Origin of the sequence: Streptomyces wuyuanensis (assembly GCF_900103455.1) — a bacterium.
GTDB lineage: Bacteria > Actinomycetota > Actinomycetes > Streptomycetales > Streptomycetaceae > Streptomyces > Streptomyces wuyuanensis.
In genome coordinates this window covers 230,687-271,226 of sequence record NZ_FNHI01000010.1, presented here as the reverse complement: position 1 = coordinate 271,226, position 40,540 = coordinate 230,687, and the positions used below count along the sequence as shown (strand labels likewise).

General features: G+C 69.5%; 35 protein-coding genes and 3 tRNA genes (1 of these 38 only partly in view). 15 read left to right on the top strand and 23 right to left on the bottom strand.

Annotated elements, in window-relative coordinates:
• The coding region (locus BLT82_RS17185; protein WP_143041483.1) for an integrase core domain-containing protein at nt 1-334 on the top strand (334 nt) is incomplete at its 5' end.
• On the opposite strand, the gene BLT82_RS17180 is transcribed toward BLT82_RS17185, so the two are convergent.
• Both BLT82_RS17180 and BLT82_RS17175 read right to left on the bottom strand, forming a co-directional pair.
• Entirely contained in the window at nt 331-2,013 is a 1,683-nt protein-coding gene (locus tag BLT82_RS17180; RefSeq protein WP_093655670.1) for a sensor histidine kinase, read from the bottom strand. The genes BLT82_RS17185 and BLT82_RS17180 overlap by 4 nt on opposite strands.
• Nucleotides 2,014-2,294: 281 nt before the next feature.
• Nucleotides 2,295-2,381 (bottom strand) — tRNA-Leu (locus BLT82_RS17175).
• Between the two features lie 623 nt (nt 2,382-3,004).
• Between BLT82_RS17175 and BLT82_RS17170 the strand changes: the two genes are divergently transcribed.
• The 6 genes from BLT82_RS17170 to pknB all read left to right on the top strand — a co-directional run bounded on the left by BLT82_RS17170 (nt 3,005) and on the right by pknB (nt 11,120).
• Complete coding sequence (locus BLT82_RS17170) at nt 3,005-3,865, top strand: FhaA domain-containing protein (RefSeq protein WP_093655669.1); 861 nt, start codon at nt 3,005-3,007, stop codon at nt 3,863-3,865.
• Between the two features lie 10 nt (nt 3,866-3,875).
• Nucleotides 3,876-4,391, top strand: a complete 516-nt coding sequence (locus BLT82_RS17165) for an FHA domain-containing protein FhaB/FipA (protein WP_093655667.1) — start codon at nt 3,876-3,878, stop codon at nt 4,389-4,391.
• A gap of 159 nt (nt 4,392-4,550) precedes the next feature.
• Nucleotides 4,551-6,050, top strand: a complete 1,500-nt coding sequence (locus tag BLT82_RS17160) for a Stp1/IreP family PP2C-type Ser/Thr phosphatase (protein ID WP_093655665.1) — start codon at nt 4,551-4,553, stop codon at nt 6,048-6,050.
• A 27-nt stretch (nt 6,051-6,077) separates the two neighbouring features.
• On the top strand, nt 6,078-7,484 hold the full coding sequence (locus BLT82_RS17155) for an FtsW/RodA/SpoVE family cell cycle protein (RefSeq protein ID WP_093655663.1): 1,407 nt from the start codon (nt 6,078-6,080) through the stop codon (nt 7,482-7,484).
• A complete protein-coding gene (locus BLT82_RS17150; RefSeq protein WP_093655661.1) occupies nt 7,481-8,944 on the top strand; it encodes a peptidoglycan D,D-transpeptidase FtsI family protein in 1,464 nt (487 codons plus the stop codon). The genes BLT82_RS17155 and BLT82_RS17150 overlap by 4 nt, the downstream gene beginning before the upstream one ends.
• Before the next feature lie 181 nt (nt 8,945-9,125).
• On the top strand, nt 9,126-11,120 hold the full coding sequence (gene pknB / locus BLT82_RS17145; RefSeq protein ID WP_093655659.1) for a Stk1 family PASTA domain-containing Ser/Thr kinase: 1,995 nt from the start codon (nt 9,126-9,128) through the stop codon (nt 11,118-11,120).
• A gap of 277 nt (nt 11,121-11,397) precedes the next feature.
• Here the strand turns inward: pknB and BLT82_RS17140 are convergent, their stop codons facing one another.
• The 6 genes from BLT82_RS17140 to BLT82_RS17115 all read right to left on the bottom strand — a co-directional run bounded on the left by BLT82_RS17140 (nt 11,398) and on the right by BLT82_RS17115 (nt 15,673).
• Nucleotides 11,398-12,078, bottom strand: a complete 681-nt coding sequence (locus BLT82_RS17140) for a class E sortase (RefSeq protein WP_093655657.1) — start codon at nt 12,076-12,078, stop codon at nt 11,398-11,400.
• A gap of 61 nt (nt 12,079-12,139) precedes the next feature.
• Entirely contained in the window at nt 12,140-13,315 is a 1,176-nt protein-coding gene (locus BLT82_RS17135) for a class E sortase (RefSeq protein WP_093655654.1), read from the bottom strand.
• Nucleotides 13,312-13,950, bottom strand: a complete 639-nt coding sequence (locus tag BLT82_RS17130) for an aminodeoxychorismate/anthranilate synthase component II (protein WP_093655652.1) — start codon at nt 13,948-13,950, stop codon at nt 13,312-13,314. The genes BLT82_RS17135 and BLT82_RS17130 overlap by 4 nt, the downstream gene beginning before the upstream one ends.
• Complete coding sequence (locus tag BLT82_RS37170; protein WP_093655650.1) at nt 13,947-14,108, bottom strand: hypothetical protein; 162 nt, start codon at nt 14,106-14,108, stop codon at nt 13,947-13,949. Before BLT82_RS37170 ends, BLT82_RS17130 begins: the two co-directional genes overlap by 4 nt.
• Nucleotides 14,109-14,164: 56 nt before the next feature.
• The gene (locus tag BLT82_RS17120; protein ID WP_093655648.1) at nt 14,165-14,887 is read right to left on the bottom strand and encodes a class E sortase; all 723 of its coding nucleotides are present in this window, start codon (nt 14,885-14,887) and stop codon (nt 14,165-14,167) included.
• Between the two features lie 18 nt (nt 14,888-14,905).
• Nucleotides 14,906-15,673: a DUF881 domain-containing protein gene (locus tag BLT82_RS17115; RefSeq protein ID WP_167746030.1), complete on the bottom strand. Its 768-nt coding sequence runs from the start codon at nt 15,671-15,673 to the stop codon at nt 14,906-14,908.
• A gap of 140 nt (nt 15,674-15,813) precedes the next feature.
• Between BLT82_RS17115 and crgA the strand changes: the two genes are divergently transcribed.
• Nucleotides 15,814-16,071 (top strand): cell division protein CrgA, encoded by a 258-nt coding sequence (gene crgA / locus BLT82_RS17110; RefSeq protein WP_093655646.1) that lies wholly within the window; start codon nt 15,814-15,816, stop codon nt 16,069-16,071.
• A 284-nt stretch (nt 16,072-16,355) separates the two neighbouring features.
• On the opposite strand, the gene BLT82_RS17105 is transcribed toward crgA, so the two are convergent.
• Together BLT82_RS17105 and BLT82_RS17100 are read right to left on the bottom strand one after the other, a co-directional pair.
• Nucleotides 16,356-17,255, bottom strand: coding sequence for a rhomboid family intramembrane serine protease (locus BLT82_RS17105; protein ID WP_093655644.1), 900 nt, complete (start codon nt 17,253-17,255; stop codon nt 16,356-16,358).
• A gap of 133 nt (nt 17,256-17,388) precedes the next feature.
• Nucleotides 17,389-17,922, bottom strand: a complete 534-nt coding sequence (locus tag BLT82_RS17100; protein ID WP_093655641.1) for a peptidylprolyl isomerase — start codon at nt 17,920-17,922, stop codon at nt 17,389-17,391.
• A gap of 206 nt (nt 17,923-18,128) precedes the next feature.
• On the opposite strand from BLT82_RS17100, the gene BLT82_RS17095 reads away from it, so the two are divergent.
• The gene (locus tag BLT82_RS17095; protein WP_093655640.1) at nt 18,129-18,821 is read left to right on the top strand and encodes a DUF5324 family protein; all 693 of its coding nucleotides are present in this window, start codon (nt 18,129-18,131) and stop codon (nt 18,819-18,821) included.
• Nucleotides 18,822-19,385: 564 nt separating this feature from the next.
• On the opposite strand, the gene BLT82_RS17090 is transcribed toward BLT82_RS17095, so the two are convergent.
• Both BLT82_RS17090 and BLT82_RS17085 read right to left on the bottom strand, forming a co-directional pair.
• Nucleotides 19,386-19,847: a DUF6344 domain-containing protein gene (locus BLT82_RS17090; RefSeq protein ID WP_093655637.1), complete on the bottom strand. Its 462-nt coding sequence runs from the start codon at nt 19,845-19,847 to the stop codon at nt 19,386-19,388.
• Nucleotides 19,848-20,361: 514 nt separating this feature from the next.
• Nucleotides 20,362-20,434: transfer RNA gene (locus BLT82_RS17085), tRNA-Ala, on the bottom strand.
• 140 nt (nt 20,435-20,574) lie between these two features.
• Here BLT82_RS17085 and BLT82_RS17080 point away from each other — a divergent pair.
• Entirely contained in the window at nt 20,575-21,123 is a 549-nt protein-coding gene (locus BLT82_RS17080; protein ID WP_093655635.1) for a helix-turn-helix domain-containing protein, read from the top strand.
• 97 nt (nt 21,124-21,220) lie between these two features.
• Nucleotides 21,221-22,765, top strand: a complete 1,545-nt coding sequence (locus BLT82_RS17075; protein WP_093655633.1) for a serine/threonine-protein kinase — start codon at nt 21,221-21,223, stop codon at nt 22,763-22,765.
• Between the two features lie 28 nt (nt 22,766-22,793).
• Here the strand turns inward: BLT82_RS17075 and BLT82_RS17070 are convergent, their stop codons facing one another.
• The 11 genes from BLT82_RS17070 to dnaA all read right to left on the bottom strand — a co-directional run bounded on the left by BLT82_RS17070 (nt 22,794) and on the right by dnaA (nt 38,596).
• The gene (locus tag BLT82_RS17070; protein WP_244292015.1) at nt 22,794-24,311 is read right to left on the bottom strand and encodes a hypothetical protein; all 1,518 of its coding nucleotides are present in this window, start codon (nt 24,309-24,311) and stop codon (nt 22,794-22,796) included.
• A 358-nt stretch (nt 24,312-24,669) separates the two neighbouring features.
• Entirely contained in the window at nt 24,670-24,804 is a 135-nt protein-coding gene (locus BLT82_RS37585; protein WP_003958712.1) for a DLW-39 family protein, read from the bottom strand.
• Between the two features lie 697 nt (nt 24,805-25,501).
• Nucleotides 25,502-25,578 (bottom strand) — tRNA-Ile (locus BLT82_RS17060).
• Nucleotides 25,579-25,661: 83 nt separating this feature from the next.
• Complete coding sequence (locus BLT82_RS17055) at nt 25,662-26,237, bottom strand: DUF3566 domain-containing protein (protein ID WP_093655718.1); 576 nt, start codon at nt 26,235-26,237, stop codon at nt 25,662-25,664.
• A gap of 126 nt (nt 26,238-26,363) precedes the next feature.
• Nucleotides 26,364-29,024 carry a DNA gyrase subunit A gene (gyrA, locus tag BLT82_RS17050; RefSeq protein ID WP_093655631.1) on the bottom strand — a complete coding sequence of 887 codons (2,661 nt, stop codon included), beginning with the start codon at nt 29,022-29,024 and terminating at the stop codon, nt 26,364-26,366.
• Nucleotides 29,025-29,065: 41 nt separating this feature from the next.
• Nucleotides 29,066-31,141 (bottom strand): DNA topoisomerase (ATP-hydrolyzing) subunit B, encoded by a 2,076-nt coding sequence (gyrB, locus tag BLT82_RS17045; protein WP_093655629.1) that lies wholly within the window; start codon nt 31,139-31,141, stop codon nt 29,066-29,068.
• A 682-nt stretch (nt 31,142-31,823) separates the two neighbouring features.
• Nucleotides 31,824-32,408, bottom strand: coding sequence for a DciA family protein (locus BLT82_RS17040; protein ID WP_208867931.1), 585 nt, complete (start codon nt 32,406-32,408; stop codon nt 31,824-31,826).
• Entirely contained in the window at nt 32,405-33,529 is a 1,125-nt protein-coding gene (recF, locus tag BLT82_RS17035) for a DNA replication/repair protein RecF (RefSeq protein ID WP_093655627.1), read from the bottom strand. Before recF ends, BLT82_RS17040 begins: the two co-directional genes overlap by 4 nt.
• A gap of 62 nt (nt 33,530-33,591) precedes the next feature.
• A complete protein-coding gene (gene gnd / locus BLT82_RS17030; protein WP_093655625.1) occupies nt 33,592-34,470 on the bottom strand; it encodes a phosphogluconate dehydrogenase (NAD(+)-dependent, decarboxylating) in 879 nt (292 codons plus the stop codon).
• 142 nt (nt 34,471-34,612) lie between these two features.
• The gene (gene dnaN, locus BLT82_RS17025; protein WP_093655623.1) at nt 34,613-35,743 is read right to left on the bottom strand and encodes a DNA polymerase III subunit beta; all 1,131 of its coding nucleotides are present in this window, start codon (nt 35,741-35,743) and stop codon (nt 34,613-34,615) included.
• A gap of 1,053 nt (nt 35,744-36,796) precedes the next feature.
• Nucleotides 36,797-38,596, bottom strand: a complete 1,800-nt coding sequence (gene dnaA, locus BLT82_RS17015; protein ID WP_093655621.1) for a chromosomal replication initiator protein DnaA — start codon at nt 38,594-38,596, stop codon at nt 36,797-36,799.
• Nucleotides 38,597-38,979: 383 nt separating this feature from the next.
• On the opposite strand from dnaA, the gene rpmH reads away from it, so the two are divergent.
• The 4 genes in view from rpmH to yidC are tightly spaced (at most 19 nt apart) and all read left to right on the top strand, a layout consistent with a single transcriptional unit that may run on beyond the window.
• Nucleotides 38,980-39,117, top strand: a complete 138-nt coding sequence (gene rpmH, locus BLT82_RS17005) for a 50S ribosomal protein L34 (RefSeq protein ID WP_018846094.1) — start codon at nt 38,980-38,982, stop codon at nt 39,115-39,117.
• A gap of 19 nt (nt 39,118-39,136) precedes the next feature.
• Nucleotides 39,137-39,508: a ribonuclease P protein component gene (rnpA, locus tag BLT82_RS17000; RefSeq protein ID WP_093655619.1), complete on the top strand. Its 372-nt coding sequence runs from the start codon at nt 39,137-39,139 to the stop codon at nt 39,506-39,508.
• The gene (yidD, locus tag BLT82_RS16995; RefSeq protein WP_093655617.1) at nt 39,505-39,831 is read left to right on the top strand and encodes a membrane protein insertion efficiency factor YidD; all 327 of its coding nucleotides are present in this window, start codon (nt 39,505-39,507) and stop codon (nt 39,829-39,831) included. The genes rnpA and yidD overlap by 4 nt, the downstream gene beginning before the upstream one ends.
• A 3-nt stretch (nt 39,832-39,834) precedes the next feature.
• On the top strand, nt 39,835-40,540 hold the 5' portion of the coding sequence (yidC, locus tag BLT82_RS16990; RefSeq protein WP_093655615.1) for a membrane protein insertase YidC. The gene runs 536 nt beyond the window's last position; only the first 706 of its 1,242 coding nucleotides appear in the window; it begins with the start codon at nt 39,835-39,837; its stop codon lies beyond the right edge, outside the window.

Below are 40,540 nucleotides of genomic sequence, written 5' to 3'. Positions count from 1 at the left end.
GTTCTTCACCTCCTGCGGGATCACCGTCGAACGCGTCCTGACCGACAACGGAGCCTGCTACCGCTCCCGCGACTGGCGCGACACCCTCGCGGCAGCCCAGATCACCCACAAACGCACCCGCCCCTACCGGCCCCAGACCAACGGCAAGGTCGAACGCCTCAACCGCACCCTGCTCGACGAATGGGCCTACGCCCGCCCCTACCGCTCAGAGCAGGAACGACGCGACGCCTTCCCCGGCTGGCTGCACACCTACAATCACCACCGCGGACACACCGCGCTCGCAGGCAAACCACCCGCCAGCCGCGTCCCCAACCTCACAGGGCAATACACCTAGCGCTTGACCTCGTAGGACTTCTTCTCGACCAGCTTGCCGTCTGCGAAGCAGAACCGGAACACCGGCTCCGACTCCAGGCTCTCCCCCACCTCGGAGGACATCAGGACCAGGCACCGCGAACCCTCCGGCTCCTTCGGCCCCTTGCCGTCCAGCCCCGCGGTGGCGATCGTGTCGCCGCTCGGCAGCCGGTCCCGCACGGTCTTCTCCGCCGTTCCGACCTTGATCGACTCGTACTCGGAAGGCTCGATCATGCCCTTGTCGATGGAGCCGACCAGGAAGAACACCCCCACGAGAACGGCGACCCCCAGCAGCATCACGACGCCCAGCGCGATCGCGCACCCCATGACCACCCCGCTGGACCTGCTGTGCCCGCCTCTGCCGTCCATCGCCCACTCCCTCTCCGAAACGGTCCAGCCGTTGACCCGGCCACCGTCCCCTGATGGAGCCTTCTCCGACTGCTGCCGAAAGGGGTCCGACGCATCGACGAACGGCGGTGCCTCCCCGATGCCGTACGGGAGGACTCCGGCGACCCGGAAGCCGCCGTCCGGAACGGGACCGGCGTGCACCATGCCGCCGACGAGCCGGGCGCGCTCGTGCAGTCCCGTCAGCCCCTGCCCACCGCTGACGACCTCGCCGATCGCGTCCGAGGCCGCTCCATTGACGATCTCGACGACGACGGAGTCGGGTTCGTAGCGGAGATCCACCGTGATCGGCGCACCGGGCGCGTGCTTGTAGGCATTGGTGAGGGCTTCCTGGACGATCCGGTACGCCGCGTGGTCGGCGGCTGCCGCGAGTGGTCTGGCCTCCCCCGAGTACTTCAGCTCGACCGCGTTCCCCGCCGCCCTGGCCGCCTCGACGAGCGCCGCGATGCCGGCCGTACCGCGAGCGGCCCGTCCCGACTCGTCCACGGAGGCGGGCACGGACGCCTCCACCCCGTCCCTGAGGATTCCGACGACCTCGCGCAGCTCGTGCATCGCGGTCACCGACGCCTCCCGCAGCACCCCGACCACCTCCCGCTGACGCGGGGTGAGTTCGCGGTCGACCTCGAGGGCGCCCGTGTGCACGGAGATGAGCGCCAGCCGGTGCCCGAGACTGTCGTGCATGTCCTGGGCGATCCGCTGCCGCTCCTTCAGCCTCGCCTGGCCGGCGACCATGGCGCGCTCGCGCAGCAGCTGACCGTTGCGTTCCTGCAGGGTGTGCAGCAGGGTCCGCCGCTGCGTCCAGTACCGGCTGGCCAGTCCGGGCACGACCGCCACCGCGAGGAAGTAAAGAGTGGTGAGCAGGACCACGGTGAGCGCGGTCGAGGGCGACCAGGTGTCGACGAGCGAGACGGTGACACAGAGGACGTAGGCACCGGCGAAGGCGGCCACGGCCCGGCCCGCCCCGGTGATCCGACGCCCGGCCGACCAGCCCGCGGCCATCATCAGCGGCAGGAACCCGTTGCCCACCGGCGTCAGCGCGGCCGTCACCGCCAGCACCGTCGCGGGCAGTCTCCGCCGCATCAGCGACAGGACCGCGATCGCGACGGACTCGGTCACGACGGCCAGGGCGGACGCCTCCAGCAGCTGTCCCAGCCCCGCGGCCAGGACGGCGAGCAGCAGCGCGACGGTCGCCTCGCCCGCGAACCTGCGCCGGGACCACTGTTCCGGGGGCGCCAGCCATCTGACGCCCGCCCGCACCCCGGCCCATATCTTCGATGACGCGTCCACGATCGCACCCTAGGCAGCCGGCGCCCTCGTCACTGCCCACTTTCGTCGCACGACCGTCCGACGAAGGTCGCGGCCGCCGGGCGACGCGAGAGAGACAAGGGACACAAATCAGACTCGGCAGCCCCAACCGCGTCGAACGGAGCCCCACAAGGACGACGCCGCGGCGACCCGGTCCCATCGGACAACGAGAAACGGGCCCCCACCAGGACTTTCGTCTCTGGCGAGAACCCGTTTCGTCGGTTTCTCTTGGTTGGTGCGCGAGGGGGGAGTTGAACCCCCACGCCCTTGCGGGCACTGGAACCTGAATCCAGCGCGTCTGCCTATTCCGCCACCCGCGCATTTGGGTGTTGCCGCCTCGTCCCTCACCTGTTCGGTGCGAGCGCCTGGCGACATGCAGAAGATTAGCACGCTGCGGAGGGCGGTTTCACATCCGTTGTTTCGGGCGGCTCCCGGCGGCGGAGAAGACAGCAGGGGCCTGCCGGCGCGGGCCTCGTGGCGCGATCGCGAACGGCGCCGGCACCGCGGCCACGGGTCCGGGGTGGGCCCGTGGCCGGCCCTGTGCGGGAGCGGCTCCCCGGACGGATCCGTGGACGGATCCGCGTGGCGGGCACCCCCGCGGGACTTCGCGGCGTTGTAGAGAGCAGCAAGGAAAGAGCGGCTCCGGAGGCGGAAGCGGAACGCGACGAGGAGAGGAGGCAGGGCTGGAAGACGGCGACACGGAGAACCGGAGAGGGACAGGAGAAGGAACGCAGCGCGGCCGCCGGCACTCCTCCCGGGTGCACCTCCCCCCGCTCCCCCGGGGTGCACCCCGGGTGCGGGACACTGTCAGGAAGCCGCCTCTACGATCCGTGTGAGAGGTGACACTCATCGACGGGGCAGACAAGGGGAACCAGCCGATTTCCCGACGCGTGGATACGATCAGTAAGCAGTACCAGGACGACATCGACGGAGGAGGTGCCCCATGGGAGTTCTGAAGCGTTTCGAGCAGCGGCTCGAAGGCCTGGTCAACGGCACCTTCGCCAAGGTCTTCAAATCCGAGGTCCAGCCGGTCGAGATCGCGGGCGCCCTCCAGCGCGAGTGCGACAACAACGCGACCATCTGGAACCGGGACCGCACGGTCGTCCCCAACGACTTCATCGTGGAACTGAGCCCGCCCGACCACGAGCGCCTCAGCCCCTACTCCGGCCAACTCGGCGACGAGCTCTCCGGCCTGGTCCGGGACTACGCCAAGCAGCAGCGCTACACGTTCATGGGCCCGATCAAGGTCCATCTCGAGAAGGCCGACGACCTCGACACCGGTCTGTACCGGGTGCGCAGCCGCACCCTCGCGTCGAGTACGTCACAGTCGCCCGACCGCGCCCCCGCCGGCCCGGGAGCGGGTCCCGCCGGCTCCCCGCAGGGGGCTCAGCGCGGCGGCTACGGCTACCCTCCTGTCGGTGCACCTCCCATGCCGTCCGCCCCGCCACCCGGCGGAGGCAGGCCCGGCGCGGGAGCAGCCCATACCGGGCGTCCGTCGGCACCCGGTCCGATGCCGGGCGCCCAGGTGCGCCGCTGGATCGAGATCAACGGCACCCGCCACCAGATCTCCCGCCCGACGATGGTGCTGGGCCGCAGCACCGACGCCGACGTGCGGATCGACGACCCCGGCGTCTCCCGCCGGCACTGCGAGATCCGGACCGGAACGCCCTCGACGATCCAGGATCTCGGGTCCACCAACGGCATCGTGGTGGACGGGCAGCACACCACCCGCGCTACGCTCCGCGACGGCTCGCGGATCGTCGTGGGCAGCACAACCATCGTTTACCGGCAAGCCGAAGGGTGAAGCGGGGGCAATGTCAGAGCTGACCCTGACGGTCATGCGGCTGGGTTTCCTGGCCGTTCTGTGGCTGTTCGTCATCGTGGCCGTCCAGGTCATCCGTAGTGACCTGTTCGGTACCCGCGTCACGCAGCGCGGGTCGCGCCGCAACGCCGAGACGCGGCCGCAGCAGGCTGCCCGCCCGGCGGCGACCGCGCCCCCCCAGCAGCGCCAGCAGGCGACGCGCCAGCGCCGCGGAGCACCCACGAAGCTGGTCGTCACCGAGGGCTCCCTCACCGGCACCACGGTCGCGCTGCAGGGGCAGACGATCACGCTGGGCCGCGCGCACGATTCCACGATCGTGCTGGACGACGACTACGCCTCCAGCCGGCATGCCAGGATCTACCCGGACCGTGACGGCCAGTGGATCGTCGAGGATCTCGGGTCCACCAACGGCACGTATCTCGACCGGACCCGACTCACCACCCCGACACCGATTCCGCCGGGCGCGCCGATCCGTATCGGCAAGACCGTCATCGAGCTGCGGAAGTAGTACGACAATGAGCGAGCGGAGCGAGCGAGCCGCGGCGGTCCGCACGGAGGACCCCGCAGCGGTCCCGGCGTCGGACCGGGGCAGGCTCCCGACCGGAGGGTGGGCAGTGTGGCTCGAGACCGGCTGTACCCCGAGGCAGCGTCGACAGGGCAGGTGCGCATGAGTCTGTCACTGCGCTTCGCCGCCGGATCGCACAAGGGCATGATCCGGGAGGGCAACGAGGACTCCGGCTACGCCGGCCCGCGCCTTCTCGCGATCGCCGACGGCATGGGCGGCCAGGCCGCCGGTGAGGTCGCCTCGTCGGAGGTCATCTCCACGCTCGTCCAGCTCGACGACGACATCCCTGGCTCGGACATCCTCACCTCGCTCGGGACCGCCGTGCAGCGGGCCAACGAGCAGCTGCGCATGATGGTCGAGGAGGACCCCCAGCTCGAGGGCATGGGCACCACGCTGACCGCACTGCTGTGGACCGGACAGCGACTCGGTCTCGTCCATGTCGGCGACTCCCGCGCGTACCTGCTCCGCGACGGGGTGCTGACCCAGATCACGCAGGACCACACCTGGGTGCAGCGGCTCGTCGACGAGGGCCGGATCACCGAGGAGGAGGCCACCACCCACCCGCAGCGCGCCCTGCTGATGCGCGCACTGGGCAGTGGCGACCACGTCGAGCCCGACCTCTCCATCCGCGAGGTCCGGGCCGGCGACCGCTATCTGATCTGCTCCGACGGACTGTCCGGGGTCGTGTCCCACCAGACGCTGGAGGACGCCCTCGCCAGCTACCAGGGCCCCCAGGAGACCGTGCAGGAGCTGATCCAGCTCGCCCTCCGCGGCGGCGGTCCCGACAACATCACGTGCATCGTCGCGGACGTGTTGGACACGGACTCCGGCGACACCCTCGCCGGCGCGCTCAGCGACACCCCCGTCGTCGTCGGCGCGGTCGCCGAGAACCAGGCGCAGCTGGGCGACGGCGGGGCGATGCAGACCCCCGCCGGCCGCGCGTCCGGCCTCGGACGGCCCGCCGCGCCGCCCCAGGGAGGCGGCTTCGGCCCGCCCGGAAGCGGCGACGACGTCGGCTACGGCGGGATGCCGCCGGAGGGCGGCTACGGCGCGTACACCGACGAGGACTTCGTCAAGCCGCGCCGCGGCCGGAAGTGGCTGAAGAGATCCTTCTTCATCGCGCTCGCACTGGGAGTCGTCGGCGGCGGTCTCTACGGCGGGTACCGCTGGACCCAGACCCAGTACTACGTCGGCGCGAACGAGAACCACATCGCGCTGTACCGCGGTATCAGCCAGGACCTGGCCTGGGTCTCGCTCTCGAAGGTCGAGAAGGACCATCCCGAGATCGAACTCAAGTACCTGCCCGACTACCAGCAGAAACAGGTCAAGGAGACCATCACCGAGGGCAGCCTCGGTGATGCCCGCGACAAGATCCAGGAGCTCGGCGCGCAGGCCGCCGTCTGCAAGAAGGACGAGCAGCGCCGGGCCGCCGCGGACCGTGCCGCGGGCACGCCGCCGGGCGAGGGCCAGGCCGGCGGAACGACCGGCGCGAAGCCCTCCACCCAGTCCGCCCAGACCAAGCCGACCGCAGCGTCTCCCTCTCCGGGCCCCACCCTCTCGGAGGAGGAGCAGAAGCTGGCCTCGAACTGCGGCAAGCAGTAAGCACCCGTAGGGGGGCCTTTCTCCACCATGAGCGTTGTCACCAACACGACCACCATCGGCGCGATCGACGCGCCGAGCCGCCGCAACACCGAGCTCGTGCTGCTCGCGTTCGCCGTCGCCATCCCGGTGTTCGCGTACCTCAACGTGGGCCTCGCGCTCAACGGCGAGGTGCCGTCCGGCATGCTCGGCTACGGGCTCGGCCTCGGCCTGATGGCGGGCGTCGCCCACATCGTGGTGCGGAAGTTCGCCCGGTACGCGGACCCGCTGCTGCTGCCGCTGGCGACGCTGCTCAACGGACTCGGGCTGGTGCTGATCTGGCGGCTGGACCAGTCGCCGCGGCTCAACGCACGCGCCGACTTCGCCCCGCAGGCGACGAACCAGCTGATGTACTCGGCGCTCGGCATCGCGCTGTTCGTCGGCGTCCTGATGATCCTCAAGGACCACCGCGTCCTCCAGCGCTTCACGTACATCTCGATGGCGGCGGCGCTGATCCTGCTGATCCTGCCGATCGTGCCGGGGCTCGGCGCGGACGTCTTCGGCGCGAAGATCTGGATCCGGGTGGGCGGGTTCTCCATCCAGCCGGGAGAGTTCGCGAAGATCGTGATCGCGGTCTTCTTCTCCGGCTACCTGATGGTGAAACGGGACGCGCTCGCGCTGGCGAGCCGCCGTTTCATGGGCCTTTACCTGCCGCGCGGCCGCGACCTCGGCCCGATCCTCACGATCTGGGCGATGAGCCTGCTCATCCTGGTATTCGAGAACGACCTCGGCACCTCGCTGCTGTTCTTCGGCATGTTCGTGATCATGCTGTACGTGGCGACCGAGCGGACGAGCTGGATCGTCATGGGTCTGCTGATGTCGGCGGGCGGCGCCGTGGTCGTGGCGTCGTTCGCCGGCCATGTGCAGGCACGTGTCAACGCCTGGATCGACCCGTTCGTCTGCAAGGAGACCTCCGTCGCCTGTGACCAGATGACACAGGTCCTCATGACCTTCGGCTCCGGTGGAGTGCTGGGCACCGGCCTCGGCCAGGGCAACTCCGATCTGATCGGCTTCGCCGCCAACTCCGACTTCATCTTCGCCACCGTCGGCGAGGAACTCGGTCTGACCGGCGTCATGGCGTTCCTGCTGCTGTACGGCCTGATCATCGAGCGCGGCATCCGTACGGCCCTGGCCGCCCGGGACCCGTTCGGCAAGCTGTTCGCCATCGGCCTGTCCGGCGCCTTCGCCCTCCAGGTGTTCGTCGTGGCCGGCGGTGTGATGGGACTCATCCCGCTGACCGGTATGACCATGCCGTTCCTCGCGGCCGGTGGCTCCTCCGTCATCGCCAACTGGGCCCTGATCGGCATCCTCATCCGTATCAGCGACACCGCGCGCCGCCCGGCGCCGGCTCCCGCCCCGTCCCCCGATGCCGAGATGACCCAGGTGGTCCGACCGTGAACAAGCCTCTGCGCCGCATCGCGATCTTCTGCGGCCTCCTGGTGCTCGCGCTGATGATCCGCGACAACTGGATCCAGTACGTCCGCGCGGACGAGCTCAACACGCACAAGTTCAACCGGCGGGTCCAGATCGAGCGCTACGCCTACGAGCGCGGCAACATCATCGTCGACGGCAAGCCCATCACCGGCTCGGTCGAGACGAAGGGCAGCGACTTCAAGTACAAGCGCACGTACACCAACGGCCCCATGTGGGCGCCCGTCACCGGCTTCGCCTCGCAGGCCTTCGACGCCAATCAGATCGAGAAGCTCGAGGACGGGATACTGACCGGCAACGACGACCGGCTGTTCTTCGACCGCACGTTGGCCATGTTCACCGGCGAGAAGAAGAAGGGCGGCGACGTCGTCACCACCCTGAACGGCAAGGCCCAGGCGGCCGCGTTCAAGGGACTCGGCGACAACAAGGGCGCCGTGGCGGCGATCGACCCGCAGACCGGGAAGATCCTGGCGCTGGCCTCGACCCCGTCGTACAACCCGTCGGTCTTCGCGGGCAACTCCATCAAGGACTCCGAGAACCGCCAGAAGCTGCTCAACGACAAAGACAAGCCGATGGTGAACCGCGCGCTGCGCGAGACCTACCCGCCCGGCTCCACCTTCAAGGTCGTCACCGCCGCGGCAGCGCTGGAGAACGGCGTGGTCGAGGACATCGACGCGCCGACGGACACTCCCGAGCCGTACATGATCCCGCTCTCGCGGACGCCGATGAAGAACTCGCACGGCGGCTGCGAGAAGGCGAGCCTGAACGCGGCCATGGAGGTGTCCTGCAACTCCGTCTTCGCCAATCTCGGTGACAAGGTGTCCCGGGACAAGATGGTCGAGATGGCCCAGAAGTTCGGCTTCAACAACGCCGAGATCGACACACCTGTCCGTGCTTCCTCCTCCGTCTACAACAAGACGATGGACCGCGGCGGCAACGCGCTCTCCTCGATCGGCCAGTTCGACACGGCCGCCACTCCGCTGCAGATGGCGATGGTCACCGCGGCGATCGCCAACGACGGCAAGCTGATGAAGCCGTACATGATCGACCAGCTGCGGGCACCGAACCTGGACGTCATCCAGACCTTCGAGCCGGAGGAGATGAGCCAGCCGGTCTCGCAGGAGAACGCACAGCTCCTCCAGCGGATGATGGAGAACGTCGTCGAGAAGGGCACGGGCAAGAACGCCCAGATCAACGACGTCACCGTCGGCGGCAAGACCGGTACCGCCCAGCACGGTGTCGGCAACAGCAAGCGCCCGTACGCCTGGTTCATCTCGTACGCCAAGACCGACAACGGTTCGCCGGTCGCGGTCGCGGTGGTCGTGGAGGACTCCAACGGCACCGCGCGCGACGACATCAGCGGTGGCGGACTCGCCGCTCCGATCGCGCGTGACGTGATGAAGGCGGTGCTGGACAGCAAGGAGTGACGGATGTCACTGCCCTGGCCTCTTCCCGCCTCATACCCGCACAATGCGATACCGGTCGCGTATCAGGTCCCGGCCATGGGCGGATGAGGAGCCCCGTGGCCGGTAGCGTATGCGCGAACAGCACACCGCCGGAGCACACACACGGGTGCGGTCGGGACTGACGGAGAGGGCTGGAACAGTTATGGAAGAGCCGCGTCGCCTCGGCGGCCGGTACGAGCTGGGCTCGGTGCTCGGCCGTGGTGGCATGGCCGAGGTCTACCTCGCCCACGACACCCGGCTCGGTCGCACCGTTGCCGTGAAGACGCTGCGGGCCGATCTCGCCCGTGACCCGTCCTTCCAGGCCCGGTTCCGCCGTGAGGCCCAGTCGGCCGCCTCGCTGAATCATCCTGCGATCGTCGCCGTGTACGACACCGGCGAGGACTACGTGGACGGCGTCTCCATCCCGTACATCGTGATGGAGTACGTGGACGGCTCCACGCTCAGAGAGCTGCTGCACTCCGGGCGGAAGCTGCTGCCCGAGCGCACGCTCGAGATGACCATCGGCATCCTGCAGGCCCTCGAGTACTCGCACCGCAACGGCATCGTGCACCGCGACATCAAGCCGGCGAACGTCATGCTGACGCGCACCGGCCAGGTCAAGGTGATGGACTTCGGCATCGCGCGCGCCATGGGCGACGCCGGCATGACCATGACCCAGACCGCGGCCGTGATCGGCACCGCCCAGTACCTCTCCCCGGAGCAGGCCAAGGGCGAGCAGGTCGACGCCCGGTCCGACCTGTACTCCACCGGCTGTCTGCTCTACGAGCTGCTGACGGTCCGGCCGCCGTTCGTCGGGGACTCCCCGGTCGCGGTCGCGTACCAGCACGTCAGGGAGGAGCCGCAGGCGCCGAGCGTCTTCGACCCCGAGATCACGCCCGAGATGGACGCGATCGTCCTGAAGGCGCTGGTCAAGGACCCGGACTACCGCTACCAGTCCGCCGACGAGATGCGGGCCGACATCGAGGCGTGCCTCGACGGCCAGCCGGTCGCCGCCACCGCGGCGATGGGCGCCGTCGGCTACGGCGGCGCGTACGGCTCCCAGCAGGGACGCGGCGACCAGCCGACGACCGCGCTGCGGCAGACGGACCCGGGCGGCCAGACGTCGATGCTGCCGCCCATGAACCCGGACGACGGCGGTTTCGGCGGGTACGACGACCGCCCGGACCGCCGGCGGCAGAAGAAGTCGAACACGTCCACGATCCTGCTCGTGGTCGCCGGCATCCTCGTGCTCGTCGGCGCCATCCTGATCGGCAAGTCGGTCTTCGGCCCGGGCGAGGGCGGGGGCAAGGTCGACGTGCCCCAGCTGGTCGGCAAGCCGTTCCCGGAGGCCAAGCAGCTCGGCGAGAACGCCAAGGTCAAGGTCGTCCAGTCCGGCACGGATCGCTGCGACCAGCCCAAGAACAGCGTCTGCAGCCAGACTCCGGCCAGCGGCCAGATGAACCAGGGCGACACCGTGAATGTGGTCGTTTCCGAGGGCGCGCCGCTGATCAAGGTGCCGGACGTCACGAAGGACTCCGAAGAGGACGCCACCAAGGAGCTGAAGGAGAAGGGCTTCGAGGTGGAGACCGAATCGGTCGAGTCCGACCAGGAGCCCAACACGGTCGTCGAGCAGGACCCCGCTGGCGGCACCCGGGTAGAGAAGGGTGAGACCGTCACCCTCAAGATCGCCAAGCAGACGACGAAGCCCGTGCCGGACGTGGTGGGTCAGCAGTTCGACCAGGCCAACCAGCAGCTGACGACCCTCGGATACACGGTCGTGCGGCAGGACGTCGACGGCGCCGAGCCGGCGGGGCAGGTCACCGCGCAGGACCCGACCGCGGGCTCCAGGGAGGCCAAGGGCATCACCATCACCCTGAAGGTCTCCAAGGGACCTCAGACGCCGCAGGCCCAGGTCCCCGAGGTGCGGAACCGCTCCCTGGGCGAGGCCAGGGCCATGCTGCAGCAGGCCGGATTCAACAACATCCAGGTGCAGGGCGACCAGAACGACAACGCCCGGGTGATCCAGCAGACCCCGCAGCCGGGAACCCAGGGAGACCCCGCCCAGACCCAGGTGGTGCTGTTCACCCTCCCCGGTGGTGACGGCAACAACGGCGGCAACAACGGCGGAGGCGGCTTCATCGGCGGAGGCGGCGACTAGCCTCCCGCCCACCGCACGGTGAGAGCCCCGCAACGGTGAAGGCCCCGGCACCCATCAGCCATCGAGGTGCCGGGGCCTCTCCGTGTCCGGCCGGCAGTCGCTGCTGCCGTGGGCGCCCGGCCGGGCCCGGCGGCGCGCGGCCGGCCTCTCGGGCAGCAGGGCGCGACGCATGGTCGCACGGAAGCCGGAACGTGCGGGAGCCGGGGCGCGGGTGCGGGGAACGGAACGTGCGGGAGCCGGAGCGCGGGTCAGGGTGCCGTGCTCGTGGCGCGCTCGTTCACGACTGCCGCAGCTCCGCCGGCGGCGTACGGTCCCGGTCCACCTTCTCCGTGCGCTCGAGTTCGCCCCACACGATGTAGCGGTAGTCCGAGGTGTACACGGGAGTGCAGGTCGTGAGCGTGATGTAGCGGCCGGGCTTGGTCCGGCCCGACTCCTTCGGGACCGGCTGGAGCACGTCGACGTTGTACTTGGACGTCTCCTTGAGGTCCTTGAAAACCTTGTAGACGTACCAGGTGTCCACGGTTTCGAAGACGATCGAGTCACCCGTCTTGAGCTTGTGGATGTTGTGGAACTTGGCGCCGTGGCCGTCGCGGTGGGCCGCCAGCGTGAAGTTGCCCTGCTTGTCGGACGGAAGCGCCGACTTGATGGGGTCGATGTAGTAGCCCGCCACACCGTTGTTCAGGGTCTTGGGGTCGGTGCCCTGCTTCACCAGGACCTCGCCGTTGCCCATGGCGGGCACGTGCAGGAAGCCGATGCCGTCCTTGGTGTCGAGCGCACCGGGCCCCCCGGCCCAGCGGTCGCGGACCCGCTCGCCCTGCTTCGCGGACTCGCGGTCCGCGAGAACGTTCGTCCACCACAGTGAGTAGACGACGAAGAGGGCCAGCACCAGCCCCGCGGTGATCAGCAGCTCGCCGAAGACACTGATGACGCCGGCGATCCGGCTGCGCGCACGTGCCACTGCACCTGTCCCTGTCCCAGTCCCTGTTGTTCCGTCCGACGGCCGGGCCCAGGCCCGTCCGTCAGCCCACGAGCGCGTCCGGCTTGCCCTTGCTGCGCGGGCGTTCGTCGACCATCTTGCCCCACACGATCATGCGGTACGTACTCGTGAACTCGGGAGTGCACGTCGTCAGCGTGATGTAGCGGCCGGGCCCGGTGAAGCCGGAGCCGGCCGGAACGGGAGCGATCACCCCGACGTTCGAGGGCGCGGTCTGCGGAAGGATGCTCTGCATCTCGTACGTGTAGTACGTGTCCTGAGTCTCGACGACGATCGGATCACCCTGCGTGAGCCGGTTGATGTACCGGAACGGTTCGCCGTGGGTGTTACGGTGCCCGGCCACCGCGAAGTTGCCCTGCTTGTCCTCGGGCATCGCCGTCTTGAGCCTGCCCTCGGCGTAGTGGCCGACCATGCCGCGGTCGAGCACCCGGTGCTTGTCGATGCCCTCGGCGATCGGCACGACGACGTCGAGCTTGGGGATGTGCATGATGGCGAATCCCTGGCCCGGCTCGAACGCGCCCGGGGCGCGGCCCTTCGCCCATTCGTCCTGGATCTTGTTCGCCGCGGCGTTGGCCTGCTGTCCGGCCAGGATGTTGGTCCACCACAGCTGGTACGTGACGAACAGCAGCATCAGGACGCCGATGGTGATGAACAGTTCACCGAAGGCCCGGCTGGCGACCACGGCGGGGCTGTCCTTCGCCGCACGGGCCGCGCGTCGCGCCTCGACGCGGGAGAGGGGCGCGCCCGTTTCCGAGGGCTTCGGCGCCGCAGGCGGGGTGGTCGGCGCGCGTCGTCTGCGGCCCCTTCCCTGTGCCTTGGCCGCCTTACGGCGCTCTGCGCGGCCCCCTGTGGGCCGCTCGGGCTCCGACGGGCCGGTCCCCGGCGTCCGCAGCCCGGAGGTCTCGTCCTCGGGCGGGAAGGACGGCGACGGCACTGCGGCGGTCGGGTGGTCGGCCCCCGGCGCCGGCCGTACCGGGTACCCGGACTCGGCCATGGATTCGGCCCGGTACCGAACCTGGGAATGTTCCTGAACCCCGTCCCGCGCCTGGGGGTACGCCTGCTGTCCGTACCAGTCCTCCTGGTACGCCGCCGCGGGGTACTGGCCGTGATCGGGCCACTCCTCCGGCGTGGACTGCTGCGGCCCGCGCTGTCCGGGAACATCCGGAGCGCGGTACCACGGCGGTCCCCCCTGGCCGTTCACGCCAGGGCCTTGCCCACCACCGGCGCGAGCCCTGCCGATCGGCCCACAGCGCCCGTGTCACCGCATTCCGCCAGCCAGTTGGCCAGCATCAGATGGCCGTGCTCCGTGAGCACCGACTCGGGGTGGAACTGCACACCCTCGACCCGGTGCCGCCGGTGACGCAGACCCATGATGATCCCGTCCTCCGTGCGGGCCGTGACCTCGAGCTCGTCCGGGACGGTCTCCGGTTCCGCCGCCAGCGAGTGGTAGCGGGTCGCGGTGAAGGGAGACGGCAGCCCGGCGAACACGCCCTTGCCCTCGTGCCGCACGGGGGAGGTCTTGCCGTGGAGCAGCTCGGGCGCCCGGTCGACCACCCCGCCGTAGGCCACGGCCATCGACTGCATGCCGAGGCAGACGCCGAAGACCGGGACATCGGTGGCGGCGCAGTGGCGGACCATCTCGATGCACACCCCGGCCTGTTCGGGCGCGCCCGGCCCCGGGGACAGCAGCACGCCGTCGAAGCCGTCCTGCGCGTGGGCCGTGGAGACCTGGTCGTTGCGCACGACCTCGCACTCCGCGCCCAACTGGTACAGGTACTGGACGAGGTTGAAAACGAAGCTGTCGTAGTTGTCGACGACGAGAATCCGCGCGCTCACTGGCCGTCCACCGTCACGTCGTTGAACGGAAGCAGGGGCTCCGCCCAGGGGAACACGTATTGGAAGAGCACGTAGACGACCGCGAGGACCAGCACGAGCGAGATGAACGCCCGCACCCACGCGTTGCCCGGCAGATGCCGCCAGATCCAGCCGTACATGCCGTCCCTTTCCGTTCGGTACGGGACCAGGTTAAAGGGCGCGGGGGGCCCGTGGGTCAGCTGTGGAAAGCTTCCGGCTTGCCGTGGGTCACAGGCCGGGTGGCGTCGAGGTGCGCCCACACGACCAGCCGGTGACTGCTGCCCCACTCGGGATCGCAGGTGGTGAGCGTCAGATAGCGGCCCGGCCCGTCGAATCCGGACTTCGCCGGGACGGCGTCGACGACGCCCACGTCGTCCGGCAGGGTCCGGTAGGGCGTGTTCCGTATCCGGTAGGTGAACCACGTCGTGCCGTCGTTGAGGACGACCGCGTCGCCGGGGCGCAGCCTCGGGAAGTCCTTGAACGGATCACCGTACGTACGGCGGTGGCCGGCCACCGCGAAGTTTCCCGTCGCGCCGAGCCGGGCGCTGCCCGGGTAGTGCCCGAGGCCCTTCGTCAGCGTTCCGGCCCCGGTGCCCTCCAACACCGGCCAGTCCCAGCCGGCTCCGAAGCGCGGCACGTACATGACCGCGAAGGGCCTGCCGCTCTCGTACGGCTTCTCGGCCGGCGGAGCGGGCTCCGGGGCGGGCGGCGCCGAGTCGGCGGGCGGTGGCGCCTCCGGTCCCGAGGGCGCCAACGGCTGCCGTGCCCACTCCTCCTGGAGCCGGACGATCTCGTCGTCCGTCGCGCCTTGGGCCTTCACCCCGGTCCAGAACAGCACGTACGCCACGAACAGGACGATCACGGCGCCGATGGTGATGCACATCTCACTGAACGTCCGGACGATCAGTCGCACCGACACGGGCCGGCCTCCCCGGGGCTACTGCACGGGCTTCGCGTAGTGGAGATCCACTGTGCCCGAGTAGCCGGGGAGAGTCACCGCCTCGCGCTCGTCCACCTTCCAGCCCAGCCCGTACGCCTTCACGTACAGCTGGTAGTTCTGGATCGCGGGGGAGGCGGTGAGCGCCTGCTTGAGCCTGTCCGGGTCGCCGACGGCGGTGACCTTGTACGGCGGCGAGTAGACCCTGCCCTGCAGGATCAGCGTGTTGCCCACGCAGCGCACGGCGCTGGTGGAGATCAGCCGCTGGTCCATGACCTGGATCCCCCGGGCGCCGCCCTGCCAGAGGGCGTTGACCACGGCCTGCAGATCCTGCTGGTGGATGACCAGGTCGTTGGCCTGCGGCTCCGGGTAGCCGGGTGCCGCCTGGGCATTGGGGGGCGCATCATTGAGAGTGACGGAAACCGCCTGGCCGCTGAGCTTCACGGTCCCCGCGGCGGCTTCGAGCGCCCTCAGCTTCTCGTCCTCCGCCTCGGTGGAGCCGTCATCGCGACGGGCGAGGGCGTCGACGTCCTCGCGGACCGCCGACGTGGACTCGTCCAGCTCGGCGTTCTTGTGGCTGCGCTGCTCGATCAGGTCGGAGAGCTTCAGCAGCGAGTCGTCGGTCCGGAGGTTGGTGCCCTTGGCCGTGTTGAAGCTGGTGACGAAGATCAGTCCGGCGAGCGCGAAAACGGCAGCGGTCAGCAGCCGAACCGGTCGCCACGAGAAGCGACGGACCGGCCCACCGGGGGAGTCGGCGGAATTGCTCAACGTACCCTTACCCTTCAGGCGCAGCGGAAGGACTACGCTAACGGACGCCCGGGGGAGGACCAGGTCCCCCTCACCCCCCGCCGGCGCCAGCCACAGTTTCCCCTGCGCGGTCACGCAGCGCATCGACAGGAGAGTCCCTCGTGCCGAAGTCACGTATCCGCAAGAAGGCCGACTTCACGCCTCCGCCGTCCTCGAAGCAGGCGACGAGCATCAAGCTGACGAACCGCAGCTGGGTCGCTCCCGTGATGCTGGCGCTGTTCCTGATCGGGCTCGCGTGGATCGTCGTCTTCTACGTCACCGACGGTTCGCTTCCCCTGAAGTCGCTCGGGAACTGGAACATCGTGGTCGGCTTCGGCTTCATCGCGGGCGGCTTCGCCGTCTCCACCCAGTGGAAATAGCGGCGACCGACGGGAGATCCGGCGGACCGGCCGCTGTCAAGCTCTGCCCCTGAGTTATCCACAGCGTCGTCCACAGATGAGGAAAAGGTCTGACGATCTGTGGATAACTCTCCGGCCGTTGACGCCGATGTGATCACTGGGGCCGTTCCAGCGACGATCGCCCACCCTGTGCGCCCCTTGTCCCCCCTGGGAAAACCCAGGTCAGGGACAGGGGGCACAGCTGTTCCCCACCAGGTGCACAAGATCCGCCACACGCTGTGGACAACTTTGGGGAAAGCTCACGGTCACATGAGCAGCGACTGGGTCCTCAGGACGATGGTGACGACCGAGGCGAGCAGGACCAGCGCACAGACCCCGACCTGCACGAGGGTCCGATGCTCGCGAGGGGCGTGCACCATGCCGAACGCGATCACGGTGCCGCCGATCAGGCCGCCGACGTGGGCCTGCCAGGAGATGCCGCTCATCGTGAAGGTGATGAGCAGGTTCAGCGCCAAGAGCGCGATCACCGGACGCAGGTCGTAGTCCAGGCGGCGCATCAGCACGGCCGTCGCGCCGAGCAGTCCCCAGATCGCGCCCGAGGCACCGAGCGCACCCACGTTCGGCTCCTCCAGCAGATAGACCAGCGCGCTTCCCGCGAGTCCGGAGAGCAGATACAGCGCGAGATAGCGCACCCGCCCGAGTGCCGCCTCGAGCGGACCGCCGAGCCACCAGAGCCCCAGCATGTTGAACACGATGTGCCAGATCTCCTGGTGCAGGAACATCGAGGTCACCAGGCGGTACCACTCACCGTCGGCGACTCCCACGACCTCCTGGATCCGACCGTTGAAAGCAAGCCCGATCAGGCTGAGCCGGTCGGCGATGGTCCGGTCGGCGAGCACCGCGAGGAACACGGCGACGTTGACGCCCAGCAGGATCTTGGTGACGAGACGGGGGTCGCCCGAGGTGACCTCGGCGCCGGCGATCGTGCGTGGACGGCTCGCGGCGGGGGCGTGCCCCGTGCCCGAGCCCGTGCGCACGCACTCCGGGCAGTGGAAGCCGACCGACGCGCTGACCATGCACTCGGGACAGATCGGCCGCTCGCAGCGGGTGCAGCTGATGCCGGTCTCCCGGCCCGGGTGGCGGTAGCAGCCCGGCAGCCCGTGCGCCGCCTGGGGCCGGTCCGGGCTTCCTGGCGCCTGATCCATGAGGTCCCCTCGTCTTCCGCGCGGGCTCCCGCGCAATGCTTCGCCCCGCTCGTCTTACGGACGAGCGGGGCGTAAAGGTTCCCGTACGGAACCCGGCCGCCGCAGAGGATTCCCCCGCGGCTCCCCGGCGGGGTCAGCTCTGCCGGGTCTCGATCACGACGGACTCGATCACCACGTCGTTCAGCGGGCGGTCGGTGCGCGGGTTGGTCGGCGCGCCGGCGATGGCGTCCACGACCTTCCGGCTGGCCTTGTCCGTGACCTCGCCGAAGATCGTGTGCTTTCGGGTCAGCCAGGCGGTGGGGGCCACGGTGATGAAGAACTGCGAGCCGTTGGTGCCCGGTCCGGCATTGGCCATGGCCAGCAGGTACGGCCGGTCGAAGGCCAGGTCCGGGTGGAACTCGTCGGCGAACTCGTAGCCCGGGCCACCGGTGCCGTTGCCCAGCGGGTCGCCGCCCTGGATCATGAAGCCGCTGATCACCCGGTGGAAGACGGTGCCGTCGTACAGCTTGTCCGTCGACTTCTTCCCGGTCGCCGGGTTGGTCCACTCCCGCTCACCCGTGGCGAGCTCGACGAAGTTCTTCACCGTCTTCGGCGCGTGGTTCGGCAGAAGCCGGATGTCGATGTCGCCGTGGTTGGTCTTCAGGGTGGCGTGGAGCTGCTCGGCCACGATCTGCCTTCCGTAAGTCTTCTCTGAGGTCCTCAGATCCTCCCACGGGAGGTCGTGGACGAGGAAAATGACCCGGATGCCCGTCCCGCATGCCGTGGCAGTCCTCAACGGGCATGATTTCGAAAAGGGTGGAAAGGCGGATGGTGCCTTTGCTGGGTCGACAAACGCCCCAGACGCCCGCGAACGCCACCGAGGAGGAGGATCCCGTGACCCGCATGGACAGCGTGCGCGCCGCGACGGACACGGCCAAGGAGAGCGTGCTGCACGCCGCGGAAGTGGTGGCGCCATACGCCGGCACGGCCAAGGACCAGGCCGCGCTCTACGCCCACCAGGCTCGCGTCACCCTCGAGCCCAAGGCGAAGAAGGCCGCACGCCAGGCACGCCATCAGGCCCGCGTCCAGTACAAGTCCCATGTCGCACCGCATGTTCCGCCGCAGGTCGACGACGCGGCTCACCGGGCCGCCGTCATGACCCGGAATGCCGCACGTCAGGCGGCGGACTACACGACTCCGCGCCTCGAGCACGCCGTCGCGGTGGCCCAGCCCGTGGGGCAGGAGGCCGTCACCCGGTCCGCTGCCGCCCTGGCCGCGCTGCGCGGTTCGGTCACGGCCGAGGACATCAAGAAGCTCGCGAAGAAGAACGAACGGCGTGCGAAGTGCGGTCGCGCCGCGAAGGGCGCGGTGGTCGTCGGCGTCGTCGCCGCGGGGCTGTTCGCCGCGTGGAAGTGGTGGGACAAGCAGGCCAACCCGGACTGGCTGGTGGAACCTCCCGCCGCGACCGAGGTCCCGGACGGGTCGGTGTCGTCGGTCGACGAGAGCGAGCAGTCGGTGCTGGACCCGGACGTTCAGGCCAAGCAGGCCGAGAACGAGGCCGAGTCGGACCGTGAGGACCGTCGCTGACGCTTCGGGACGACCGTCACCGGCGTTCTCCTGGGAGGACTGTCACCGGCTGTCCGTACGGGGCCGCTGGTGACGGCCTTGCCGGATCGCTGGTGTGAGGCTTCGGACGCCGACCGGGCACCCGGCCGCAGGAATGGGCCCGTGGACCGGTGGTGCGTCGCTGAGGACCGCAGGCAGCTGTAGCTCTGGAAAGCCGTCATCGGTTCTCCCCGGAAGGGCCGTTGGTGGTCGTGCTCGCGGAAGCCTTCCCGTCCGCCCGTGAGGCCGGTCGGGGCATGACCTTCGAGGGCGGTCGCCGACCGTTCCCGGAGTGCCGTCGTGCGTTCCCCGGATGCCGTCGCCGGCTGCCTGCCGCCAGCTGAGGATCCCGGCCGGTCGGCCTCGGGAGTCCGTCGCCGGGTGTCCTGCGACATCGCCGGTCCGGCTGCTGAGGGGCGTCCTTCACCGATCGCCCGGGCGGCAGGGGTTCCGTCCGCCTGACACCGTCCTGGTCGCGCACGACACTGCGGGCGACGCGTGGTGCCGGACAGCGGGCGCAGGGCGAACCGAGAGCTTCCCGGCGCCTCATGCTGCCGCCGGAACGCGCTCCTCGTCCTCGAAGTACGAGGACTCCCTCTGTGCTTCGGCCGTGTCCCTGACGGTCGGTACCTTCCGGACGGCAGGAGAGGCGCCGTGGGCCTCGGCACGGATCCGCTGCTTGATGGTCGGCGGCAGAGCGCGGTCGCGAGGGGTCCTCTGGCGCACCACCTGGTGCCAGAAGCCGTGCATGACCATGCTCCCGTACGTCCCCGCGGCAGCAGCGGACGACGAGACCGCACCGGCGGGATGCTCATGCGCGCCCGCTCTGTTGCCCGCGCTCCGGGCGCCGGGGACGGTGGGCTTCTGCTCCGCGGGACCCTCGGGCTGACGGGGACCGGCCGACTGCTGGGCGGCCTTGGCGGAGGTGGCGAACCCCAGGGAGGTGAGCAGGGTGACGATCAGGGAGATGAAGGCGGTCCACAAAGAGGTGACCTTGACGGCGGCCATGGCTCCTCGCTTTCGGATTGGGCGTTTTACATACGTTCCTCATGATGTGGATGCACCTCGAAAATCGTGGGACCTCGGCGTCGGGTCGGCGGATCTTCTGATGAACACCACCCGTGCGGCCTACCGCCCCTGAGCGGCCGTCATTCGGGAGCGGGCGCACCTCGCCCCCTTCCTGCCTGCGGAAACGGGCCGCGCCACCGGTCCGGGCAGCGCTTAACGCGGCGGCACGCATCCCGCAACCCGGAGCGGATGCCCCCCACTGCTCCGGACGGGCATCGGGGCGGATCCATGACGGGGAGAGGACAGTGGCCCGGCCTGCCGGCGGGTCCGCGGCCCGGGAGTCCACGCGGTGCGCTGCACGGAGACGCCGCGTTCCGCGGCCGGCGAGCGGACCGGGGACCCCCGGCCGCCGCGGAGGGGCCGTACCGGCCCTCCGTGCTCCGTCCCAGCGGACCCCAGGCATGCAAAATGCCCTCCGACCTGCGTTTCCGCAGCTCAGAGGGCATTTACCGAGTGGAGCCTAGGGGAGTCGAACCCCTGACATCTGCCATGCAAAGACAGCGCTCTACCAACTGAGCTAAGGCCCCGGAACGGAGACCAGAGTACCGGGTAACCCCCGGGATCTTCCAAAAGGATTGGGGCTCCCGGTATCCGACCACTCTCCGTAAGATGCTCGTCGGGTTCGCATCAGCGAAGCCACGCCAGGGGAAGCGATGGGGAGACGCACATGGATGCAGCACAGCAGGACACGGCCGCGAGAGCCAGAGAGCTCCAGCGCAGCTGGTACGGGGAGCCACTGGGGGCGCTCTTCCGCCGGCTCATCGACGATCTGGGCCTGAACCAGGCCCGTCTTGCTGCGGTGCTCGGGCTGTCGGCTCCGATGCTGTCCCAGCTGATGAGCGGCCAGCGGGCCAAGATCGGCAATCCGGCGGTCGTCCAGCGCGTCCAGGCCCTTCAGGAGCTGGCCGGTCAGGTCGCCGACGGCAGCGTCAGCGCGGCCGAGGCCACGGACCGCATGGACGAGATCAAGAAGTCCCAGGGCGGCTCCGTGCTCACCAGCACCGGGCAGTCCACGACGAGCTCGGGAGCGCCGACCGTGCGCCGGGTGGTGCGGGAGATCCAGTCTCTGCTCCGTTCGGTGGCGGCGGCCGGCGACATCATCGACGCGGCGGACTCGCTCGCCCCGACCCATCCGGAACTGGCAGAGTTCCTCAGGGTGTACGGCGCCGGGCGCACCGCGGAGGCGGTCGCCCACTACGAGTCGCACCAGAGCTGATCGCAGCAGGGCGCGGGCGGCCGAACGGCCGGTGGCCGGGAAGCACGCTGGACGAAGCAGGACGCCGGAACAGGGAACCGGGAGCGGGCGCAGCGCAATGGGTGAGGTCTTCGCTGGTCGGTACGAGCTGATCGACCCGATCGGACGCGGTGGAGTCGGCGCCGTATGGCGCGCCTGGGACCATCGGCGGCGGCGGTATGTGGCCGCCAAGGTCCTGCAGCAGAGCGACGCCCACTCGCTGCTTCGCTTCGTCCGCGAGCAGGCGCTCCGCATCGATCACCCGCACGTCCTCGCCCCGGCCAGCTGGGCCGCGGACGACGACAAGGTGCTGTTCACCATGGATCTGGTGAGCGGCGGGTCGCTGGCGCACGTCATCGGCGACTACGGCCCACTGCCGCCGCGGTTCGTCTGCGCCCTGCTCGACCAACTGCTGTCCGGGCTCGCCGCGGTGCACGCTGAGGGGGTCGTGCACCGCGACATCAAGCCCGCGAACATCCTGCTGGAGGCCACCGGCACCGGGCGGCCGCATCTGCGGCTGTCCGACTTCGGCATCTCCATGCGGAAGGGTGAGCCGCGTCTCACCGAGACGAACTACGTGGTGGGGACGCCCGGTTACTTCGCGCCCGAGCAGATGCTCGGCGCGGAGCCCGACTTCCCCGCCGACCTGTTCGCCGTGGGGCTCGTGGCCCTGTATCTGCTCGAGGGCCGGAAGCCCGATTCCCGCGCCCTGGTCGAGCATTTCGCCGCTCACGGCACACCGGGCGCCCCGCAGGGCGTTCCGGAGCCGCTGTGGCAGGTCCTCGCGGGTCTGCTCCAGCCCGATCCACAGGCCCGCTTCCGTACCGCGACCGGCGCGCGGAAGGCGCTCACCTCGGCCGTGGAGCTGCTACCCGAGCCCGCCATCGACGACGAGCCGGTCGAGATCTTCGACCAACTGGGGCCGCTTCCCGCCGGCTTCGGTCCCGACGGCCCCGTGGAACGGGCCCCGGGCGGCCCGCGCACCGACACCGCGGCGTCCGGGGGACAGACCGTCGCACCCACCGGGCGGACGGAACAGGAGCAGCAAGCCACCCAGGACGACCCGGGCTCGTCGTCGCGCCCGCCCCAACCACAAGCTCAGCCACAGCCGGAGCCAGAGCCAGAGCCACATCAGACCGGCCAGTCCGCGCAGGCACTCCGGGGCGGGCCCGGCACCTACGGCTCGCACGGAGCCCTCCTGCCGTCTCCCTCGGAGACCGGCTCCTTCCATCTGCCCCCGCCGCCCCACCAGCAGGCACCGCCGCAGACCGCGGACCGGCCGCCGGCGCCCGGACAGCCCGGCGCCCCCGCACCCGCGTCCATCCATGCCGTCTCCCCCCATCAACATCAGCCGCCCGCTCGGCACGCGGCACAGGACTTCGCCCAGGCGCCGACAGCCGCGGTTCCCCACGAACAGCCCCTCACCCGTCAGTACACCGCCCAAGGCCAGCAGGTTCCGGGGCAGGCGCATCCAATGCCGTACGCGCCCTCCTACGCCCCCACGTCCGCACCCCTGCCCGCGGCGCGGAAACGACCGGGACCGCCCCCGAAGGTGGCGGTCCCGGTACTGATCGTCGCGCTGATCTGTTTCGCGGTCGGGATCTGGGCCTTCGCCCAGGCCTGAGTGCCGTCGCCGCACTCGGCAGGCGGCATCACCAGGCGGGAGGCGGGCCCTGGTCCGTACGCGCCGTGCCGTCGGCCCGGCCCGTACCCCGCATGTGCCCGGGCCCGTCGGCGGGACCGTAGCCGTAGCCGTACGGAGAACCGGTACCTGGTGGGTGCGACGCACCGGACCCGCTCGCAGGCCCGTGGGTGTGCGCCGGAGCGCCCGCCGGCAGCCGGGGCGTGACGTGCCCCGGCCCTGCGGTGCCGGGCGGGCCACCCTGCGACGACCCACCCTGCGACGATCCGCCCGCACGCCGACGGGCCAGCAGCGTCCAGGCACCCAGCCCCAGGACCAGCGCCGTCCCCATGCCCACACCGGCCACGCCGACGAGCTTCATCGTGTCGCTCTGCTCGGCCTTCTCGCCCTCGGAGACACCGAGGTCGCCCACCGGTTCGGCGTACGGCGGCGCGGGCTTGGCGTCGCCCTCCACGTTGACCCGGAGCGTCACGCCGAACTGGTCCTTGCCGAATTTCTCCGCCAGCTGGGGGTTCAGGCTGACGGCGAGGTAGTAGTCCCCCTTGAGCCGCATGCCTTCCACCTTGTCGCCGCTGCCGAATCGGTTCTCGTAGGCGACCTCCGGCAGCGGATCCAGCGCGGCCTGCTTCTGCCTGCCGTCGTACGACCCCGTCCCGCCGTCCTCGACCAGGCCGCGCACGGGGTTGTACAGCCGCATGGTCAATGCCTCGCTGACGAAGGTGAAGCCCTTGGTGCTCGTACTTCCCAGGGAGGCCGCCCCGAAGATCCTCTGCCCCCAGTCGACCTTGACCCGGTAGAAGTACGTGCGCCCCGCCTCCATCCGGCTCTTCCACTCGCCCTCGGAGATCTCGGCCGCGTCGTTGAAGCCCGTTCCGCCGGCCGCCTCCTTGATCCCGCCACCGGGCAGGCCAGGTGAGGCGGAGGGCCACTGCGTGGGGGCCTCGGTCGGCCCCGCCTGCCTCAGTCCGGGCTCGGTGACGTGCCGGATCTCCAACTCCCAGGCCCCGGAGGCGGCGTCGCCGGCGGACGGGGAGGCCGCGGCACCGGTCCTCTCCACGAGCACGTTGTACGCGCCGCCGTCCTGGCAGGTCGAGCGCCCGTTCCCGATCGTGCGGCTCGCGGCCGCGGCGAGCGGCCTCGCGAACCTGCCCGGTCCCACCTTGTCGTCAGCGCTGCCGCAACTGTTGCCCTGACCGTCCTGGAGCGTGACCTCGATGCCGTCGCTGTACGCGAGCCCGGTCCCCTGTCGGGGAACGGCCACGACCGAGACGTACGCGTTCCGCTCGGCGTCCAGATCGACACGGAAGTTGAGCTTCCCGCCCGGCCCGATCGAGGAGCGGTAGGTCGTGCCCGCCTTGAGCGCCTCGGCGTCGGCGCTGCTCTCCGCGCCCTCGATCCGCTCCGCTCCGGCGCCGAAAACATAGGGATCCTGCTGATCGGCCGCCTGTGCCGGGGCGCCGGCCAGCGCTGCCGCACACACCGCCGCCGCCACGACCGGGGCCACCCCGCGCCCGCTGCGCTGCCTCATCTCCGCGCTTCCCCTTGTCGTCTCCGTCGTCGCGCCGGGACGCCGGCGCGCCCGTGCGGTACTCACAGGTCCGGGTCGTGATCCACAGGGCCGGGCCGCCTGCCGCCGGGGGTGGTCGTGGTGCCGGTCCATCCTGCCCCGCCGCCCGGGCCCCTGTCTTCGCGCGGGTCCGAATCACCGCCGTTGTCACACGCGCACCGATGAGGGGTGCCGCCGAGCACCCGCCTTTACTCATGCAAGGGATCTATTTGCTCAAGCGAATTCAGGATCCCTGCCGGCGGCCCCACGGCGGCCCGAACAGCACGGAGCCCCGGCCGCTCGGCGGCCGGGGCTCCGTCACTCTCAGATTGTCTGCGTCTCACACACCCGAACCTGCGGGCACGGAGTCGGTCGCCTCCGTCCACAGATCCTGCTCGGCGCGATCCGCCTGGATCTGGCGGTACACGAGGAGCCCGCCGATGGCGGCCAGTGCGACCAGGAGAAGCTTCTTCACCGCGCGACCTCGTCTTTCCTTGACGTAGGGGACTTCTGGCGCCCGACTATACACACCGATCGATACCGATCGGTGACCTGCGTACGCCCCGGCCCGAGACCCCCGAGGGGTCAACTTCCCCTCCCGCCACCAGGGATCGCCCTCGCGAGGGCGGCGCACCCCGGCACTCACAGGATGTGAACCGGTGGCCGTACCCCGTCGCCGCCCTCAGGCCCTCTGGGCCGCCCGAGCCCTCCTTGGGCCAGCAGCGCGCAGCCACGGCGCCGGAGACGGCTCTCGGGCCCCGTACCGTCCGTCCGCGAGGACAGGGCGGCGGACGGGCGCCGTCCGCGACCGTGCGGCACGCGGAGAAGGCCTGTCACCGGACCGCCGGCCGGTCGCTTGGTCCACGGCCTCGTACAGGCGCGCGATCTCGTCCGCGAGCTCGCTCGTCCTGATGCCGCCCTTGCCACTGGTGTGGAGTACCGCTCCCGCGACGGACACGGGCACGGGCACCGACAGCCCGAGGAGGCAGAGCAGTTCGACCGGTCGCGCCGGGAAGGGCACGGCCGGCGGAAACCGGATCCCGAGTTGGCCATCACGGCACTCCGGCCGGGCCTCCGTCCGACGCCCTGGCGAGGCGATCCGCCCACCGGATCCTGATGCCGGCCGGGAACGCCGAAGACCCCCAACCGTGATCGGCTGGGGGTCTTCGTGCTGGTGGGGCTAACAGGATTTGAACCTGTGGCCTCATCCTTATCAGGGATGCGCTCTAACCAACTGAGCTATAGCCCCGCCGCGCTGCGCGCTGACTCCTGAAGGTTAGCGCACGTGGGGGGCAGTCCCAAAATCGGTTCTCCGCCCCCCGGGACCTCGGACTATTCGTCCTCGGCCAGCGTGAGCTCCACTCCGCCCACGAACCCGGCGGAGAGGTTGTAGATGAAGGCGCCCAGCGTCGCGAGCGCCGTGGCCAGCACCACGTCGATGACCGCGATCACCGACGTGAAGAGGAGCACCCGGGGGAGCGAGAGGAACGACTGGAGGTCGAAGCCGTTGCTCTCGTTCGAGCCGGTCGCCTCGCTGATCGTCCCGCCGACCGTGGAGAAGACGCCCATGGCGTCCATGACCATCCACAGCACCGCCGCGGCGACGATCGTGCAGATGCCCAGGGCGATCGAGAGCAGGAAGCTGACCTTCATCACCGACCACGGGTCGGCCTTGGCCACCCGCAGGCGGGCCTTGCGCGTCCTGGGCTGTGTGGTCGCCCCGGTGCGCGGCCTGCGAACGGTCGCACCCGCGGCCGTCTGCTGTCCCGAACGCTGCTGGCCGCCCTGCGTCCCCCCAGGAGGGGAGGGGTACGCCTGGGGCGGATGGTACGGCTGGGTTCCCTGCTGCACCGCTTGCTCCCCACCATAGGTTTCGTGCGGGGGCTGCGGCCCCCGGGTGTCGGTCACGGTCATCCCCCTGCCCTCGGCGGGGGCGCCCCCAGCCTGGGAGTACGAGGCGGAGCCACTGGCACCGTTCGCTCCAGAAGCGTCGCCGGCATCGGCCGATCCGGCGCCGGTGGCTCCACTCACGCTCTACTCCTCGTCGTGCTCTCCGGCCGAGGGCTCCGCACCCTGGCCGTTCTCTGCGGCCTCAGCGGCCACGGCAGCCTCGGGGGTCCCGGCCTCGGCGCCCTCTTCGGCGTCCGCGGTCCCGTCGACCTCCTCGGCCTCGCGACCGGCCTCGGCGTTGCGCGCGATGCCCACGACGGCATCCCGCTTGCCGAGATTGATCAGTTGGACGCCCATGGTGTCACGGCCCGTCTCCCTGACTTCATTGACTCGCGTACGAATCACACCACCGGACAGCGTGATGGCGAGGATCTCGTCGGTCTCCTCGACCACCAGCGCGCCCACGAGAGAACCACGATCCTCCACGATCTTGGCGGCCTTGATACCGAGGCCGCCGCGGCCCTGGACGCGGTACTCGTCGACGGCGGTCCGCTTGGCGTACCCGCCGTCCGTGGCAGTGAACACGAAGGTACCGGGCCGCACCACATTCATCGAGAGGAGTTCGTCGCCCTCACGGAAACTCATGCCCTTCACACCCGAAGTGGCACGGCCCATCGGGCGCAGCGCTTCGTCCGTCGCGGTGAACCGGATCGACTGGGCCTTCCTGCTGATCAGCAGCAGGTCGTCCTCGGCCGACACCAGCTCGGCTCCGATCAGCTCGTCGTCGCTGCCGTCCTCGGCCTCGCGGAGGTTGATCGCGATGACACCGCCGGAGCGCGGGGAGTCGTAGTCCTTCAGCGAGGTCTTCTTCACCAGGCCCGCCTTGGTGGCGAGGACCAGGTAGGGCGCGGCCTCGTAGTCGCGGATCGCGAGGATCTCGGCGATCTGCTCGTCCGGCTGGAAGGCCAGCAGGTTGGCGACGTGCTGCCCCCGGGCGTCACGGCCGGCGTCCGGCAGCTCGTACGCCTTGGCCCGGTAGACCCGGCCCTTGTTGGTGAAGAACAGCAGCCAGTGGTGCGTGGTGGAGACGAAGAAGTGGTCGACGATGTCGTCTTCCTTCAGCTTCGTGCCCCGCACGCCCTTTCCGCCGCGCTTCTGCGAGCGGTAGTCGTCGGTCTTGGTGCGCTTCACATAGCCGCCGCGGGTGATCGTGACGACGATGTCCTCCTCGGCGATCAGGTCCTCGATGGACATGTCGCCGTCGAAGGGCACGAGCTTGGAGCGCCGGTCGTCGCCGAACTTCTCGACGAGGGCGGCCAGCTCCTCACTGACGATGCCGCGCTGCTTCTCCGGAGAGGCGAGGATCTGGTTGTACTCGTTGATCTTCGCCTGCAGCTCGTCGTGCTCCTGCACGATCTTCTGGCGCTCCAGGGCGGCCAGCCGTCGCAGCTGCATCTCGAGGATCGCGTTGGCCTGGATCTCGTCGATCTCCAGCAGGCCCATCAGGCCCCCGCGCGCGACCTCGACCGTGTCACTGCGCCGGATCAGCGCGATGACCTCGTCGATCGCGTCGAGCGCCTTGAGCAGACCGCGCAGGATGTGGGCGCGCTCCTCGGCCTTGCGCAGCCGGAACTTCGTCCGGCGGACGATGACCTCGATCTGGTGCGTCACCCAGTGGCGGATGAACGCGTCCAGTGACAGCGTGCGCGGCACCCCGTCGACCAGGGCCAGCATGTTGGCGCCGAAGTTCGTCTGCAGGTCGGTGTGCTTGTACAGGTTGTTGAGGACGACCTTCGCGACGGCGTCTCGCTTCAGCACGATGACCAGGCGCTGACCCGTGCGGGACGAGGTCTCGTCACGGACGTCGGCGATGCCGCCGATCTTGCCGTCCTTCACCAGGTCGGCGATCTTCTGCGCGAGGTTGTCCGGGTTGGTCTGGTACGGAAGCTCCGTGACCACCAGGCACTGGCGGTTCTGGATCTCCTCGACCTCGACGACCGCGCGCATCGTGATGGAGCCGCGGCCGGTGCGGTACGCCTCCTCGATGCCCTTGCGACCGACGACCAGGGCACCGGTCGGGAAGTCCGGGCCCTTGATCCGCTCGATCAGCGCGTCGAGCAGTTCCTCGTGGGTGGCCTCCGGGTGCTCCAGCGCCCACTGGGCACCGGCCGCGACCTCGCGCAGATTGTGCGGCGGGATGTTGGTGGCCATACCGACGGCGATACCGGCGCTGCCGTTGACCAGCAGGTTCGGGAAGCGGGACGGCAGGACCGTCGGCTCCTGGTTGCGGCCGTCGTAGTTGTCCTGGAAGTCGACGGTCTCCTCGTCGATGTCCCGGAGCATCTCCATGGACAGCGGCGCCATCTTGCACTCGGTGTACCGCATGGCCGCCGCCGGGTCGTTGCCCGGGGAGCCGAAGTTTCCGTTCGAGTCCACCAGCGGCATCCGCATCGACCACGGCTGCGCGAGACGGACCAGCGCGTCGTAGATCGAGGAGTCGCCGTGCGGGTGGTACGTACCCATGACGTCACCGACGACGCGGGCGCACTTGTAGAAGCCCTTCTCGGGCCGGTAGCCGCCGTCGTACATCGCGTACAGCACACGGCGGTGGACGGGCTTGAGGCCGTCCCGCACGTCGGGCAGCGCACGCGACACGATGACGGACATCGCGTAGTCGAGGTAGGAGCGCTGCATCTCCGTCTCGAGCCCCACGGGCTCGATCCGCAGCTGCTGGCCTTCCTCTTCGGTTCCGGTGGTGACGGGAGCGGGGGTGTCGCCGTTGGGGACAGGGGTCTCGTCGGCCATTGCTGGTCTTCAGTCCTTTCGAGCGGTCAGCTGAGACCGACTCAGATGTCGAGGAAGCGGACGTCCTTGGCGTTGCGCTGGATGAAGGAGCGCCGTGCCTCGACGTCCTCGCCCATCAGCACCGAGAACAGGTCGTCCGCCTGCGCGGCGTCGTCCAGGGTGACCTGACCGAGGACTCGGTGCTCGATGTCCATCGTGGTGACGCGCAGTTCCTCGGCGTTCATCTCACCGAGACCCTTGAAGCGCTGGATCGAGTCTTCCTTGATCCGCTTGCCCTGCTGCTTGCCGAGCTCGACGAGGGCGTCGCGCTCACGGTCCGAGTACGCGTACTCGAAGTCGTCGCGGCCCCACTTGATCTTGTAGAGCGGCGGACGGGACAGGAACACGTGGCCCGCCTCGACCAGCGGCCGCATGAAGCGGAAGAGGAAGGTCAGCAGCAGGGTGTTGATGTGCTGGCCGTCGACGTCGGCGTCCGCCATCAGGATGATCTTGTGATACCGAAGCTTCTCGATGTCGAAGTCTTCGTGGATACCGGTGCCGAAGGCCGAGATCAGCGCCTGGACCTCGGTGTTCTGGAGGATCTTGTCGACCCGCGCCTTCTCGACGTTCAGGATCTTGCCTCGGATCGGCAGGATCGCCTGGTACATCGGGTTGCGGCCGGACTTGGCCGAGCCGCCGGCGGAGTCACCCTCGACGATGAAGATCTCGCACTTGGTGGGGTCGTTCGACTGGCAGTCGGACAGCTTGCCCGGCAGCGAGGCGCTCTCCAGCAGCCCCTTGCGACGCGTCAGGTCACGGGCCTTGCGGGCGGCGACACGGGCCGTGGCGGCCTGGATGCCCTTGCGGACGATGTCCGCGGCCTCGTTGGGGTTGCGGTCGAACCAGTCGGTCAGGTGCTCGTTGACCACCTTCTGGACGAAGGTCTTCGCCTCCGTGTTGCCCAGCTTGGTCTTGGTCTGGCCCTCGAACTGGGGCTCGCCCAGCTTGACCGAGATGATCGCGGTCAGACCCTCGCGGATGTCCTCACCGGTGAGGTTGTCGTCCTTCTCGCGCAGCAGCTTCCTGTCCCGCGCATAGCGGTTGACCAGACCCGTGAGCGCGGCGCGGAAGCCCTCCTCGTGGGTACCGCCCTCGTGCGTGTGGATCGTGTTCGCGAAGGAGTACACACCCTCGCTGTACTGCGAGTTCCACTGCATCGCGACCTCGACGGAGAGCAGCCGCTCCTTGTCCTCGGCCTCGATGTCGATGACCGTGGGGTGGATCAGCTCGCCCTTGCGCGAGTTGAGGTACGTCACGAAGTCGACGATGCCGCCCTCGTAGTGGTACTTCACCGTGCGCGCCTGGGGCTCGGCCGCCGCCTCCGCGTCCGGGTCGTCCGCGCCGACGGTCGCCTTCGCGGACTCGCGCTCGTCCGTCAGCGTCAGGGTCAGGCCCTTGTTGAGGAAGGCCATCTCCTGGAAGCGGCGCGAGAGCGTCTCGAAGGAGTACTCCGTCGTCTCGAAGATGTCCGGGTCGGCCCAGAAGGTGACCGTGGTGCCGGAGTCCTCCACCGGCTCGTGCTTCGCCAGCGGGGCGGTGGGCACGCCCATCTTGTAGTCCTGCGTCCAGCGGTGGCCGTCGCGCTTGATCTCCACCGAGACCTTGGTGGAGAGCGCGTTCACGACGCTCACGCCGACGCCGTGCAGACCGCCGGACACGGCGTAGCCGCCGCCTCCGAACTTGCCGCCCGCGTGCAGGACCGTGAGGACGACCTCGACGGCCGGCTTCTTCTCCACGGGGTGGATGTCGACGGGGATGCCACGGCCGTTGTCCACGACCCGGACACCGCCGTCGGCGAGGATCGTCACGTCGATCGTGTCCGCGTGCCCGGCCAGGGCCTCGTCGACGGAGTTGTCGACGACCTCCTGGACGAGGTGATGGAGGCCACGCTCACCGGTCGACCCGATGTACATGCCGGGGCGCTTGCGGACCGCGTCCAAACCCTCGAGGACGGTGATCGCGCTGGCGTCGTACGACGAGGGCCCCAGGCCCTCGCCGGCCTCGCCGGCAGCAGTGGAAGGAATGTTCTCGTTGGGGTTGCCGGAATCGGCCACGAAGCGCCCTTTCTGGCACAGCACAAACCGTTCTCCGGGGAAGCGGGACCGGCTGCGTCGTTCGGCTGTAATCGACGTGTCCCGCGCAGTGGCGGGATTCTCTACCAGTCTACCGGTACCGCCGACACGAATGGGGGTTTGCCGGTGCCTGAGTCCGCATGTGCCGCCCTCAACGGGCGGCTGCCGACTCCCCATATTCGGGAAGGGCCCCCAAGAGGCTCACACGGGCTTTGAGCGCTTCGGCCTGTCAACCTCCGGCTACGGTGAGGGACACCCCATCGGTCCCACGAGTCCCACCGCCGGCCGGAGCACGTGGGCGGGCGCCGAGGGCCCGCGGGGCAGAGGGACGCCGGGATCCTTGAGACGGCCTCTGACCTGCGGCGATGATCGTCCTCGGGAGGCTCGGGGGCGTGGCGGCCGGTTCGGGGAGAGAGCGGGCGGGCAGGCCGCGACCTCACGCGGGCCCGCCCGGGCCCGCCCGGGTCGCGGCGGAACGGGCCTCCGCGCCCGGGCACGCGTCGGCGACGGACCTTTGTCCACAGGCTGGGGACCGCGCCCGGGACCGTGCGCGGCCGACCGGACGGAGTGCGGCACCCCCCGGAAAACTCGTACGTGTGATGCGGACCACTCAGGCGATGGCGTCCCGGGATCGCGCTCGGCCGGGTTCCCTCGCGGGACCGGGGAGGTCCCGGCGGTACTCGGGGCGTCAGCCGTAGGTGTCGCCGGGGCCCGTGCTGCCGGGCGCGCGCAGGGGACCGAAACGGCGGGCCGGCCCGCCGGGGCCCAGAACCTTGATCATGCGGACCGTCCCCTGGCCGAGGTCCTCGTTGAGCCGGGCCACGAGCCGTGGCGCGAGGAGTCGCAGCTGGGTCGCCCACGCCGTCGAGTCGCACTGGACGGTGAGCACACGCTCGTCCGGATCCTCGTCGTACCGCAGGGGAACGCAGTGCTTCGCCAGGTCCTCGCCAACGATCTGCGGCCAGCGGCCCATCACGCCGCCCACCGCCGCCGGCGTCTCCCATCCCCGCTCCGTGATCAGGCGGTTGATCGCCGCGCCGAGCGGCAGGGGGTCCCGGCCGTCCGCCCGTGCCCCGGACCGCAACCCGCCGCCCCGCCTGGCCTGGCGCTTCTCCTGGGCGGCCGCGCCCCGGGCCCGCGCCTGCTCCTTCGCCGCCCGCAGCGCCACCCGCGCAAGATCGACGCCGGACGGCTCGGGCGCCTTGTCCGGCGACGGAACCGACGGGGACAGCGGGCCCGTCCCGGACACCGGTGGAATCCGGTTCTCGCTCATACGTGCTCCACCGCCCCGTCCGCGACCCGGTACCGCGCCCCTGCCAGCACCCCCGGAACGTCGTCGTCGACCGCGGCCGTCACCAGCACCTGCTCGCCGGGGGCGACCAGCTCCGCCAGCCGCTCCCGCCGCCGGGCGTCGAGCTCGGCGAACACGTCGTCGAGCACCAGGACCGGCTCGTTCCCCTCGGCACGCAGCAGGTCGTACGACGCCAACCGCAGCGCGAGCGCGTAGGACCAGGACTCGCCATGGCTGGCATAGCCCTTCGCCGGCATCTCGCCGAGTTTGAGCAGCAGTTCGTCCCGGTGCGGCCCGACGAGCGTGACCCCGCGCTCGATCTCCTGCTTGCGCGCCTCGCCCAGCGCGTCCATGAGCTGCTCGTACAGCTCTTCGCGCGTCTGCGCCGCGCCGCCGCCGGCCGACCCCCGGTACTCCAGGGTGACCGGCCCGCCCCCCGGCGCCAGCTGCTCGTACGCCTTGTCGGTCAGCGGCTGCAGGGTGGCGATCAGATCCAGCCGCCGTGCCAGCAGCTCCGCGCCGGCGCGGGCCAGGTGCTGGTCCCAGACGTCCAGCGTCGACAGGTCCATGGAGCGGCCGCCGTGCCGGCGCGCCATGGCGGCGGACTTCAGCAGGGTGTTGCGCTGCTTGAGCACCCGCTCGTAGTCCGACCGGACCCCGGCCATCCGCGGCGAACGCGCCGTGATCAGTTCGTCGAGGAAGCGCCGGCGTTCGCCGGGATCGCCCTTCACCAGGGCAAGGTCCTCCGGCGCGAACAGCACGGTCCTGACGATCCCCAGCACGTCCCTGGGCTTGACCTGCGAGGACCTGTTGATGCGTGCCCGGTTCGCCTTCCCCGGGTTGAGTTCCAGCTCGATCAGCTGGGACCGCTCCCCCTGGGTGACCGCAGCCCGGATCACGGCCCGCTCGGCGCCCATCCGCACGAGCGGCGCGTCCGAGGCGACCCGGTGGCTGCCGAGCGTCGCGAGATAGCCGACGGCCTCCACCAGATTGGTCTTGCCCTGACCGTTGGCCCCCACGAAAGCGGTGACGCCCGGCTCGAGCGGGACCTCGACCCGGGCGTACGAGCGGAAGTCGGCCAGCGACAGATGCGTGACATGCATATGGACGCCGACCTCCCCCGGCCTATCGCTTGGTGCTCAGACCGTTTGCCACAGTCTGTGGATTACTGGTTGTTCTCCACCGCGTGCCCGCCGAACTGGTTCCGCAGGGCCGCGATCATCTTCATCTGCGGGGAGTCGTCCTGACGGGACGCGAACCGCGCGAACAGGGACGCGGTGATCGCCGGCAGCGGCACCGCGTTGTCGATCGCGGCTTCCACAGTCCACCGGCCCTCGCCGGAGTCCTGTGCATAACCTCGGATCTTCTCCAGGTGCTCGTCGTCGTCCAGCGCGTTGACGGCGAGGTCGAGCAGCCAGGAACGGATGACCGTGCCCTCCTGCCAGGAGCGGAAGACCTCGCGCACATCGGTGACGGAGTCGACCTTCTCCAGCAGCTCCCAGCCCTCGGCGTAGGCCTGCATCATGGCGTACTCGATGCCGTTGTGGACCATCTTCGCGAAGTGGCCGGCGCCGACCTTGCCCGCGTGCACCGCGCCGTACTCGCCCTCGGGCTTGAGCGCGTCGAACACCGGCTGCACCTTGGCGACGTTCTCCTCCGAGCCGCCGTACATCAGCGCGTAGCCGTTCTCCAGACCCCAGACGCCGCCCGACACACCGCAGTCGACGAAGCCGATGCCCTTGATACCCAGCTCGACGGCGTGCTTCTCGTCATCCGTCCAGCGGGAGTTGCCGCCGTCGACGACCACGTCGCCGGGCGACAGCAGCCCGGCCAGCTCGTCGATCGTGGCCTGGGTCGCCGCGCCGGCAGGGACCATCACCCACACCACCCGCGGGCCCTCGAGCCTGTCCACAAGCGCCTCGAGGCTGGGGACATCGGAGAGGTCCGGGTTGCGGTCGTAACCGATGACGGTGTGGCCTGCGCGGCGGATGCGCTCGCGCATGTTGCCGCCCATCTTGCCGAGGCCGACGAGACCGAGCTCCATCAGAAAGAATCCTTACGGTGTGGTGTTTCGTACCCGCGTCCGAGCCTACGCCGGGACACGGGCACACACCTGTGGGGTCAGGCGCTCATAAGTACAGGCCGGACAAGGGCCGAAGAGGTACGACCGCCCACCGGAACGGGACTCAGCCGCTGAGGCGCACCGGCATGATCAGGTACTTGTACGCCTCGTCCGCCTCCGCGTCCACGGCCGGCTTGCCGCTGAGCAGCGCCGGCTTGGTGGAGGTGGTGAAGGAGAGCTGCGCGACCGGGGAGTCGATGGCGCTGAGCCCGTCCAGCAGGAACGTCGGGTTGAAGGCGATCGAGATGTCGTCGCCCTCCAGCTGGGCGTCCACGCGCTCCACAGCCTGTGCGTCGTCGCTGGAACCCGCCTCCAGGATCAGCACGCCCTGCTCGAAGCTGAGCCGGACCGGAGTGTTCCGCTCGGCGACGAGGGCGACGCGCTTGACGGCCTCGACGAACGGTGCGGTCTCGATCACGGCCACCGAGTTGAACTCGGTAGGGAAGAGCGTCCGGTACTTCGGCAGGTCGCCCTCGAGCAGACGCGTGGTCGTGCGCCGGCCTGCGCCCTCGAAACCGATCAGGCCCTCACCGGCACCCGAGCCGGACAGCGCCAGCGTGACCGTGTCACCGCTGGTCAGGGCCTTGGCGGTGTCGAGCAGGGTCTTGGCGGGGACGAGGGCGACCGCGGAGGCGTTTGGGGACTCGGGCTTCCACAGGAACTCGCGGACCGCGAAGCGGTAGCGGTCGGTGGAGGCCAGGGTGACGGTGTCGCCCTCGATCTCGATCCGCACACCGGTGAGCACGGGCAGCGTGTCGTCGCGGCCGGCGGCGATGGCGACCTGGGCGGCGGCGGAGGCGAAGACCTCGCCGGGGACGGTGCCGGTCGCGGTGGGCATCTGCGGCAGCGCGGGGTACTCCTCCACAGGGAGGGTGTGGAGCGTGAAGCGGGAGGATCCGCAGACCACGGTCGCCCGTACACCGTCTGTGGAAATCTCCACCGGGCGGTTGGGGAGGGCGCGGCAGATGTCGGCGAGCAGGCGGCCGGACACGAGGACCGTCCCGTCCTCCTCGATCTCGGCCTCGACCGAGACCTTCGCGGAGACCTCGTAGTCGAAGCTGGAGAAGCTGAGGGCGCCGTCCTCCGCCTTCAGAAGAAGGCCCGCGAGAACGGGCGCCGGCGGACGTGCCGGGAGGCTCCGTGCCACCCACGCCACCGCCTCCGCGAGTACATCGCGTTCCACCCGGATCTTCACCGGAACCGCCTCCTGCTGTTGCTCGCTCGCCCTGCCGGCCTTCGTCGGCACACGGCACCCCGACCGGTGGTGGGGCCCGATGCCGGAGACCAGTCTGACGCACCGCGCCGACACTCGGTGCGGCTCGGGGTCAAGTCGAGACAAGCGGCAGCCGGGAGTCCCGCGGCGAGTTGTGCACAGGCCCCTCTTCGAAGCGAATTCCCCGGTATCTCTGAGTGGGAGTAGTAGTAGGGCCTGTGGAAACCGTGGATAACGCCATCCGTGCAGGTCAGAAGCCGATTTTTGTCCACGGACCCTGTGGGCGGAACCAGTGGACAACCAGGCCGTGCTGTGGACGCCGGAAAGTTCTGCACACCCGATGCACAGGTCGCGGGGACTTCTCCCCAGTGCCGTCCCCAGCTTTACCCCCGTTCCCCACAGCCCAACCCAGCACCTTGGTGTGACGCCTTTCACTCGCTCTAGTGAGCCCGGGCGTTTTGTTGCCGAACAGTGGACAGCCGTGTGGAGAAGCTGTGGGCAACGCAGGCTCTCCTGTGGGCCGGGTGGGGACAACGCGAATCGCGCCCTGTGGACGGCCCGTGTGTCCACAGTCTGTGGAGCACGGTTGGACACAAATCCACACCCTCCTGACCAGCCATGATCAAGTCGAGGCCGGCGCTCCTGTGGACGCTCTCTGGACAACTCACAGGTCCCCAGGCTGTGGACGGAAGATCCTTCCCACTTCTGTGGAGAACGGCCTCGACGCGACATCTATTCGAACAGCGCGACGGCGCCCGAGGGGCGGTGGGGCGGCTGCGGGACGGCGTCGGGCGGCGGGAGACAGAGCCGGACACGGCGAAGGGCGCCCCGGGAAGGATCTCGGAGCGCCCTTCGGGGCAGTGCACGGCCGATCGTTCGCGCATCGGGAGCGGCGTCCACGGCGACGGCCGCTCGTACGGACAGCCGAGTCCGCGGCGGACGGGGTTCCGCAGACGCCGTCGCGCCCACGGCCGTCGGCACCCACTCGTCAGTCGCCGAGGGGCTGCGGCCGGGGCATACGGGCCCCGACCGCGCTCAGCCGTTCTTGATGCGGTTCGTGAGCTCGGTGACCTGGTTGTAGATGGAGCGCCGCTCGGCCATCAGCGCTCGGATCTTGCGGTCCGCGTGCATCACCGTCGTGTGGTCCCGGCCACCGAACTGCGCACCGATCTTCGGCAGCGACAGGTCCGTGAGCTCCCGGCACAGGTACATGGCGATCTGACGCGCGGTCACGAGGACGCGGCTGCGGGAGGATCCGCAGAGGTCCTCCACGGTCAGCCCGAAGTAGTCGGCGGTCGCCGCCATGATCGCGCCGGCGGTGATCTCCGGGGCGGAGTCCTCGCCGCCCGGGATGAGGTCCTTCAGGACGATCTCGGTGAGTCCGAGGTCCACCGGCTGCCGGTTGAGGCTCGCGAAGGCCGTGACCCGGATCAGCGCGCCCTCCAGCTCGCGGATGTTCCGCGAGATCCGGGAGGCGATGAACTCCAGCACCTCCGGCGGGGCGTTGAGCTGTTCCTGCACCGCCTTCTTGCGGAGGATCGCGATGCGCGTCTCCAGCTCCGGCGGCTGCACGTCGGTGGTGAGGCCCCACTCGAAGCGGTTCCGCAGCCGGTCCTCCAGGGTCATCAGCTGCTTGGGCGGCCGGTCGGAGGAGAGCACGATCTGCTTGTTTGCGTTGTGCAGGGTGTTGAAGGTGTGGAAGAACTCCTCCTGCGTCGACTCCTTGCTCGCGAGGAACTGGATGTCGTCGACCAGCAGGATGTCCACGTCGCGGTAGCGCTTGCGGAAGGTGTCGCCCTTGCCGTCGCGGATCGAGTTGATGAACTCGTTGGTGAACTCCTCGGAGCTCACGTACCGCACCCGGGTGCCGGGATAGAGACTGCGCGCGTAGTGCCCGATCGCATGCAGCAGATGGGTCTTGCCGAGTCCCGACTCCCCGTAGATGAAGAGGGGGTTGTACGCCTTCGCCGGCGCCTCGGCCACCGCGACGGCGGCCGCGTGCGCGAACCGGTTGGACGCGCCGATGACGAAGGTGTCGAAGAGGTACTTCGGGTTCAGCCGGGCGTGCGGCTCACCGGGGCCCGGGGCCGGCGCGGGCTGCGCGCCGAGGGGCCCGGGGGCGCCGCCGCCACCGGGCGGACCCGGAACCGCTGTTCCGACGGGCCCGGCCCCCGGGCCGCCGTGCCGAGGGGTCCCGGGCTCGGGGAGTTCGTGCCGGTCGGGGCGCTGGTGGTCGTACTGCCCGCGGTCGGGCATGGGCGAGCGGTAGTCGTGCTGCGGCTGCTGATGGCGGGCCGTGGCGTAGGGGTCGCGCTCCTGGAAGCCGCCCAGTCGCGGCTGCTGCCAGGAAAGATCCTCCTGGGTGCGCGGCCAGGCGCCGGGCCCCGGGCGCTGCTGCTGGTACTCGGGATAGGCCGGGCGGACGCTCGGCAGCCCGTCGTCGTCCCCAGGCCGATGGCCGTATCCGTCGTAGGTGTCGCCGTGGCGCGGCTCGTCGTGCTGCGGGCCCTGGTAGCGGGGAGGCTGCTGCACGGGCGGCGCCGGCGGGGCGACCGGCTCGGCCGCTGAGTCGTCGACGGTGATCGCGATCCGGATCGGGCGGCCGCACTCGCGGCTGAGGGTGTCGCTGATCAGTGGCGCCAGCCGGCCCTCGAGCACGCGCTTGCCCCATTCGTTGGGGACGGCGAGGAGAGCGGTGTCGGCCACCAGCGCGAGCGGCTGGCACCGCTCGATCCACTGCTTGTCCTTGGGCTCGATGCCCTGCTGGCCTTCTCCGAGAAGCTGTTCCAGCACTCGTGGCCACACTGCGGCAAGATCGGCAGGTACGTCAGCCACAAGGCACGCTCTCTCACAGGTCCCACGAATGTGTGGTTCTCGGGACGGGTCGGTCAGGCCCGGCAGGCGGGTAGGAAAGGAATTCGAGTCCAGTCACGGTAGTCAGGGCGACCCGTGCGGTTCAAGTTGTTGTCCACAGCCTGTGTACAGTCGGTGCTGCAGTGACCCTGGTTTGACCGGATGGCGTAGCCGCGCGTACCGTAACCAGGTCGAGTTGTCGATGGCTGCTGCCGCCTGCCTCCGATGGGCAAAGATCACGATCAGTAGATCACGATCGGTGATTGTGAAGCGGTGCACTCGGGCGTATTGCGAGCTACTCGTGGGCGCACGGTGACAGCCAGGCGATGCCCCGCCACCACACGAATCATTACTGGAGCCCCCGAGTGAGCAAGCGCACCTTCCAGCCGAACAACCGTCGTCGCGCGAAGACCCACGGTTTCCGCCTGCGCATGCGTACCCGTGCCGGCCGCGCCATCCTGGCGAACCGCCGCAGCAAGGGTCGCGCCAACCTGTCCGCCTGATCGCAGTACAGGTCGTGACGTGCTGCCTACCGAGAATCGGCTGAGGCGGCGCGAGGACTTCGCGATCGCGGTACGCCGGGGACGCCGGGCCGGACGCCCGCTTCTCGTCGTCCATCTACGCAGCGGTGCAACGGACCCGCACGCGCCTGGGGAGAGCGCTCCCCCGGCACGTGCGGGTTTCGTCGTGAGCAAGGCAGTAGGTGGCGCGGTCGTACGGAATCAGGTGAAGCGGAGACTGCGCCACCTGATACGCGAACGACTGTCCGAGCTCCCCCCCGGTAGCCTGGTGGTCGTACGGGCGCTGCCCGGAGCGGGTGACGCCGATCATGCACACCTGGCCCGAGACCTGGACGCCGCTCTCCAGCGGCTGCTGGGAGGGGGCACGCGATGAAGTACCCGCTGCTGGCTCTGATCAAGCTGTACCAGTGGACGATCAGCCCGCTGCTGGGTCCCGTCTGCCGGTACTACCCGTCGTGTTCCCACTACGGCTATACCGCCATTGACCGGCATGGCGCGGTGAAAGGCACGGCGCTGACCGCCTGGCGCATTCTGCGGTGCAATCCGTGGTCGCCCGGCGGTGTGGACCATGTCCCTCCCCGTAAACGACCTCGTTGGCACGAGCTGCTGCGCGACAACCTGCGTGGCGGCAAGGGCGGGCAACCCCCTGAGACCAGCCCGGCCGCAGAGACCTCGCCCAATGCTCAAGGAGCCTGATTAGTGGACACGATTGCCAGTCTCTTCAGCTTTATCACCACACCCGTCTCCTGGATCATCGTCCAGTTCCACAGTTTGTACGGGGCGCTCTTCGGCCCGGACACGGGCTGGGCATGGGGACTGTCCATCGTGTCCCTCGTGGTGGTCATCCGTATCTGCCTGATCCCGCTTTTCGTCAAGCAGATCAAGTCGATGCGGAACATGCAGGCGCTCCAGCCCAAGATGAAGGCGATCCAGGAGCGCTACAAGAACGACCGACAGCGTCAGTCCGAAGAGATGATGAAGCTGTACAAGGACACGGGTACCAACCCGTTGTCCTCGTGCCTGCCCATCCTCGCGCAGTCGCCGTTCTTCTTCGCCCTGTACCACGTGCTGAGCAAGATCGCCTCGGGCGACACCATCGGAGTCCTCAACCAGGAACTGGTGAACAGCGCGCGTGAGGCCCATATCTTCGGTGCCCCGATCGCCGCGAAGTTCATGGACTCCGAGGAGAAGGTCGCGGCGCTCAACGCCTCGCTCACGGACGTCCGGGTGGTCACCGCGATCATGATCGTCCTGATGTCCGCGTCGCAGTTCTACACACAGCGCCAGCTGATGCAGAAGAACGTGGACCTCACGGTCAAGACGCCGTACATGCAGCAGCAGAAGATGCTGATGTACATCTTCCCGCTGATCTTCGCCGTCACCGGCATCAACTTCCCGGTCGGTG

What these genes read in the sequence shown, in the direction of transcription:
- BLT82_RS17170 (WP_093655669.1), top strand. Translation starts at nt 3,005, where the DNA reads ATGGGAGTTCTGAAGCGTTTCGAGCAGCGGCTCGAAGGCCTGGTCAAC.
- BLT82_RS17165 (WP_093655667.1), top strand. Translation starts at nt 3,876, where the DNA reads ATGTCAGAGCTGACCCTGACGGTCATGCGGCTGGGTTTCCTGGCCGTT.
- BLT82_RS17160 (WP_093655665.1), top strand. Translation starts at nt 4,551, where the DNA reads ATGAGTCTGTCACTGCGCTTCGCCGCCGGATCGCACAAGGGCATGATC.
- BLT82_RS17155 (WP_093655663.1), top strand. Translation starts at nt 6,078, where the DNA reads ATGAGCGTTGTCACCAACACGACCACCATCGGCGCGATCGACGCGCCG.
- pknB (WP_093655659.1), top strand. Translation starts at nt 9,126, where the DNA reads ATGGAAGAGCCGCGTCGCCTCGGCGGCCGGTACGAGCTGGGCTCGGTG.
- BLT82_RS37170 (WP_093655650.1), bottom strand. Translation starts at nt 14,108, where the DNA reads ATGTACGGCTGGATCTGGCGGCATCTGCCGGGCAACGCGTGGGTGCGG.
- BLT82_RS17105 (WP_093655644.1), bottom strand. Translation starts at nt 17,255, where the DNA reads ATGGATCAGGCGCCAGGAAGCCCGGACCGGCCCCAGGCGGCGCACGGG.
- BLT82_RS17090 (WP_093655637.1), bottom strand. Translation starts at nt 19,847, where the DNA reads ATGGCCGCCGTCAAGGTCACCTCTTTGTGGACCGCCTTCATCTCCCTG.
- BLT82_RS17080 (WP_093655635.1), top strand. Translation starts at nt 20,575, where the DNA reads ATGGATGCAGCACAGCAGGACACGGCCGCGAGAGCCAGAGAGCTCCAG.
- BLT82_RS17075 (WP_093655633.1), top strand. Translation starts at nt 21,221, where the DNA reads ATGGGTGAGGTCTTCGCTGGTCGGTACGAGCTGATCGACCCGATCGGA.
- BLT82_RS17070 (WP_244292015.1), bottom strand. Translation starts at nt 24,311, where the DNA reads ATGAGGCAGCGCAGCGGGCGCGGGGTGGCCCCGGTCGTGGCGGCGGCG.
- gyrA (WP_093655631.1), bottom strand. Translation starts at nt 29,024, where the DNA reads ATGGCCGACGAGACCCCTGTCCCCAACGGCGACACCCCCGCTCCCGTC.
- BLT82_RS17040 (WP_208867931.1), bottom strand. Translation starts at nt 32,408, where the DNA reads ATGAGCGAGAACCGGATTCCACCGGTGTCCGGGACGGGCCCGCTGTCC.
- recF (WP_093655627.1), bottom strand. Translation starts at nt 33,529, where the DNA reads ATGCATGTCACGCATCTGTCGCTGGCCGACTTCCGCTCGTACGCCCGG.
- gnd (WP_093655625.1), bottom strand. Translation starts at nt 34,470, where the DNA reads ATGGAGCTCGGTCTCGTCGGCCTCGGCAAGATGGGCGGCAACATGCGC.
- yidD (WP_093655617.1), top strand. Translation starts at nt 39,505, where the DNA reads ATGAAGTACCCGCTGCTGGCTCTGATCAAGCTGTACCAGTGGACGATC.